We start from the raw sequence: 54200 nt of genomic DNA on the forward strand, positions 1-54200 counted from the left end.
TGCCGCCCTCGCCGCGGTTGTCGGCGCGCAGGATCAGCACCGCGTATTTCAGCGACACGATCAGGATCAGCGACCACAGGATCAGCGACACTGCGCCGGTGGCCGCCGCCGACACCGCGGCGCCGCCCGCCGTCGCCGCCTTCACCGCCTCCTTGAACGCGTAGAGCGGGCTCGTGCCGATGTCGCCGTACACGACGCCCAGCGCACCCAGGATGACGGCAGGCCGTAGGCGGCCGTGACCCGGTACGGTGTCCGCCGCCTCGGTTCCCGATGGGGACCCCGCCGCTCGGGCTTTGGACTGGCTCAACGCACGGCTCCCGCTGAACCGACCCGAAACTGGGCGGATCGACGCGGTTCGGCACTTAGCATCTCGCGCTCTGCCGTCCAGCGAGGACGCCGTTCACAACCCGAAGACCCCGGTCCCACAATCGGCACCCCGCGATCCGGTTCGCGGCCGGGTCATCGGTCGGTCATCCCCGCCGGGCCGCCGGATGTGCTCGCCCGGATCAGGTGACGATCAGATCCGCCAAGCTCCCGGGGCAGGCCTCGCCGCGGCGCAGGCAGACGACCGGTGCTCCGGCATGCCGCGCGATCGACGCCGCGACGGTGCCGGCCGGCGCCGGCGCGCCCGGGCTCTCGCTCACCACCACGGCGCGCAACGGCACGCTGTAGCGGCGCAGGGTCTCGCACGCGGTCAGCGCATGGCTGATCGCGCCGAGGTAGCTGCCGGAGACGAGGAGCGCCGGGATGTCGAGCGCCCGCAGCCAGTCGAGGCCCGTGGCCGTCGCGGTGACCGGGCTCATGAGGCCCCCGACGCCCTCGATCAGCAGCGTTCCCGGCGTGCCGGCGATCCGCGCCCGGCACCACTCGACGAGGTCGGCCAGATCCAGGGACCGGCCCTCCAGGATCGCGGCCTGATCGGGCGAGAGCGGGGCCGAGAACCGCCAGGGTGAGCAGGTCTCCACGGCCTCGGCATCGAGGGCGATGTCCTGCGCGTCCAGCAGGCGGGCGGTGTCGCTCTCCGCAAAGCCCGGATCGTGGAGCGGCGGGACGCCGCTCGCGAGGGGTTTCACGGTCTCGACCGGCAGGCCGCGTTCCCGCAGGCGGCGGGTCAGGGCGGCGGTCACGTAGGTCTTGCCGATCTCCGTGCCGGCCCCAGCGACGAAGACGGCTCGTGGCGGCATGCCGATCTCAGCCCTGGAGGGTGCCGTGGCAGTGCTTGTACTTCTTGCCCGACCCGCACGGGCACGGCTCGTTGCGGCCGACGCGACCCCAGGTGCCGACGTCGTTCGGGTCGCGCTCCAGCACGGCGCCGTCCACGGCGAGGCCCTGTGCGGCGAAGCCGTAGGCCGCGCCACCGCCGCCGTCGCTGCCGGAGCCGACACCGGCGTAATCCATCTCGTTTTCACCAGTCACCGGGTCGAGGTGCTGCGCGAACATCGGCGGCAGCGGCGGCCCACCGGCCGGATACGCCTCCTGCGGCTCCTGCATCATGATCTCGACCCGCGAGAGCTGCGCGGTGACCTGCTCGCGCAGGGACGTGACGAGACCGCTGAACAGGTCGAAGGCCTCCGACTTGTACTCGTTCAGCGGGTCGCGCTGGGCGAAGCCGCGCCAGCCGATCACCTGTCGCAGATGGTCGAGGGTCACGAGGTGCTCGCGCCACAGGTGATCCAGGGTCTGGAGCAGCACCTGCTTCTCGATATAGGCCGTCACCTCGGCGCCGTTCTTCTCGGTCCGCTCGGCATAGGCGGTCTCGGCCGCCTTGAGCAGGCGCTCGCGCATCTCCTCGTCGGCGATGCCCTCCTCCTTCGCCCAATCCTCGACCGGCACGTCGAGGTTGAGCACGTCCGTCACCTGCTCGCGCAGCCCGGCGACGTCCCACTGCTCGGCGTAGGCGTTTTCCGGAATGTGACGGCCGACGAGGTCATCGATGACGCCCTCGCGCATCTCGTCCACGGTGTCGCGGACGCTGTCCTGGCCCATGAAGTCGCGGCGCTGCTCGAACACGACCTTGCGCTGGTCGTTCATGACGTTGTCGTACTTGAGCACGTTCTTGCGCATGTCGAAGTTGCGCGCCTCGACCTTCTGCTGCGCCTTCTCGATCGCCTTGTTGATCCAGGGGTGAATGATGGCCTCACCCTGCTCCAGGCCGAGCTTCTGCAACATGCCGTCCATGCGGTCGGAACCGAAGATCCGCATCAGGTCGTCCTGCAGCGACAGGTAGAACTTCGAGCGGCCGGGATCGCCCTGGCGGCCGGAGCGACCGCGGAGCTGGTTGTCGATGCGCCGGGATTCGTGACGCTCGGTGCCGATGATGTAGAGCCCGCCGGGCAGCGCCTTCTTCCGGCCCGCCTCGGGATCGGCCGGCTCGCCGGAGGCCAGCACCTTGGCGCGATTCTCCGCGATCTCGGCCTTGATGGCCTCGATGGCGGCGGCGCGCTCCGGACCGTCCACGAGGTGGCCCAGCTCCTTCTCGATGCGCATCTCGAGATTGCCGCCGAGTTTGATGTCGGTGCCGCGGCCGGCCATGTTGGTGGCGATGGTGATCGCGCCGGGGACGCCCGCCTCGGCCACGATGTAAGCTTCCTGCTCGTGGAAGCGGGCGTTCAGCACGGCGAAGCGCTTGGTCACCCGGCCTTCGCGGGCGGCGGCGTAGACGTCGGTCAACGCGCTCGGGTCGGAATAGTCGAGCAGGCTGTAGCCGGCCTTCTTGAGCATCTCGGCAAGGTGTTCCGACTTCTCGATCGAGCCGGTGCCCACCAGGATCGGCTGGTGGCGGGCATGCGCCTTGTCGATTTCGGCGATGATGCCCTCGTACTTCTCGCCGACGGTCCGGTAGACCTCGTCGTCCTCATCGACGCGCTCGACCTCCTTGTTGGTCGGGATGTCGACCACGTCGAGCTTGTAGATCTCGGCGAACTCGTCGGCTTCCGTGGAGGCCGTGCCGGTCATGCCGGCGAGCTTCTTGTAGAGGCGGAAGTAGTTCTGGAACGTGATCGAGGCGAGCGTCTGGTTCTCGGGCTGGATCGTCACCCGCTCCTTGGCCTCGAGGGCCTGGTGAAGACCCTCGGAGTAGCGCCGGCCCTGCATCATGCGGCCGGTGAACTCGTCGATGATCACCACCTCGTCGTTCTTGACGATGTAGTCCTTGTCGCGGGTGAACAGCGTGTGAGCCCGCAGCGCCTGGTTCACGTGATGGACCAGGCTGACATTGTGCGCGTCGTAGAGGTCGCCGTCCTTGAGCAGGCTGACCTCGCGCAGGGTCTCCTCCACGAACTCGTTGCCGGCTTCCGTGAGCGAGACCGTGCGCTGCTTCTCGTCGAGGTCGTAATGCTCCGGCACCAGCCGGGGCATGATCGCGTCGACCGACACGTACAGTTCGGAGCGGTCGTCCACCGGGCCCGAGATGATCAGCGGCGTGCGCGCCTCGTCGATCAGGATCGAATCGACTTCGTCGACGATGGCGAAGTTGTGCCCCCGCTGCGCAAGCTGGGACATCTCATACTTCATGTTGTCGCGCAGGTAGTCGAACCCGTACTCGTTGTTGGTCCCGTACGTGATGTCGCAGGCATAGGCGTCCTTGCGCTGCGCGTCGTCCAGGCCGTGGACGATGGTGCCGACCGAGAGCCCCAGGAAGCGGTAGAGCTGGCCCATCCACTCCGCGTCGCGCGCGGCGAGATAGTCGTTCACCGTGACGACGTGGACGCCCTTCCCCTCCAGGGCATTGAGGTAGACCGGCAGCGTCGCGACCAGGGTCTTGCCCTCGCCGGTCTTCATCTCGGCGATGCCGCCCTCGTGCAGCACCATCCCGCCGATCAGCTGCACGTCGAAGTGACGCTGGCCGAAAACGCGCTTGGCCGCCTCGCGCACGGTCGCGAAGGCCGGCACGAGGATGTCGTCGAGGCTCTTGCCGTTGGCGAGTTCGGCCTTCAGCATATCGGTGCGGGCCCGCAGGGCCTCGTCCGACAGGGCCTGGATCTCGGGTTCCAGCGCGTTGATCTGCGCCACGCGCGGGCGATAGCCCTTGACGCGACGGTCGTTGGAGGAGCCGAAAATCTTCTTGGCGATCGAGCCGAGCATCATTGACCTGCGGACGCGCGAGCCCGCCCACGGGTGAGCGTGGCGGGCCGGCCTGGGCGGAGTTGGCCGGGCTTATAGAGGTAAACATCGGCCTGCGCACCTAGAAGGGGCAACCCTCAACGCGGTTCAGTGCGGTCACGGTTCCGGGATCGTCGGAACGGCCGCGCTTGCCTTCTTGTGCGACGCGGGCCACCTGTGCCGCGGCATGCCGCCCGGCCCGTTCGGAGCGGCGCCGAGATGTCAGTCGAGGACTTCGCCCGCATGCCGAACACCGCCCTCCTCCGGCGCGCCAGCGCGCTCGCCGTCATGATCGCGATGCCGGGCTTTGCGCTGGCTCAGGCCCCGCAGAAGACGCCGGCCCCGACCCCCGCCGCCAGCACGCCGGCTGCCACGGCGCCGGCCGAACCCGCCCCGGATACGGTGGTCGCGACCGTCAACGGAAAGCCGATCACGCAGGGCGACCTCGCCAACGCGGCGGACGACCCGGCCCTGTCGCTGCCCGGTGTCGACGAGGCGCAGAAGAAGAACCTGCTCGTCGACTACATGGTCGACCTGCGCGTGGGCGCGCAGGCCGCCGAGGCCGCCAAGGTCGGCGACACGCCGGAGTTCAAGCGCAAGCTCGCCTACTTCCGCGACAAGCTCCTGCTGGACGACTACCTCGAACAGGAGGCCAAGCGCGCCGTCACGCCCGAGGCCGAGCACGCGATCTACGATCAGACCGTCAAGCTGATGAAGCCCGAGGAGGAGGTGCATGCCCGCCACATCCTCGTGGACAACGAGGCCGAGGCCAAGAAGATCGCGGCGCGCATCAAGGGCGGGGAGGATTTCGCCAAGGTCGCGGCCGAAACCTCCAAAGATCCCGGCTCGAAGGCCGAGGGCGGTGACCTCGGCTGGTTCACCAAGGAGCGGATGGTCCCGGATTTCGCCACCGCCGCCTTCGCCATGAAGGCCGGGCAGGTCTCAGACCCGATCAAGACCCAGTTCGGTTGGCACGTGATCAAGGTCGAGGAGAAGCGGACGAAGCCCCAGCCGACCTTCGACGAACTCAAGGAGCAGATCGACCAGCACCTGATCCGCAAGTCGCAGCAGGACATGATCCTGAAGCTGCGCTCCGAGGCGAAGATCGAGCGCACCGACGCGCCGCCGGCCGCCGAGACCGCGCCCGAGCCGAAGAAGCCCTGATTCGGGTGTGAAGGGCCTGGGCTGGATCCGGCCCAGGCCTGCTTGAGCGCCGACATGCGACCCGCTGTTCTTGACGGGACCGAGCCCGCGGCGCGCGGTACGTCCCGCCGGATGAACCGGGCGGGCGGCCGTGATCGCATGTGGGATGAAGCGGCGCGATCGATGCGCGCTCCCCGGCGTCGCGCTGCCCCGTATCACGTCGCTCCGCCCGAAGCCGGCACGGGCCGAAGCATTGCGCCCTCAGCCAGCGAAGCCGCCGTGCCGCTGCTTCCTCAGTAGGGTCGATCCGGAACGAGGTAGCTGGACTGCGCCGGCGCGGATTGCGGCGTGACGCCGAGGGCGGCGAGTTCCGCGCTGCGGCGTCCTTCCGCGATCCAGTCGAGCACCGCGATCAGCAGCCACGGACACGCGATGCCGATGAAGAACGCCATGTGATCATCCTCCCGTGCCGGATCAATGAAGCCGTCCGGCTCGGGAAGAGAATAGGCGGGCGGGGCCGCTCCGCAAGCAGCGTCGCGCCGCGGAGATCAGACCCAGCCCTGAAGCTCCCGGCGCACCACGTTCTCGATCACCTTCATCCCGAGATCGGAATCGTTCAGGCAGGGGATGTAGGCGAAGCGCTCGCCGCCGTTCTCCTCGAAATAGTGGCGGTTCTCGCCGTCCAGTTCCTCGAGGGTTTCCAGGCAATCCGCCGTAAAGCCGGGGGCGACGATCGCCATCCGCTTCACCCCGGACTTGGCCAGTTCCATCACGGTCTCGTCCGTGTAGGGCTTCAGCCATTCCTCGTTGCCGAAGCGCGACTGGAAGGTCACGCGCATCGTGTCGGGCGAGAGGCCCAGCGCCTCGCGGATCAGCCGCCCGGTCTTGTGGCACTGGCAGTGGTAGGGGTCGCCCTTGAGCAGGTAGCTCCGCGGCACACCGTGGAACGAGGTGAGGATCACCTCCGGCTCGAAATCGAGCTTCGCCAGACCCTCGCGGATCGAATCGGCCATGGCGGCGATGTAGACGGGATCGTCGTGGTAAGGCGGCGAGACTCGCACGGTCGGCTGCCAGCGCATGTCCATCAGGGCGCGGAACGCCTGGTCGCAGGCCGTGGCCGACGTGGCCGCGGCGTATTGCGGATAGAGCGGCACCAGCAGGATCCGGTCGCACCCCTGATCGAGCAGCGCCTGGATCCGGCCGGCGACCTCGGGCTTGCCGTAGCGCATCGCCCAGTCGACCACGACCGAATCACCCATGGCCGCTTGGAGGCGCTCGCTCTGGCCGCGAGTGATGGTCTTGAGCGGACCCTCGTTCAGCGCGTTGTTCCACACGCTGGCATAATCGCGGCCCTTGGGGCCCGGGCGCTTGGTCAGGATGATCAGGTTGAGCAGCGGCCACCAGATCAGCCGCGGCACCTCGATCACCCGCCGGTCCGACAGGAACTCCTTGAGGTACCGGCGCATGGGCCAGTAGGTTGTCGCCTCCGGCGTGCCCAGATTCATCAGCAGCACGCCGACGCGGCCCCAGGCGACCTTCGGATGGTCGGCCGGAAGAGCACTCGCGGCGGGCTCGCGCGGGGCGAGGGGCCGGCCATTCGCCAGCGCGGCGGGTTCGACGCGTTCGTTCATGGCAGCGTTCCGGCGCCGCGCGCCGAGTCCTTCTTCTGGCTTCAGATATCCGGGGGCCGGCGCGCGCGCTTGGGCCTGGACCGGAGGCTTACCCCTGTCGGTGCACTTCCATGTAGGGTGCGATCCCGCCCGGCGAAGGCCGGACGCGACATGCCGCACCGCGGTCTGCCGCACGCTCGACCTCTGTCCCTACACACGGGCGGCCCCGGGCCGCAACCGCGCCGCCCGTGATGGAGGCGCCAGGGCGCCTATTTCCACCCCGACCGGACCACGAGACACGATGACCGCTTCCCCCGTCGCCGACGCCCTCGCCGCGTTCCGCGCCTCCGGATCGCCCTGGCTCGCGCTGCCGTTCTTCGCGGATGGGAAGGCCGACGCGGTGGCGGCCCGGGTCGATGCGCGGATCGCGGCGGGCGCCCGCGTGCTGCCGGCGCCGGACCGGATCTTCCGCGCCCTCGCCGAGACGCCGCTGCCCGCCGTGCGCGCGGTGATCCTCGGCCAGGATCCCTATCCGACGCCGGGCGACGCGAACGGTCTCGCCTTCTCCTACGTGGGCACCGGCCGCCTCCCCGCCTCCCTGAAGGTGATCCTGGCGGAGGCGGGCTCGGACCGGACGGCGGGCGGCGACCTCACGCCCTGGGCCCGGCAGGGTGTCCTCCTGCTCAACAGCGCGCTCACCGTGGAGGCCGGGAAGGCTGGGGCGCACCTGCGGTACGGCTGGTCGGCGCTGACCGACGACGCCGTGGCGGCCGTCTCCGCGCGGCCGGAGCCGGCGGTGTTCCTGCTCTGGGGCGCCCAGGCCCGCGCCCGGGCGGCGCTGATCGACGCGGACCGCCACGGGGTGTTCGAGAGCGGGCATCCCTCGCCACTCAACCGCGCCCGGGATTATCCCGGTTCGGACCCGTTCGGACGGGCCAACCGATGGCTCGCCGAGCGGGGTGTCCGGCCGATCGCGTGGAGCCTCGGCTGATCCGAGGCGCCCGTCACTGCGGCTTGGCGGGCTCGACCGGCTTCGTGGGCTCGACCGGCTTGGCGGGCTGGGCCGAATCCGATCCCGCCGGCAGGAGCACGTTCTTGGCGACCGTGCCCTCCGGCCCGTACTCGCCGGCCACCGCGATGCACGCTTGATCGCGGTTCTGCGCCATCTGATTCGACATCAGCGTGAACATGGTCTGCACGCGGTTGCCGAAGGGGCCGCGCGGCTGGACGTCCGCCACCTGGACGCTCTGCTTGGCCAGCAGCGCCTCGAACTGCTCGTTGCCGATTCGATATCCGCAGACGTTCGAAGCGGCGAAGATGTAGGCGGCGAATTCCAGGGCGCGCGGGGCCGGAGCGTTGCGGATCTGCGCCTGCGCCGGCAGGCTAGCGAGCATCAGGGCGGCGGGGAGAGCGACGTGGCGCATGCGCGGCGGTTTCCTCGGTATCGGGCGGCCACTGTCGGACCGCCTCGGGCGGGCGGGACATAGGTCGAAGCAGACCCTGCGCCAATGCGACCGAATTCGCAGCTGAATTGCCGTCGTTCGTTCACAACCCGTTGGCCATAGGCGAAGTCCCGGGCCGCCGAACCCGCGAAATCGCGCCCGCGGTCCACCAGGGGCCTCCCGGGAGACAGAGTGTTAACCCGCCCGCGTCACGCCAGTGACTAGGGTTTGTCCAGATCCAGGCGGTCTGCATCGCATGTACGGCATCAATTCCTCTGTCGAAGGCATTCCGGCGCCCGTGTCCCGGGACATCCACGGGCGCATCCAAGGCTCCAATGCCGGTGCCGACCGTCAGATCGGTCAGGCCGCGCTCGTTCCGGCGATCTGTCCGCACCGCGTCGCCCGCTGGGCCTGCGGCGAAGGCCTCGGGGCCGGCGCCTCCGCGGCGCTGCTGGTGCGAGACCTCGGCCAGGCCGAGGCGATCCGTCTCGGATTGACCCGCCTCGGCCTGCGCGTGTCCTGCCTCGACGGCGACCGAAGCGCCGAGGTCCTGGCGGACAACCTCACGCAGTCGCGGGCGACGGTGGCCATCGTCGATACCACGCTGGCCGACGCCTATGCCGGTGTGATGGGTCGGCTCGTGCGCTACCCGGCCGTCTGGTGGAACGGCCCCGGCGCGGATTTCGCCAGCCTCGATCACGCCCTCGCCGAGCAGGATTGAGGGTCACAACCAGAGTTCGCGCAGTGCCCGGCGCTCGCCGAGGCGCGCGCTGCTGGATCTCGCCGGGCGCGTCCGACCGTGCTGGCACGGTCGGCCTGCCGGTCTATTCGAGCGATGATTGCTAGCGCTTCAGCAGGGCGTCGAGTGCCTCGTAGCCCGTAGGGTCGTCGGGGCACAGGCCGCCGCCGCATTCCGCCACCGTGGAGACGGCGTTGGCGAGGACGACGCAGAGGAACAGGGAGAGGCAGGCCGTCCCGAAGAGGCCGGCGCCCCGCTCGGCCTGAATACCGGCCTGCCGATCGGCCTGGCGCGCTCCCTCGGCGAGAAGAACCACGCCCACCGCCCCGATCAGCGCCAAGAAGGCGATCAGGGCCAGCGTGTAGAAGTGAAGCCCCAGCAGCGTCGAGCCGTAGCCCCCCGTGCCGGGAACGACGTGCAGGGCGACCTGCCGACCCGCGATGACCATGCCGGCGAGGGCGCTCAGGATCACGATGCCGTAGTGGGACGCCCGCGGACCGAAGCGGACGCTGAGCGCGAAGCCGATGCCCGCCGCCGCGAAGGCGGCACGCTGCAGGAGACAGAGGGGGCATGGCAGTTCGCCGAGATGGAACTGGTACCCGAACGCGACGAGCAGGACTGCGCTGCAGCCGAGGAGCCCGAGAGCGTTCAGAAGGCGCGCGCGCCGGACCGTCATGATGCGCGTCCCGCTCAGAAACTGAGCTGGAGCGTTGACGTGGCGTGCGCGGCAAACAATCCGAGGATGCCGATCAGCGACACGAACCAGAGGCCGACGGCAACGCGGCGGCGCCCCGTGAGCACGGCGATCGCGCTCCCCGCCAAACCGACGAACGGCAGAACCATCATGGACGTGCACCCCGCGGACCTGCGGCGCCGGCCTCGTTCGGGCCGCCGCCTGAGCTTCCCTGCAGCAAGGTTTAAGCTTTCGTGAAACCGACGTGGCGGTGCGTGGCATCGCCGGGGGCTCGCTCCGCGTGGTACAGCCCGCAGGCGAGATCGGTCCTGCGAACTCGAGCGGCCAACACCCGGAGACGCTTCATGATTGCAGCCGGCGCGGCGGTCCCGTCCGTCCCCGTTCCCGCGAAGGACCCGATCCTGCTGCGCAGCGATGCTGGCGGTGTCGCGACCCTGACGCTCAATCGTCCGGAGGCGCGCAACGCCCTGTCGATGGCCCTGATGGGTGCCCTCCAGCAGCAGCTCGACGCGATCCGGGAGGATCCCGGGGTGCGCGTCGTGATCCTGCAGGGGGCCGGTCCCGCCTTCTGCGCCGGCCACGACCTCAAGGAGATGCGCGCAAATCCGTCCCGGGAGGCGACCGACGCGGTGTTCCGCACCTGCGCGCGGCTGATGCTCAGCATCGCGCGCCTGCCGCAACCGGTGATCGCCCGGGTCCACGGGATCGCGACCGCCGCCGGCTGCCAGCTCGTCGCGACCTGTGATCTCGCCGTCTGCGCCGAAGGCGCCCGGTTCGCGACGCCGGGGGTGCAGATCGGCCTGTTCTGCTCGACGCCGATGGTCGCGCTCTCCCGGGCCGTATCGCGCAAGGCCGCCCTGGAGATGCTGCTGGTTGGAGAGCCGGTCGACGCGGCCGAGGCGCTCCGGATCGGCCTCGTGAACCGCGTCGTGCCGGAGGCGGACCTGGACGCCACGGTCGGCGCGCTGGCCGCGCGGATCGCCGCGAAGGCCCGTCGCGTCCTGGCGATCGGCAAGGAAGCCTTCGGCCGGCAGATCGAGATGGGTCTGGAGGAGGCTTACGGCTACGCCGCCGAAGTCATGACCCGCAACATGATGATGGCCGACGCGCAGGAGGGCATCGACGCTTTCCTCGGCAAGCGTTCGCCGCGCTGGGAGCCATGAGACCCGCGGGGCGTGACGCGATACGACGCAGGCCCGCACGCGTGGGCTATGGCGCGGCCCTGCCCTAGGATTGAGCCTGCGTCGGGTCCTGTCGGGCCCGATGCCCCCAAGCGGGACGGCAGATGAGCACCATCGACCTGTTCGGTCTGACGCTGGCCTTCTACGGCGCGATGCCGCCGCCCCGACCGCGGCGTCCGGAGCGCAACGCCGCGACCTGGGCGGCCGCCCTGGTGTTCAGCGGCGTATGCCTCGCCACGATGGGGCCCATGATCACGATCTGGAGCTTCCACCGGCCCTACGCCGAGGCCAAGGCGCGCTGCATCGAGTCCGGAGGCCGCGTCCTCTACGCGGCGCTGGACGGGAGCGGTCCGTATCGCTGCGAGCGGCCCGCCGGCGGCGGGATCGCCCGATCGGTCAAGCTGGCGGATTAATCCGCAACGGAACGGAGTTGTCGGGTATATCCGGCGCCGCCTGACGCGAACCGGATGCCGACGCCTTGGAAAACGCGCTCCTTCGATGGGTCCAGTCGACCGCCCTGATGCGGGCGGATGTCGAGGCGCTCATCGGCATCACGCTGGCGGTCGGCGTGACCCTGCACGCCCTGCTGCGCAAGCGGCGGGTGAGCGTGGCGGTGGGCTGGATCGGTCTGGCGTGGCTCTCGCCGATCTTCGGCACGGCGCTCTATCTGACCTTCGGCATCAATCGCGTCTCGCGCCGCGCCCGTCGGCTGCGAACCAAGCCCTCCGACGCGACGCGGCTGCCCGATACCGACGACGCGGTGGTGCCGGAAGCCCTCTGGCCCCTCGACCGCGCGATCCGGCGGATCACCGCCCTGCCGGCCTTCGAGGGCAACGCCGTTCAGATGTACCGCAACGGCGACGCGGCCTATCCGGTGATGCTGGACGCCATCCGCGGGGCGCGGACCAGCATTGGCCTGTCGAGCTACATCTTCCGGGACGATCCCACCGGCCGCGAGTTCTGCGACGCCCTGGTGGAGGCGCAGTCCCGGGGCGTGAAGGTCCGCGTCATCATCGACGGCATCGGCGGCGGCTACTTCCGGGCGCCCGTCTATCACCGCCTGACCGCCGCCGGGGTTCCGGCCGCCCTGTTCATGCACTCGGCCCTGCCCTGGCGGATGCCGTTTCTCAACCTGCGCTCGCACAAGAAGCTGCTGATCATCGACGGTTCCACTGCGTTCACGGGGGGGCTCAACATCGCGCACGCGAACCGCGTCGCCCTCAAACCGGAGCATCCGATCCGCGATACCCACTTCCGACTGCGCGGCCCGGTGGTGGAGCAACTCGCCGTCGCCTTCGCGGCCGATTGGGCCTTCGTCGACGGGGAACTGCTCGACGGCGAGCCCTGGTCCGTCGACCTGGAACCATCCGGACGCAGCGTCGCGCGGGCGGTCACCTCCGGTCCGGACGCCGACGTCGAGAAGATCGAACAGGTGATCCTGCAGGCGCTCGCCTGCGCGCGTCGGACGGTCCGGTTCGTGACGCCCTACTTCCTCCCCGACGAACTCGTGACCGGCGCCCTGGCCCAGGCCGCGACCCGGGGCATCACCGTCGACGTGATCATCCCGCGGGTGAGCGACCACCCGTTCATCGACTGGGCGACCCGCGCACATCTCGATCCGCTGCTCAGGGCCGGGGTGCGGGTCTGGCTCGACGAGCCGCCCTTCGATCACTCGAAGGCGATGGTGGTCGACGACGTCTGGTGCTTCGTCGGCAGCGCCAACTGGGACATGCGCAGCTTCCGGCTCAATTTCGAGCTGAACGTCGAGATCATCGACGCCGACCTGGCCGCCGAGCTCGACCGGTTCATGCGCGGCAAGATGGAGGCGCGCCTCAGCCGTGAGGATCTCGCCGCGCGCGCCCTGCCGATCCGTCTGCGCGACGCAGGCGTGCGACTGCTGCTGCCATACCTTTGAGCCGGCCGGGGGCGTGCGCCTCCGGGGCCGGTCCCAGGTGGACGACGATCGGCCGGTGGTCGGAGCGCCCCCGGGGCAGCACCGCGTGCTCGTGGCAGACCAGCCCGCGGGCGAGGCAGCGATCGAGCCGGAGCGGCAGCACGTCCACCATCGCGTGCGTCGGCTGACGGGGTCCGACGTCGCGGAAGCCCGGGATCAGGGCCGGGCCGACGATATTATAATCGCCCAGGACCGCCGCACGGGCCGGCAACTCGCCGACGATGCGGCGAAGCTGTCGGCGGTTCAGCATCTGCCCGTGCGACAGGTGCACGTTGGCGACGCCGAACTCGCCGAGGTCGAGAATCTGGCAGACCCGATGCACCAGGGCGCCGGAGGGCAGCGTGATCACGCGCGGCGGTGCCGGCCACGGCTTCGGGCTCCACATGGCCAGCCCGTGGATCCGGCCCGGCAGTGGCGCCCAGGCGTAGTGGCCGCCGATCCGGTCCAGCAGGAAGCCGATCGCCCGGGTCGCCTCCTGCATCAGCAGCAGGTCGGGCTGTTCCTGCGCGACCAGGGCAGCCACGTCGTCGACGGCCGCGCCGGTGCGCCGCAGGAGGTTCCAGCTCACGATCTTGAACGGTCCGTGCGGCCGGTGCGGCTGGGCGGACGATGGCAAGGCGATGGAGCGGACCGGGCGTGCAGCTGGGGTCATCGAACCGGTCTCGTACCTCACTGCGCGGCTTCGCCTCTACCGCCACGCTTTAACGCGCCCGGCGCCGGGACGTTCGACGGGATTCGCGCGGTGTCGACCGCGTCGTGAGAATGGAGCGCGCCGCCGCGCCGACGTGTCGCGCGGCATCCGGGATCGGGTTCCGCTCCGCCGGCCCAGCCCGGAAAGCGGTCCCGCAGTCCGCGTCGAACCGCGCCCTCAGCGGGTTCATGCGGCGAGAGCGGCTTGCGACCCGACGCCGAGTGGAGGACACACCGCGGGCGCGTGCTTTCCGGATTCTTCGGCACCGTCGGACCGCCGTCCACCGACACCGCTTGAGGCCCACCCCGCGGACAGCCTAAGAGCGCGATCACGGCGCCGTCGCCGGTGCGATCGCACCGCCCTTCGACGCTTCACCCAGTCCTTCCGGAGGCCGATGACGGCGTTCAGCTTCATCCACGCGGCGGACCTGCACCTCGGCAGCCCCCTATCCGGCCTCGCGGCCCGGGACGCGGACCTCGCCCGTCGACTGGCCTCGGCCGGGCGGCAGGCCTTCGAGGATCTGGTGAGCCGGGCGATCGAGCGCGCGGTCGCCTTCGTGGTGGTGGCCGGCGACGTCTACGACGGCGATTGGACCGACACGACGATCGGCCTGTTCTTCGCCCGGCAGGTGGCGCGCCTCGACCGTGCCGGCATCTCCACCGTGCTGGTCCGCGGCAACCACGACGCCGAGAGCGTGATCAGCCGGGCGATCACGTTGCCGCCGTCGGTCCACATCTTCCCGTCGAACCGCGCCGGCACCCTGCGGCTCGACGGTCTGCGGGTCGCCCTGCACGGCCGGAGCTTCCAGAGCCGTGCCGTCGAGGAGAACCTGTCCCTCACCTACCCGGCTGCCCTGCCGGGCTGGTTCAACCTCGGGATCCTCCACACCTCCTGCACCGGCCATGCCGCCCACGAGACCTACGCGCCCTGCTCGGTCTCCGATCTCACGGCCCGCGGCTACGATTACTGGGCCCTCGGCCACATCCACGAGTACGCCGAACTGTCCCGGGATCCCTGGATCGTGTTTCCGGGCAACCTCCAGGGCCGCAGCGTGCGCGAATGCGGTGAGAAGGGCGCCGTGGTGGTCGAGGTCGCCGACGGCCGGGTGACCGGGGTCACCCGGCTCGCCCTCGACCGCGCCCGGTTCGAACAGATCTCGGTGGATCTCGCCGACGCGGCGGACCTCCGCGCCGCGTTGGAGGCCGTCGAGGGCGCGCTGCGGCCGCTCGCCGCCCTGGCGGCGACCCGTCTCGTCCTGGTCCGCGTCCACCTCACCGGCGTGACGCCGGCTCACGACGCGCTGTCGTCGGACCGCGACGCGGTCACGGCCGAGATCCAAGCCGCCGCCCACCGCCTGCACGAGGACATCTGGCTGGAGCGGCTGAAGATCGAGACCCACCGGCCCCGCGTCGCCCTGGAACCCTCCGGTCCGGCCATCGATCCGGCGGCGCTTCTGGCCGACCTCGACCGCGATCCGGAATTCCGGGCCCGGGCACGCGCCATCCTCGCGGAGATCGGCAGCCGGATGCCCGCCGCGGTCGCCGCGGAAGCCGATCTGGAGGCCGAGTTCGACGCCCTCTGTGCCGAGGCCGAGGCGCTGATCCTCGGACGCCTCGGCGGCCGGCATTGCTGAGCCGGCAGCGCAAGGACACACGATGCGCCTGATCCGCCTCGCCCTCGAGCGCTACGGCGCCTTCACCGACCGGGTCGTGGAATTCCGGCCGGACGCGCGGCTGCACGTGGTGCTCGGCGCCAACGAGGCCGGCAAGAGCACCGCACTGGCCGCGGTCACGGATCTGCTGTTCGGCTTCGAGAAATCCACCCGCTACGCCTTCCTGCACGACATGCCGCAGCTTCGACTCGGCGCCGACATCGCCGCCGTCGACGGGCGTCGGCTCACGTTCCGCCGCCGGAAGGGCAACAGCCGGACCCTGATCGACGCCGCCGAGGCGCCGCTTCCCGACGACGTCCTGGCGCCGTTCCTGGGCGGGATCTCCCGAACGGTGTTCTGCCGTGCCTTCGGCCTGGACGCGTCGAGCCTGCGGGCCGGCGGTCGCGAGATGGTCGATGTCGAGGGCGAGGTCGGCGCGAGCCTGTTCGCGGCGGGCTCGGGCCTGCGCGGCCTCACGGACCTGCAGGCCGCCCTCGATCAGGAGGCCGACGGCATCTTCGCGCCGCGGCAAGCCAAGCACCGGACCTTCTACCAGGCCCTGGAGCGCCACGAGACCGCCCGCAAGGCGATTCGCGACAAGGGCGTGCGGACCGGGGACTGGCGGGCGCTGAACGACGAGATCGCCGCCGCGGCGGGGCAGCTCGACGGCGTCAGGGAGGAGCAGAAGGCCATGGCGGTCGCGCGCGCCCGGCTGGAGCGGCTCAAGCGGGTCCGACCGATCCTCGCCGAGATCGATGCGCTGGACGCGCGCATGTCCGCCGAGAACGGGCTGGTCGAGGCTGAACCCACCTGGATCGAGCGCCTCGGCGCAGCCCTGGAGCGTTGCCGCGGCGCGGAGTCCGCGGTGGAGGGCACCGGCTCCGCCCTCGCCCGCGCCCGCGCCGAAGCCGAGGCGGTGCCGGTTGAGCCGGGACTGACGCTCCGGGCCGACGAGATTCTGGCGGCCTTCAGCGGCACCAACGCGTACGAGAAGGGTGGCGCCGACCTGCCCCGGATCGAGGGGGACGCCCACAAGGTCGGCTTGGAGCTGGAGCGGCTGCGCGCCCGCATCGGCGCGCCGGACGTGGCGGCGCTGGAAGCCGATCAGCCGACCGACGCCGCCCGCGCCCGGATCGAGCGGCTGATCCGGGATCACCGGGCGCTGAGCGCGGCCGAAGAGCAGCTTGCCCACGACCTCGCCGCAACCTGCGCCGAGCGCGATCGGCTTGCCCGTGAGGTCGAGGCGGCGGGCGCGACCCACGATCCGACCCCGCTGCGCGAAGCCCTCAGGCCGCTCGCACGCCTGCACGAGCGGGTCGCCGCTCTCGAGACGCTGGACGCGACCATACAGCGGGAGGCGGCCCTGCTGCGGAACGGGGCTGCCCGGCTGTCGCCTCCGATCCCCGATCTCGCCGCCCTCGTCCGGATGCCCCTGCCTGCCCAGGAGACGGTGGCGCGCTTTCGCGGCTTGCTGGACGGAAAGATCCGCGAGCGGGAGCGGTCGGCCGACCAGCGCGACGTGGCCCGCCGCCAAGTCGCCGTCACCCGCGACCGCGTCCGGGAGCGCGAGGCCGGACGGCCCGTGGCCACCCGCGAGCGCGTGGAGGCGCTCCGGGATACCCGTGACGCGACCTTCGCACCGCTGCGCGACGCCTTGGCGTCGGGGCGAGCCGTCGCGGCCGCCCAGATCGCGGCCTACGAGGCGGCGCGCCGCGACGCGGACCGGCTGGCCGACGCGCGCGGGGATGATGCCGCCCGGGTCGCGGCCCACGCGGCCGACCTCGAACGCCTCGCCGCCGAGGAGGCGGATCTGGCCGCCGCCGAGGAGGATCTTGCCGGGATCTGCGCCGAAATCGCCGAGGGCGAGGCCGCCTGGCGCGAGGCGTGGCGGCCCGCCGGGATCGTTCCCGCCTCGCCGGCCGAGATGGCGGCGTGGCTGACCGAGGTCGAGGGCCTGATCGAGGCCGAGCAACGGCTCGCGGATCAGCGGATCGGGCGCGGCCGGGTTTGGGCCGGGATCGAAGCGGCCCGATCGCCGATCGCGGATCTCGGAGCCCGTGCCGGCCTCGAGCCGGCGCCGGCCCTCGAGATCGGTGAGGCCCTCGAACGTCTCGAAGCCCGGGTCGCGACCCTGGCGAGCCGCTGGGAGGCGAACCTGCAGACCGGCGGCGCGCTGCGCGCCGCGCGGGCCGCCGCCGAACGGCTCGACGCGGCCCGGACCGGCCTGGAGGCCAAACGGGCCGCCTGGCGGACCGAGTGGATCGAGGCGCTTCAGCCTCTCGCGCTCGGCGGGACGGCGCGGCCCGAAGAGGCCGAAGGTGCCCTGGAGGCTTGGCGCACGGTCCCCGACCGGCTGGCGGAGCGCGCCGCCCTCGATCGCCGGTCGGCCGGCCTCCGGCGCGACATGGAGGCGTTCCGATGCGGCGCGGCCGCCCTGATCGAGGCGTTGGCCCCCGACCTCGCTGGCACGCCGCCGACCGGCGCCGTCCGGACGCTGCACGCGCGCCTCGTCGCCGCGCAGGCGCGCGAGGCCCGGCGCGCCGAACTCGATCGTCGCCGTGAGGAGGCGGAGGGCGCCGACCGGGCCGCCGGTGAACGCCGGGACGCCGCGCTCGCGGCTCTGAGCCGGCAGGTCGCCGAGGCCTTGCCGAACCTCGAGACGGCATCGATGGTGGAAGTCGAGATCCTGTTCGACCGGCTGAGTGCCCGGGAGCGGCTGAGGGCCGAGCTGCTGCGGCTCCGCGGCAGCCTCGCCGGCGCCGGCGACGGATTGCCGGAGGCCGACCTGCGCGGTGATCTCGCCGCGCTGCCGCCGGAGGCGATCGAGGCGGAGCTGGCCCGGCTCGCCCTGGAGGCCGAAGCTCTGGGGGAACGCGGCCAGATCGTGTTTGCCGACCGGGACCGGGCCGAGCGCCGCCGGGCGGAGCTGGAGGGCGGGACCGGGGCCGAACCGGCACTCGCGGAGCGCAAGGCCGCCGAGGCCGATCTTCAGTCGACGGCCCGGTCCTGGGCGGTCCTGCGCTTCGCGGGGCTGATGCTGGGTCAGGCGATGGCCCGGCACCGGGCGGGGCAGCAGGATCCCCTGGTCGCGCGGGCCGGTGCGCTGTTCCGGGCGCTCACCGGCGGAGCCTTCTCGGGCCTCGCCCAGACCTATGACGATGCCGACACGCCGCGGCTCGCCGGCCAGCGCGCGGGCGGCGGTACGGTGGCGATCGAGGGCATGAGCGAGGGCACTCGCGACCAGCTCTACCTCGCCCTGCGGCTCGCCTACCTGGAGGATTATGCCGGCCGGGCCGAGCCGGCGCCGTTCATCGGCGACGACCTCTTCTCGACCTTCGACGAGACCCGGACCGGCTACGGCCTCGACGCGCTGGCGGAGATCGGCGCGCGCGTCCAGCCGATCCTATTCACCCACCACCGCCACGTCGCCGACTTGGCTCGCGAGCGTCTGGGCGCGGCGGTGGACGTGGTGGCGCTGTAGGTCCTGCCATCCGCCCGCGTCGCGCGCGGGGGTTCGCCGGGCTTTCCGCCGCCGGTCTCAGAGCCGCGCCTGCCGGGCGGCGATCCAGTGGGCGCCCCGATCGGCGACGCCACGTTGCCGCGGCACCCGTTGCCCCCCGCGCGCCGACGCTGCGAGCCGACCGACCTCACCGGCGATCGCTTGCCCCGTCTCCCTGCGGCCGCTGACGCGGGACAGCCTCCCGGATCGGGTCGCCCGCCGGTCAGCTCGCGCCGGCGAGATACCGCGCCTCCAAGTGCGCCCGGAACGCCTCCGTGCCGAGCGGCGCGCCGGTCGCGCGGGCGAGGAGTTCGTCGGTGCCATGCAGGCTCCCCACCGCGTGGACCTTGGCGCGCAGCCAGTCTCTCAGCGGCCCGAAATCCCCCTGCGCCAGGCAATCCGGAAGCGCGGGCTCGGCCGACCGGGCGGCCCGGAACAGCTGCGCCGCCGCCAGCGCACCCAGCGTGTAGGTCGGGAAATAGCCGAAGGCGCCGCTCGGCCAGTGGATGTCCTGAAGGCATCCGACCCGGTCGTCCGGTACGGCCAGCCCCAGAAGCTCCCGCAATCCGTCATTGAAGGCCCCCGGCAGGTCGCGCACCGCGAGGTCGCCCGCGATCATCGCGGTCTCCAGCCGGTAGCGCAGGAGGATGTGGGCCGGATAGGTCGCCTCGTCGGCGTCGACGCGGATGAAGCCCGGCGCGACGCGGGTGTTCAGCGCGTGCAGGTTCTCCGGTGACCATTCCGGCCCGGACCGCCCGAATGCCTCCCGCAGCAACGGCGCCAGGAACGTGAAGAACGCCCGGCTCCGGCAGGCCTGCATCTCGACAATGAGCGACTGGCTCTCGTGAAGGCTCATGCCTCGCGCCGCGCCCACTGGCTGGTGCCGCCACGCCGCCGGACGGCCCTGCTCGTAGAGGGCGTGGCCGGTCTCGTGCAGCACGCCCATCAGGGCGCGGCCGAAATCGGCCACGTCGTACCGGGTGGTGATGCGCACGTCGTCCGTGGCGCCCCCGCAGAACGGATGCAGGCTGATGTCGAGCCGGCCGCGGGTGAAGTCGAAGCCGACCGCCGCCATGAGCTTGAGGCCGAGCGCGCGCTGCACGTCCACGTCGAACGGGCCGGCGAGCGGCAGCGGCGCCGCTCGGGACGCCTGGATCTCCCGGGCGCGCGCGATGAGCGCTGGCAGCCAGCTCGTGAGGTCCGCGAAGAGCGGATCGATCGTCGCGCGGCGCATGCCGGGATCGTAGCTGTCGAGCAGCGCGTCGTAGGGATCGAGCCCGAGGGCATCACCCTTGGCCTCACCGATCTCGCGCTGAAGCCGAAGCACCTCGGCGAGGTGTGGCTCCAGCCGGGCGAAGTCCGCGTCGCGTCGCGCCTCGCGCCAGACCATCTCCGACCGGGAAACCGCGCGGGAACTCGCTTCCACGAGGTCGCGCGGGACGGCCGTGGCGTGCGCCTGAGCGCGGCGCATCTCGCGCAGGTTGGCCGCGGGCCAGGGATCGGGGTGTCCCGCCTGCTCGGCGGCGAGCAGATCCTCGGCGGCCCCGGGGGCGGTCAGCATCTCGTGGGCGAGCCCGCGAAGGATCGCGAGCTGATCGCCCCGTGCCTCGGCAGCGCCGTCGGGCATCAGCGTCTGCGCGTCCCAGCCGAGGATCCCGGCCGCGCCCTCAAGGGCCGCTAGACGGGCGAAGCGCTGCTCCAGGGTCTGGTAGGCGGTCATGCCGGGCAAGCCTTCTTCGATGTGACTGACGGAACGGGGAAAATAACGTTTGCCCGCGCCTTCGGCGTCTCACGCACGATCGTCGCACCGATGCGTGCCGCAGGGTGATCGGGTTCGTAGCAGCAATCTGTGGACTACGCCCACCACCGCCCCTTGCCGCCCTAAAAATATCGCTTAGGTTTGTTTTTCACCTGGAGTAAACCCAAGATGGCTGACGATCTCGATCGGCGGGAGCCGGAGGACAAATTCAAGATCAACGTTCACGAGGAATGGGAGCTTCGCTACTGGGCGCGGAGATTCGGTGTGACGCGGGAGCAGATCGTGGACGCCGTCAGACGCGTCGGTGTTCAGACGAGGGACGTCGCGAGGTATCTCGGCAAGGCGTGGCCGTGAACGACCGGCCGAACGCCCTGCAGATGGGATCTCGTCGCATCGGAGATGCCGGCCGTTCCTAGCCGGCCTGCAGCATCTCTAGCTCCAGCCAGCGATCCTCCGCCTGCGACAGCTCGGTCTCGGCCTGCGCCAGCATGGACGAGGCTTTGTCGAAGCGGGCCGGGTCGCGGGCATACAGATCGGGATCGGCCAGGATCGTCTTGAGCTGCCCGATCGCCGCTTCCAGCTTCCCGATGCGGGCCGGCAGCGTCTTCAACTCGTGCTGGTCCTTGAAGCCGAGCTTGGGCTTGCCCGCCGGCTGAGGCGTCGGCGCGGCAGACCGCTCCCGCGGCTCCCTGGCTTTCGGCGCGGCGGCCCGGGCCTCGACGCCCTGCCCGCGTTGGACCAGCATGTCGCTGTAGCCGCCGGCATACTCGACCCAGCGGCCCGCCCCCTCGGAGACGAGGACGCTGCCGGCCACGCGGTCGAGGAAGTCGCGGTCGTGGCTCACCAGGATCAGCGTGCCCTGGTAGTCGCCGAGCATCTCCTGGAGGAGGTCGAGGGTCTCGAGGTCGAGGTCGTTCGTCGGCTCGTCGAGGACGAGAAGGTTGGCGGGTTGGGCCAGGGCACGGGCGATCAGCAGCCGGTTGCGCTCGCCGCCGGAGAGCACCGAGACCGGCGTCCGGGCCTGCTCGGGGGTGAACAGGAAGTCCTTGAGGTAGCCGATCACGTGGCGGCTCTGGCCGTTCACGGTCACGCTGTCGCCGCGCCCGCCGGTGAGCACGTCGGTGACGGTCATGCCGGGCTCCAGCACGGCCCGGGCCTGATCGAGGACCACCGGCAGCAGGTTGGTGCCCAGCACGACCTGGCCGGAATCCGGCGCGAGGCGCCCCATCAGCAGGTTGATCAGGGTGCTCTTGCCCGCGCCGTTGGCCCCGACGATGCCGAGCCGGTCGCCCCGCATCACCCGGAGCGACAGGCCCGCGACGATCGTCCGCTCGCCGTAGGATTTCGCGATGTCGCGCGCCTCGACCACGAGGCTGCCGGAGGATTCCGCGTCGGACGCCTGCATGCTGACGCTGCCCACGGGGCGACGGACCTCGCGGCGGTCCTTGCGCAGCTCGTGCAGGTTACCGAGACGGCGGACGTTGCGCTTGCGCCGGGCGGTGACGCCGTAGCGCAGCCAATGCTCTTCCGCGGCGATCTTCCGGTCGAGCTTGTGCTGATCGCGTTCCTCCTCCTCGAAGAAGGCGTCGCGCCAGGCCTCGAAGCTGGAGAAGCCCTGGTCGATCCGCCGGGTCTCGCCGCGGTCCAGCCAGATCGTGGCCCGGGACAGCGCCGAGAGGAAGCGCCGGTCGTGGCTGATCAGGACGAGCGCCGCGCGGGTGCCCTTCAACTCCGATTCGAGCCACTCGATCGCCGGAAGGTCGAGGTGGTTGGTGGGTTCGTCGAGGAGCAGGACGTCGGGCTCCGGGGCAAGCGCCTGCGCCAGCGCGGTGCGCCGCCCCTCGCCGCCCGAGAGCGTCTGCGGGTCCTCCGCGCCGGTGAGGCCGAGGCTCTCCAGCAGATAATGGGCGCGGTGGGTGGACTCGCCCGGCGGCAGGCCGGCCTCGACGAAGTCGAGCGTGGTGGCGAAGCCCGAGAAGTCGGGCTCCTGGGCGAGGTAGCGGATCGTGGTGCCGGGCTGGATGAACCGGCGCCCCTTGTCGGGCTCGACCAGGCCCGCGGCGATCTTCATCAGCGTGGACTTGCCCGAGCCGTTGCGACCGACCAAGCACGTGCGCTCGCCCGGAGCGATGGCGAGGTCGGCGCCGGTGATGAGCGGCGTGCCGCCGAAGGTGAGTAAGACGTCCTGAAGGGTGAGGAGCGGGGGAGCGGCCATGGGCCGGCTTATGGCAGTGCGGGGCGGGCTGTTCAAACGGCACCGCCCCGGTCAGGTCGTACCGGCTCAGGCGATCGGGTTGGCCGGCCCGGTCGGGGGGCTGATCTCCGGCGCACCCGGGTCGTTCACCGGGATCTCCGGCGGTTGGATGCCGGGGGACTCGGAGGGGGTGTTCCCGGGGATCTCGGGTCCCGGGGGCTGCGTCGGCGCCTGCGGGGGTTCGTAGGGCCGGTCCGGTGCCGGGACCGGCTGCGGCGGCACCTCGGGGACCTGCCCCGGATCGGCGAGCGTGAACTGGAACACCGTTATCCTCCGCGAGACCGACGGTGCGCGGTCGCACCGGTCCGGCGGAAACAAGGTCCCCGCGTTCCGGTTCCGAACCGCTACTTCTTGGTCAGCAGGAGGTTGCCCTCCTTGCTCGCCACTTTCTGGATCTTCTCGGCGAACAGGGCGAGCAGGAACGGCAGCTTCACCTCCAGGCGAACGCTCTCGGCTCCCACGTCGATCGTGCCGGCGATCTTCTGGGCCACCGCCGACACGCCGAAATCGAGGCGATCGCCCGTCCAGGCGAGCTGGTCCACCGTGATCCCGCTCTTGGCCAGGAAGGCCCGCGCCTGATCGATCCCGTGCTCGAGGCGCCGCTTGGCCTCGTCGCGGCCGAGGTCGTGCGGGATGTCGACGATGAGAGGCTTGGGCATGCGGTTGATCCGGGCTGAACCTGGCAGCAGATGGTGCCTCCGGATGCCGCAGACAACGCCTCGTGACGGCCCTGTCCGTCGGGAGCAGGGCCGTCCGCGTGCCGTGGCGTCAGTTCAGGACGTGCAGGGAAACGTAGGTCGTGCCGCCCATGCCGAGGGCGCGAGCCGAGCCGCGGGACAGGTCGATGATGCGGCCGCGCACGAACGGACCCCGGTCGTTGATGCGCACGATCACGGAGCGGCCGGTCCGCTGGTTCTCGACGCGGACCCGGGTGCCGAAGGGCAGGCTCCGATGGGCGGCGGTCATTCCGTTGGGGTTGAAATGTTCGCCGTTCGCGGTGCGGTGGCCGCTGCCGTACCAGGAGGCCGCCCCGCTCTGTGCGAAGGCTGGGAGGGAGGTCCCGAGGACGGTGGTCAGCATTCCGAGCGAAACGACGAGCTTTCCGAAACCAAACGACATTCTGAACGCATTCCCTTGTTTTTTCGGGACGGCGCCAGTCGTTTCCGAAATCGGCCGGAATAAGGCCGGTCTTGGCGTACGGTCGAGGTCGCATTAAAGGCGCGATTTTTCGACGCGTGCTGATTACATGCGCAATTGTTGCGGAAAATTTCTGTCAGATCTCGTAAATACTTGCCTGCAAGTCGAGGCGCGTCATTTCAAAGCTTTTCGGCGTCTCAGCCGAGGAAGACAGGTTATAGGCTGAAATTCCCAAGCCTTGCGCTGGGTGTGACCCTGCTTCCCGCTCAGGTGGACGCGGAACGCTCGGATTGCGGGGATCGGGGATTGGTTTCCGGCATTCGTTGCGGGTCGGCCGCCTTGGCGTCTCGCGGCGCTGCGGGGTGGCCCGCCGCATCGACCCGTGCCGCCACTCACCCGGCTCGGCGACAGGGTCGATTAATCGATGGGTGGATCATCGGTTCCCGGCCCGGCAAAAACTGCAGCCCCAGAACGGGACGCCCGGCGCTGAAATCCGACAACGCGACCTTTACCGTACCGGGGGCATGGTCTGCCGGTCAGTCGCGTAACCGGTGTTTGCCATGGCTTCCCCGCGTACCGTGGCTGCCGACGCCGTCGCCCGGAATCAGGTCTCGCGTGCCGGGCGGCCCGCGTCGGCGCCACGGATGGGTCTCGTACCCGCCCAGCGTTCCCTGCCCCTCGACCAAGTGCTGGTCGGGGATTGCATCGCCGCCATGAACGCCCTTCCGGCGTCGAGCGTCGACTGTGTGTTCGCCGACCCGCCGTACAACCTTCAGCTCGGCGAAGCCGGCCTGCTGCGTCCCGACCAGAGCCGCGTCGACGCCGTCGACGACGACTGGGACAAATTCGCGACCTTCGAAGCCTACGACACCTTCACGCGGGACTGGCTCGCGGCCTGCCGCCGCGTGATGAAGCCGAACGCGACCCTCTGGGTGATCGGGTCTTACCACAACATCTTCCGGGTCGGGAGCGCGTTGCAGGATCTCGGTTACTGGATCCTGAACGACATCGTCTGGCGCAAGGCCAACCCGATGCCGAATTTCCGCGGCAAGCGGTTTACCAATGCCCATGAAACCCTGATCTGGGCTTCGCGCTCGGCGGAGTCGAAGGGTTACACCTTCCATTACGAGGCGCTGAAAGGAGGCAACGAGGACCTCCAGATGCGCTCCGACTGGTTCATCCCCCTCTGCACCGGCGAAGAGCGGCTGAAGGATGCCGCAGGCCGGAAGGTTCACCCGACCCAGAAGCCCGAGGCGCTGCTCGCCCGGACCCTGCTGGCCGCGACCAATCCCGGCGACGTCGTCCTCGATCCTTTCTTCGGTACCGGCACGACCGGAGCCGTGGCCAAGCGCCTCGGCCGCCGCTTCATCGGCATCGAGCGGGAGACGCTCTACGCGGAAGCTGCGCGCGAGCGGATCGCGGCGGTGGAGACCCTGTCGAAGGCGGCCCTCATGGTGGCGCCGACCAAGCGCGCCGAGCCGCGGGTGCCGTTCCTGTCGGTCATCGAGGCGGGGCACATCCGGCCCGGCGAGACCGTGACCGACGAGCGCCGCCGGTACCGCGCCACGGTGCGTCCGGACGGACAGCTCGACAACGGCCTCGTCATCGGCTCGATCCACAAGATCGGTGCCCTGGTTCAGGGCCTGCCGGCCTGCAACGGCTGGACGTTCTGGCACGTGGAACGCGGCGGCAAGCCGGTGGTGATCGACTCCTACCGGGCCGGCCTGCGGCAGGCGATGGCGAACGGCTGAGCCCGCGATCCGTCGCCGCGCTCCGGGCCCCAGGGTCCCGGACGCCATCGGTTCACCCTGAATCCGTCCCGAGGCGCCGACGCCGGCAGATCCCACGGGAGTGCCAGCCGCGGCCTCCGCCGCGCTCCGGAACACCGATCACGATCTTGCTGCGAGGGCGACGACGTCCTCCGTCTGCAGCCAGCGTGCGTGCGGTGCGGGACGGCTCTACCGTTTCCGCGCCGCCCCGGATCGGCGCACAGGCGGTCCCGGCCGTGCCGTCATGGGGGGGGCGGCCTCCTCATCCAGCACATCGTCCACCTCCGGCGGCGGCGCCGGCGCCGGCCTCGGCCGAGGCTTCGGGACGGCCCGCACGCTCGGCCGCGGATCGGGATCCGGTATCGACACCTGCGCCTCCAGGGCCGCCAGCAGCGGCATCGGCGGCGGCTCCTTCTTCGGGCGACCGCGCGGCTTCTTCTCGGGCTCCACCTTGGGATCGAAGGCGTGGGCCAGAACCTTCCGCATCAGGCCGGGCAGCGGCTCCTCGGCGAGGCCGGAGCGGGGCGTGAAGCGCATGCCGGCCGGTGCGGGCGTCGAGAGCGCCACCCGCGCCGCAAACACGGTCAGTTCCAGGGGGAAATGCGTGAAGCCGTGGCGGACCATGCCCGGCAGGCGCTTCCAGCGCGCGTCGAGCGGCGCGTCCAGCAGGGCTGCGGCGACGTCATAATCCGGCTCCCAGGCGCTGCCCGGCGGCTCCGCCATGTTGCCGAGTAGTCCCTCCGGTGGGCGCGTCCGCAGCAGCACCGCCTCGTCGCCGCTGCGGATCGCCACGAAGGCGGCACCGCGGCGCAGCGCGCCCTTCGCCACCCGGATCTTGCGCGGGAACGTCTCCTGCGTGCCGAGCGACCGGGCGCGGCACGGCCGCATCCACGGGCAGAGCGCGCAGGCGGGGCGCTTCGGCGTGCAGATCGTCGCGCCGAGGTCCATCAGCGCCTGCGCGAAGTCGCCCGGTCGGCTTTCCGGGACGAGGGCCTGCGTCAGCCTGCGGATCTCCGGGCGACTGCCCGGCAGGGGGGCATCGACCGCGTAGGCCCGGCTCAGCACCCGCTCGACGTTGCCGTCGACGGCGGCCTCCGGTCGCTCGAAGGCGATCGCCGCGATGGCCCCGGCCGTGTAGGCGCCGATCCCCGGCAGCTTGCGCAGGCCGTCGGCGGTGTCGGGGAAGCGACCGCCCGAAGCCGCGACGGCCCGCGCGCAGGCGTGGAGATTGCGGGCGCGGGAATAGTAGCCGAGTCCGGCCCAAGCCGACATCACCGCCTCCTCGGGGGCTGCGGCGAGGGTGAACACGTCGGGGAAACGCGTCAGGAAGCGCTCGAAATACGGGCGCACCGCGGCGATCGTGGTCTGCTGCAGCATCACCTCGGAGAGCCAGACCCGGTAGGGGTCGGGCACCTCTCCGGCCAGCGCCCGCCAGGGCAGCACCCGCCGATGCCGGTCGTACCAGGCGAGCAGGTCGTCGGCGCACGGTCCGGGACCGGGCTTGGAATCCGTGGCTGTGAGGGGCGGCATGGGCTGGTCGACCGGGCTGCCGCTGCATAGCCGGAGGGCGGCGGCGATCATAGGGCGACGAAACCGCCGGCGCGTCCTCCCTTCGTCAACCATCCTGCGCTAACCTCCGCGGATCCACTGGGCCGGAACCATCATGGCGCGCGTCAAACCGCTGGCCGAACTGATCGAGGGTTGCATCGGGCCGGCCTTCGCGGCGCAGGGCTTCGCCTCGACCGACATCCTGGCCGCTTGGCCGGAGATCGTCGGCGAGCGGCTCGCCCGCTACTGCCGTCCGTCGAAGCTCGAATGGCCGAAGCGACGGCGGAAGGACGCCGGCACCCCCGAATCCGGCACCCTGGTGGTGCGGGTCGAAGGCGTCTTCGCCATCGAGCTGCAGCACCTCGCACCGGTGGTGATCCAGCGGATCAACGCCCATTACGGCTGGGCCTGCGTGTCCCGCATCGTGCTGCAGCAGGACCGGGTCGGGCGGGGCGGCCGTGCTGCCGCGCCCGCCCGGATCGATCCGGCGCGCGCCGTCGAGGTCCAGCGCGCCGTGGCGGGCATCGCTGACGACAATCTGCGCGCCGCCCTCGACCGCCTCGGCACCGCGGCCGTGGCCTCGCGCCCGGACCGGTGAACGGGACGATTCGGTCACCTTGCCAGGAAGCCCGCGCCCGAGTACCGGCATCGAAACGCCATGACGGTCCATTCCGGCGGAGCCTGCCCGATGACGACGCGACGCGACGCTCTCAAGTTCTCCGGCCTTGCCATCGGCGCCGGCATCGCCCTGCCGGCCCTCGTTCGCGGCGCCCGCGCCGAGGGCATCGACACCGCCGCGCTGCTCCAGCCGGGTCCCCTCGGTGACGTCTGGCTCGGACCGGCGGATGCCAAATGCACCATCATCGAGTACGCCTCGATGACCTGCTCGCACTGCGCGGCCTTCCACAAGAACACGTGGCCGACCCTGAAGGAGCGCTACATCGATACGGGAAAGGTGCGGTTCACCCTGCGCGAATTCCCCCTCGACCCGCTGGCGACCGCGGCCTTCATGCTGGCGCGCTGCGAGGGCGAGTCCAAGTATTATCCGATCACCGACCTGCTGTTCGACCAGCAGCCGGCCTGGGCCTTCACCCCGAAGCCTGTGGACGCGCTGGAGCAGATGCTCCGTCAGGCCGGCTACAACAAGCAGACCTTCGAGGCGTGCCTGAAGGACCAGAAGGTCTACAGCGCGGTCAACGCCGTGAAGCAGCGCGGGCTCGACGTGTTCAAGGTCGACTCCACCCCGACCTTCTTCATCAACGGTGAGCGTTACACCGGCGAGATGACGGTCGAGGGCATGGAGAAGGTGATCAAGCCCATTCTGGGCGCCTGAGCGACTGTTCGGAGACATGCGCGGAGCACCGGTCCAGCGTGGCGCTCCAACCTGAAATACCAACTCAAAATCAAAGACTTATCGTGTATGGAGTTCGCCTTGACACTCAAGATAGGCGAAACTATGGTGCGCCGCGCTTGCTGGGGGTGTCCAGCCGGTTCCAGATCCTCCTGCCCGATGAGTTTTGAGCCGTGAACGGCGACGACCCAAGGGACGGGAAAAGGACCGAGCAGACGCCGACGGACAGCGAACTCTCCGCGAGGCTCAGACGTCTCGAGACGCAGATCGAACGGAAGCGGCCGCAGGCCGCTCCCGATCCTTCCACGCGCGCTCGGAACGGCGGGCCATCCTCGCTGGGCCAGGCCATGACGCTCTCCACGGAGTTCGTCGCGGGCGTGATCGCGGGGGGCATACTCGGCTGGATCGTCGACCATGTCTTCGGGACGAAGCCCTGGGGCCTGATCGTCCTCCTCATGCTGGGGTTCGTCGCGGGGGTCTACAACGTGATGCGGGTGTCGGGTTTCTCCGGCGCGCGTCCGGAACGACGCGACCGGCAGGAGCCGTAAGGCACGCCGGTCCAGAGGGATCTGGGCGGCCGGCGATGCCGGTGCGCCGAACAAGAAGGGCGGAAGCGGGAATGGCGGTCACGATCGACCCGATCCATCAATTCGAGCTGAAGCCGCTCGTGTCGCTCGGCCATATCGGCCATCAGCAGCTCGCGTTCACGCAGTCGGCCCTCTACATGTTCGCGGCCGTCGGGGTGATCGCGCTGATCACCATCGTGGCGACCGCGTCCCGCTCCGTGGTGCCGGGCCGCATGCAGTCGCTGGCCGAGATCTTCTACGAATTCATCGCCGACACCGTGCACCAGGCCACCGGCGACGGCGGCAGGCGGTTCCTGCCGCTGGTCTTCTCGCTGTTCATGTTCGTGCTCGTCCTGAACCTGTTCGGGATGATCCCCTACGCCTTCGCGGTGACCAGCCACCTGATCGTCACCTTCGGCCTCGCGGCCCTGGTGATCTCCACGGTGGTGATCTTCGGCGTGATGAAGCACGGCACCCACTTCTTCGGCCTGTTCGTGCCGTCAGGCGTGCCGAAGCCGCTGCTCGCGATCCTGGTGCCGATCGAGGTCATCTCCTTCATCTCGCGCCCGATCAGCCTGTCGGTCCGTCTGTTCGCCAACATGCTGGCCGGCCATATCGCGATGAAGATCTTCGCGTTCTTCGTGGTTCAGCTTCTTCTCGCGGGTGCCTGGAGCGTGCTATCGCCGCTTCCGCTGTTCCTGACGATCGCGCTGACCGCTCTCGAGTTCCTCGTCGCGGCGCTTCAGGCCTACGTCTTCGCGACGCTGACGGCGATCTACCTCAACGATGCCCTTCACCCCGGCCATTAATCCCGGCCGGCTCCACCCGCCGCAAACGTCACCGCACGTTTCGATCTGAAGAGACCTCAGGAGTTATCATGGATCCCGTCGCTGCGAAGTACATCGGCGCCGGCCTCGCTTGCCTCGGCATGGCGGGTGCGGGCATCGGCCTCGGCAACCTGTTCGGTCAGTTCCTCGCCGGCGCCCTTCGCAACCCGTCCGCGGCCGACGGCCAGCGCGCCACCCTCCTCCTGGGCTTCGCCCTCACCGAGGCGCTCGGCATCTTCTCGCTGCTGATCGCGCTGCTGCTGCTCTTCGCCGTCTGATCGGCGTCGGAGACCGCGGACCCGCGGTCTCCCCGGGCCTTCGCCCGACGAACGGGTGGGCGCTCCCGCGAGGAGCGTCCGCCTTCTTCGGTCGCCGCGCCGGCGGTGACCTCAGCGAACGGTGTCAGTGTAGCGGTCTCATGGCGCAGCCCAATCCCCTCACCACGCCGCCCTCGGGCGCCGACACGAAGATCGTGCCGGGCCATACCGAGCACGCGGAAGCGCATTCCGGCGCCTTTCCGCCCTTCGAGACTTCGGGCTTTCTCGCGCAGCTGATCTGGCTCGCGCTGGCCTTCGGGCTCCTCTACTACCTGATGGACAAGATCGCGCTGCCGCGGATCCAGTCGATCCTGCATGCCCGCGCCGAGCGCCTGCGTGCCGACCTGGATCAGGCGCAGGCGATGAAGGCCGAGGCGGATGCCGCCGGCGTTGCCTTCGAGACCGCCCTCCGGACAGCCCAGGGCAAGGCGCGCGACATCGCGCAGACCACCCGCAACGAGCTGGCCGCCGAGGCCGAGGTCAAGCGCAAGGCGCTCGAGGAGGAGCTGAACGCCAAGCTCTCCGCTTCCGAGGCGACGATCCGCACGCGCACGGAGAGCGCCATGGGCAACGTCCGCTCCATCGCGGGCGAGGCCGCCACGGCGATCGTCGAGCGGCTCACCGGTCAGGCTCCTGACCGGGCCAGCCTCGATCGCGCCCTCGACGCCACCGCACACTAGACGGGAACCCCGATGCTGCTCGAAGCCGAATTCTGGGTCGCCGTCGCGTTCGTCATCTTCATGGGCATCGCCTGGAAGGTCGGCGGCTTCTCGGCGATGACCAATGGTCTGGACGGGCGCGCCAAGCGCGTCCGCCACGAACTCGACGAGGCGAAGCGCCTGCGCGAGGAAGCGGCCGCCGTGCTGGCCGATTACAAGCGCCGCCGCGCCGAGGCCGAGAAGGAGGCCGAGTCGATCGTCGCCAGCGCCCGCGAGGAGGCCCATCGGGCCGCCGAGGAGGGTCATCGCAAGCTCGACGATTTCCTGGCCCGGCGCACCAAAGCCGCCGAGACCAAGATCGCCCAGGCCGAGGCCCAGGCCGAGGCGCAGGTCCGTGCCGCTGCCGCGGAGGCGGCCGTGAAGGTGTCGGAGACGATCCTGCGCGAGCGGATGCAGGGTGACGCCGCCCAAGGCCTGATCCGCGCCAGCCTCGGTGAGGTCCGGACCCGCCTGCGGTCCTGATTTCTCCTGGCGACGCCGCGAGGTTCGAGAAAGCCGCCCCCGGGCGGCTTTTTTCATGACGGGATGTCCTTTTCGGCTCCCCGCGCCATGCCGGAGCCGCTCCGTGATCGCCCGGGCGAACATCGGTGCCCCGAGCGGCGTTCCCGACCCGTGGGGATGCGGAGACGGCATGGCGGATACGGCGGACAGGGCGCGGATCGTGATCGTCGGCGGCGGCGTCGCCGGGATCGAGGTGGCCACCAGCCTGGGACGCGGGGGCCGGGCCGACGTGATCCTCGCGGATCGCAGCCTGTCCCATGTCTGGAAGCCGATGCTTCACACCTTCGCGGCCGGTACCGCCCGGGCCGACCGGCAGAAGGTGGATTTCTTCGCGCAGGCGCGCCGCAACGGTTTCCGCTTCCAGCCCGGCGCCCTGGTCGGGATCGACCGGCGGGCGAAGCGCGTCCGCCTCGCCGTCGAGGCGGCGGAGGGACGGCCGGTCGTCGATCTCCCGTACGACCTGCTCGTCCTCGCCATCGGCAGCCGCGCCAACGATTTCGGCACGCCGGGCGTGGCCGAACATTGCCTCACCATCGATGACCTGACCGAGGCCGAGCATTTCCACTGTCAGCTCCGCTGTCATCTGCTGGCGCGGCTCGACCACGGGGGGGTGCTGGAGATCGCCATCGTGGGCGGTGGCGCAACGGGCGTCGAGCTGGCCGCCGAGCTGAAGCACGCCATCAACCTGCTGTCGGCCTACGGATCGCCGGATCTGCCGCAGCGCCTGCGCCTGACCCTGATCGAGAGCGGTCCGCGCCTTCTGCCCGCCTTTCCCGAGAGGGTGTCGCGGGCTGCCGGCCGCACCCTGTCCGACCTCGCGGTCGAGGTCCGGACGGACGCGATGGTGACCGGCGCGGATGCCGGTGGCTTCGCGCTGAAGGACGGCAGCCACATCTCGGCCGGACTCAAGGTCTGGGCGGCCGGCGTGAAGGCGCCCGACGTGCTCGCCGACCTCGACGGTCTGGATCGCTCGCGGACCGGGCAACTCGTGGTCGGCCGTGACCTGCGCACCACCCGCGATCCGGCCATCGTCGCCCTCGGCGATTGTGCCAGCCTGACGGAGCCGGAAACCGGGCGGTCCGTTCCGGCCACGGCTCAGGCGGCCCGACAGATGGCCCAGCACCTCGCGCGCCACCTCGGCCGCGCCCTCGCCCGCGGCGACGCCGTCGGATCGACGCTGCCGCCGTTCCGCTATGTCGAGAAGGGCGCCATCGTCTCCCTCGCGGATTTCAACGGCTGGGGCACGCTCGGCCGCTACACCTTCGGCGGCGGGCGCCTCAACGGCCTGTCGGCCCGCCTCACCCATGACCTCCTCTACCGGCAGCACCAGCTCGGCCTGTACGGTCCGCTGCGCGGGACGATGACGTGGGTGCTCGACGACCTCGATCACCTGATCAGTCCGGCGGTGCGGCTCGACTGAGGCGACGCCTTCCGGCCTGCCGCATCGACGGCGGCGCGCGGCACCGGCGCGGCCGGTTCTGGCGAGGGGTCGCGGCGTCAGTCGGTGCGATCACCCTCCACGGCCTTGGTCTCCTCCACCTCGGGGGCGACTTGACCGTAATTGAGCACCGCCACCAGTGCGACGCCGCCGAAGGTGTTGCCCAGGAGGGTCGGCAGGAAGAACTTCCACGCGTAATCGTGCAGCGAGGCCGCGCCGGTGACCACCAGGTAGAAGGCTTCCACCGAGCCGGCCACGACGTGGGCGAGGCTGCAGAGCGAGACCAGCCACGTCATCAGCAGGATCACGAACGGCGCCGCGCTGGCCGTGGCGGGCAGGAACCAGACCATGAGGGCGATCATCCAGCCGGCGAAGACCGCCTTGATGAGCGTCGCCCAGAATTCATGCGCGATGGCGTCGTGGCTGATATCCGCGAAGGCCTTGAGGACCGGCGGCTCGAAGGCGCCGGAATGGGCCAGCAGCGCCGCGATGGCCAGCGTCCCCAGGATGTTTCCGGCCAGCACGATCCCCCACAGTCGCACGACGCGCAGGGCGGTCTTGACCGAGCGGTCGTGCAGCAGCGGCAGGACCGGCGTGATGGTGTTCTCGGTGAAGAGTTGCTGGCGTCCGAGCACCACCACGAGGAACCCGACCGCGTAGCCCATCGAACTCACGATCTTCGCCCACTCGGCCTCGGGCAAGTGACTCCTGAGGACCCCCGGCACGATCAGCGAGAGGGCGATGCTGAGGCCGGCCGCGAAGGCCGAGAGGAACAGAGCCAGACCGTGTCGACGCAGTTCCTCGTCGCCCCCCAGGCGGATGACCTCGTGGAGCACGTAGGCGTCCGGCCGGCCGACGTCCGACACTTCCTTCAGGCGCGCATCGCGCCGAGCCATGGGGTCGGCGCGCTTGTCCTTGTCCCGAACCATTGACTCCGCTCCGCGACCCGACGTCCGAACCTCAGGCGGAGAGGCGCGCCAGCAAGGCCCGGACCGCGTCGCACGCCTCGGCGAGCGCCTGCGGATCCCGGCTGCGCACGACGATCCGGTTGCGGAACCCCTCCGGCGTCATCGCCGGGTACGAGCCGATGGAGACCGCGGGCCGCGCCTTGGCGATCTCGCCGAGACCGCCGGCGTAGTTGCCCTCCGGCAGGCCCGCCGCTTCGATCGTCTCGGACATCATCGCGGTACCGCCCTTCAGGGTCGGGGCGATCGAGTCGAGCATCGCCTGCATGATGCTCGGCACGCCGGCCATGACGTGAACGTTGCCGATGCGGAAGCCCGGTGCCTTCGAGACCGGGTTGGCGATCAGGTCGGCCCCGAACGGGATCCGGGCCATGCGCAGGCGCGCCGCGTTCAGGTCCTCGGGCTTGTGCCGTTCCAGCAGCATGGCCCGCGCCCGCTCGTCGACGTCGACGCCGACACCGAAAGCCTGGGCCACGCAATCGGCGGTGATGTCGTCGTGGGTCGGGCCGATGCCGCCCGTCGTGAACAGGTGAGTGTAGCGGGCGCGCAGGACGTTGACCGCCTCGACGATCATGGCGGCTTCGTCCGGCACGATCCGCACCTCGCGCAGGTCGATCCCGGCGGCCGTCAGGAAGTCGGCGATCGTACCGATGTTCTTGTCCTTGGTGCGACCCGAGAGGATCTCATCGCCGATGACGAGGATGGCGGCGGTGACGGAATCGGAGGGCTGGCTCATGGGACTCTGGTGTCGGGCGGGTCGGGCAGGCAGATAGCGCGACCGTAGCCCGCGACTACGTGAACCCCGAGGATCCGATGCAGTTCGCCGCGCCTCTGGTGCCGGGACGGCTCGTGCAGCGCTACAAGCGCTTCCTGGCCGACATCGACACCGATGACGGCCGCGTGACCGCGCATTGCCCCAATCCCGGGGCGATGCTGGGTCTGAAGGAGCCCGGCGCGCGGGTGCTCCTGTCCCGCGCGACCAATCCGGCGCGCAAGCTGCCGATGACCTGGGAGCTGGTGCAGGCCGAGCTGCCGGGTGGCCCGCAATGGGTCGGCATCAACACCCTGCGCCCGAACGCGCTGGTGGCCGAAGCCTTCCACGCCGGCGCCATCGCGGCGCTCGCCGGTCACGACGCGCTGAGGCCGGAGGTCCGCTACGCGCAGGCGAGCCGGGTCGATTTCCTGGCGAGCGGCGCCGCGTCCGGCCCCTGCCACGTCGAGGTCAAGAATTGCCACCTGATGCGGCGGCCGGGCCTCGCGGAGTTTCCGGACTGCAAGGCCGCCCGCAGCGCCCGTCACATGCGGGATCTGGCCCAGGTCGTGGCCGAGGGTGGCCGCGCGCTCGTGGTCATCGTCGTTCAGATGCGCGCGGAGGCCTTCGACGTCGCCCGCGACATCGACCCGGTCTTCGACCGGGCGTTCCGAGACGCCCGCGCGGCCGGCGTGGAGGTCCGCGCCTATCGCTGCGCCGTCGGGCCGGAGGGGGTCGCCGTCGCGGACGAGATCCCGGTGATCACGCCGGCCTGACGGCCGCACGCTCGAACATCAGGTTCAGCCGGGAGCGCGAGATCTCGCGGTATCCGAAGCCTCCGAGGTGCTGCGGCAGATCGAGCTGCCACTGGCCGGTGCCGTTCTCGATCAACAGGATGCGCGGCAGCAGCGTGGCCGGCGCCTCCCGGAGGAACGGCTCTAGGATCAGGTCCTCGGCCCCCTCCACGTCGAGCTTGACGGCATCGACGCGGGTGAGCCCTTCCCGGTGGAGAAGGTCGAGGAGCGTCACCGCGGGCACGGTGATCCGGGCGCCCTCGTTGGTGCCGACGATGCGCAGGCTCGACTCGCCGCGGTTGCGGGGATCGATGAACAGGGTCAGCTCGCCCGCCTTGTCGGCCACCGCGCAGGCAACCGCCTTGACCGTGTGGAACGGGTTCTGGGCTATGTTGTAGGTCAGGCGGTCGAACACGTCCGGCTGCGGCTCGACGGCGACGATCCGGGCCTCGGGGCCCGAGAACGCGGCCACGCACAGGGCGTAGGCGCCGATATTCGCGCCGATGTCTAGGAAGACGCAGTCCTTCGGCAGGCGCGCTTCGAGAAGGGCGCGCTCCTCCGGATCGAAGAACTGCGGGGTGAACAGCACCTTCTTCTCGCAGTTGTTGTTGTACGGATGCAGCCGCATCCGCGCGCCGTAGCGGGTCACGTCGAGGGGCTTGCCGCCGAGCCGTGCGATCGCGATTCGGCGCAGGAACAGCGCGAGGCGCCGCCCGTACCAGGATTCGGCCGGGATCCGGTTCGTGCGGCGGGTGATCGCCGCCACGAGGCCGGCCGGTTCGTAGGTGCCGTAGGGCTGCGTGTCCGTCATGACCGGCGCGGTGTGCCAGCCGGCGCCCCGCCCTGCAAGCGGATCGATCCGCGTTGCCCCGGCGCGTCCGCGTGGTCTAAGCGGGTGACCGAGCTTACGGAGCATGGATTGCGCGGCATGGAGACCTTCAAGTCCGACGGCGTGCGGATCGCCTATATCGATGTCCCGCCGACGGACGGAACCGGCACGCCGATCCTGCTGATCCACGGCTTCGCGTCGAACCACGCGGTCAACTGGGTCAATACGCAGTGGGTGCGGGCCCTGACCCAGGCCGGATACCGGGCGATCGCCCTGGACAATCGTGGTCACGGGGAGAGCGAGAAGCTCTACGATCCGGCCGCCTACAGCTCCGAGGCGATGGCGGGCGACGCGGTGCGGCTGCTCGACCATCTCGGCATCGCGCGCGCCCATGTCATGGGCTATTCCATGGGGGGCCGGATCACCGCCCACACCGCCCTGGACCACGCCGACCGGGTCCGCTCGGCCCTGATCGGCGGTCTCGGGATGCACCTCGTCGAGGGAAAGGGTCTGCCCTCCGGCATCGCCGAGGCCCTGGAGGCGCCCGCCGGGACCCCGGCCCCGAACCCCACGGCCGCCGCCTTCCGCATGTTCGCCGAGCAGACCCGCAGCGACCTGCGGGCGCTGGCGGCCTGCATGCGCGGCTCGCGCCAGACCCTGAGCCGCGCCGAACTCGGGCAGATCGAGGTGCCGGTCCTCGTCTCGGTCGGGACCCTCGACACCGTGGCGGGTTCCGGTCCGGCGCTCGCCGCCCTGATCCCGGACGCGCGTGCCCTGGAGATCGAGGGCAAGGACCACTCCACGGCGGTCGGCGCCAAGCCCCACCGGGACGGAGTCCTGGCCTTCCTCGCCGCGCAGCCCTGAGCGGTCAGCTCTTCAGCCGGTAGCCCGTTCGGAAGATGTAGGTGACGAGGCCGAGGCAGATCACCAGGAACAGCGCGGTCATGCCCAGGCTGACCGCGATGCTGACGTCGGCGGTGCCGAAGAAGGCCCACCGGAAGCCGCTGATCAGGTACACGACCGGGTTGAGCAGGCTGACCGCGTGCCAGAACGGCGGCAGCATGCCGATGGCGTAGAAGCTGCCGCCCAGGAACGTCAGGGGCGTCACGACGAGGAGCGGCACCAATTGCAGCTTCTCGAAGCCGTCCGCCCAGAGGCCGATGACGAAGCCGAACAGGCTGAAGGTCACCGCGGTGAGCAGCAGGAAGCCGATCATCCACAGCGGGTGGTCGATCCGCAGCGGCACGAACAGGGCCGACGTCGCCAGGATGATCAGGCCGATCAGGATCGACTTGGAGGCCGCCGCGCCGACGAAGCCCAGCACCACCTCCAGCGGCGAGATCGGGGCCGACAGGATCTCGTAGATCGTCCCCGCGAACCGCGGGAAGTAGATGCCGAACGAGGCGTTCGAGATGCTCTGGGTGAGCAGCGAGAGCATGATCAGGCCGGGCACGATGAACAGCCCATAGGGCACGCCGTCGACCGCCGAGACCCGCGAGCCGATCGCCGCGCCGAACACCACGAAGTACAGGGTGGTGGAGATCACCGGCGCGAGGATGCTCTGCCCGGCCGTCCGCCAGAAGCGGCCCATCTCGAACAGGTAGATGGCCCGGACCGCGGGCCAGTTCATGCTGAAGCCCGCACTCATGCCTGTGCCCTCTCCTCGCGGACCAAGCCGACGAAGATGTCCTCCAGCGAACTCTGCTCGGTGTGGAGATCGTTGAAACGGATGCCGGCCGCGGCCAGCCCGGTGAGCAGGCCGGTGATGCCGGTGCGCTCGGCACGCGTGTCGTAGGTGTAGACCAGCTCGCTGCCGTCGCCGGCGACCGCCAGTTCGTAATCCGACAGATCCGGCGGGACGGCCGTGATCGGCTTCTGGAGATGCAGCGTCAGCTGCTTGCGCCCGAGCTTGCGCATCAGCGCGGCCTTCTCCTCCACCAGGATGATCTCGCCCCGGCGGATGACGCCGATGCGGTCGGCCATCTCCTCGGCTTCTTCGATGTAGTGGGTGGTGAGGATCACGGTGACGCCCTGCTGGCGCAGGTCGCGCACGAGGCGCCACATGTCCTGGCGCAACTCGACGTCGACGCCCGCGGTCGGCTCGTCGAGGAACAGCACCCGCGGCTCGTGGGAGAGCGCCTTGGCGATCAGCACGCGGCGCTTCATGCCGCCCGACAGGGTCATCAGCCGGCTGTTGCGCTTGTCCCAGAGGGACAGCGCCCGCAGGATCCGCTCGATATGGGCGGGGTTCGGGGTCAGCCCGAACAGCCCGCGGGAGAAACTGACCGTGTTCACCACCGTCTCGAAGGCGTCGGTGGTCAGTTCCTGCGGCACGAGACCGATGGCTCGCCGCGCCGCGCGGTACGCGCTCGCAATGTCGTGGCCGTCGACCAGCACCGTTCCGGAACTCGGCGTGACGATGCCGCAGACGATGTTGATCAGGGTCGACTTGCCGGCGCCGTTCGGACCCAGCAACGCGAAGATCTCGCCACGCTCGATGGCGAGGTCGATATCCCGCAGGGCGGTGAAGCCCGACGTGTAGGTCTTCGACAGCTTCGAGATGGAGATGATCGGCATCAGGGCCTGGGATCAGCGGTGGCAAGCGCGGCCTGGGCCGCCGTCGCTCGGACGGCGCATGCCGCGTCGGTCGCGAGCGGCCCTATAGCATGTCGCGCTGCGGTGCTCAGGGGTCCCGTGTGTGCGAGCGCACCGCCGAGCGCCTGGATGTCACCCGTCTCCGAACTGCTCCACCAGCGCCAAGCACGCCTTGCGGCGATCCGGGTCGGCGATCCGGGAGAACGCCGCGAGCAGCGCCGCGCATTCCGAAGCGCTCGGCCCCGATGCGCCGTCCGCCCAGGATACGCGGCTCCGGAACGCCACGACGGGAATGTTCAGCGCGTCGGCGATCTGTCCGAGCAGCCGCTCCCGCTCGTCCGCGGCGGTGTTCGGCTCGGGTCCTCCCACGTCGGTCATGATGCCTTCAACACCAGTCCTTCGGCCGGGCGCCCGCATGCGCGTCCGGCTGGCCGGCTTCGCGCAGCCCGATGCCGAGCGCAATGCCAAGCGCGACCATTCACAAATTCTTGGATGGTGCAACCTACCGTTATGTTTCGACCCGGCGCCGCAGGGGCGCGCCAGTAGTCTGCACATCCGGGATCAAGCCCAGGCGCCCGTCCGAAAGCAGTCTTGAGGTGGATGGCGCCCGTACTCGGACGTTCTGGTCCGGGAATATGCAATCGCGGGTAGTGCGATCCGCGTCGCCCGTTTTATGCTGACCGACGGAGAGCGACGAGCGCGATCAGTCCGGCGAGCGTCGCAGCGCCGAGGAACCGGCGCCAGGGATTCACGCCGCGCAGCACCTCGTCGAGTGCCCACCACGCCAGGGCCAGGTCGGCTCCGATGGTCAGCCACGTTGCGAGCGACCCGGCTTCCCGGGCCAACCAGGCGGCCACGGTGAGGCCGCCGAACAGCCAGAGCGGCAGGTTCGGCCATTGGGCGATGGTGATGACGCCCGTGGTCCTGTCACGGAAGATCCAGTCGAAGCCGCGTCGGATCGTTCCGGTCCGCCCTTGATCCATGGTCTGGAACTCTCTCGACGGAGGTGGAGGCCGTTGCGGCGTCCTTAACCCTTCGGCAACCTTAACAAACGGAAACGGTCGGTAAATCCCTAACAGAAGCTGAAAGGACTCGCGGAAATTCCGTTAATGCGATGTTCTTGGGTGATCGGAGCGGCGATCTCGCTGCCCAATACGAGGATCTGATCGTGAGCGCTCGTCTCGAAGATCTGAAGTTCATGCTCACGCTCAGCGCCGTGGTGCTGTTCGGCAGTGGGCTCGACGTCATCCTGCGCTGACACGCGTGCCGAATTCGGTCCGCAACGCTGTCCCGCTCTGCGCGATGGCGCGGCTGAGGGCAGAGCGCGCGCTCGATTGACGCGCCTCGGCGTTCCGGCTCCGGACCGGGGCGACGGTCACCGCGGCGATGCGCCGTCCGGGTGCCCGATGCGATCCGATCGATGCGGCGCTCGCTGACGGCATCTGACCGGAGCGCAGGAAGTACCGGAGCTCGGCGGCCTTCGCCCGCCGCTCCGCGCGGATCTTGAGGGTGGCGATCACGAGACCGATCAGCCCAGTCGTTTCGAGGAACGCCGCCAGCACGTAGCCCGAAGCCATGCGAATTCACCAACTGCGTCAGGAGGGCGCCGCAGCGCTGCGGCAAGACCTGATCTGCGCCGTCATGGTTAGCGCGGCCTTAACGGCTACGTAGAGAGCCGCAGCTCGCAATCGCTGCATCCTCAAGACAGCACCCTTTGAGCCACGCTGTTATAGGCCGCATCGATCCTTTGTCTTCAGAGACGTCGGTCAAGTCTTTCCAGCCTCAGCCCCGAGATCCCGATGTACCCGGGCGAGTCACCGCGGTCGAACCCGCGATGCGCGGCACCGCGCTGGACGAATTCTTCGGGCGACGGCGCGAATGGGACCCGATGCATGGGCGCGGTCGACGTCCAAGCACCCTCGACCAGCGGCATCGATCGGCAGCACAAGCGGCATCACGACCGCCATCAACCCGCCCCGCGCCCGATCCCGACGGCGACGCGAAACCCTGGTGCCCTCCTCCACGTGGACGAGGCGTGCCAGGCTTGAACCGGCGAGCCGGCGACGGCCGTCATCGACCGGTTCGAGACCCCTGCGCGGCTCGCCCCAATGGCGTCGACGCCGCCGCCCGCGGAACGGGCCGGCCGCACGCTCAGCCGATGCCGCTCACCACATGTCGAGGGCGACGCGGGCCTCGTCGGACATGCGGCTCTGATCCCACGGCGGATCGAACACCATCGTCACCGTGCAGGCCTGCACGCCCGCCACCGCGCCGACGGCGTTCTCGACCCAGCCCGGCATCTCGCCCGCCACCGGGCAGCCGGGGGCCGTGAGCGTCATGTCGATGGCGACCTTCCGGTCGTCGTCGATGTCGACCTTGTAGATGAGGCCGAGCTCGTAGATGTCGGCCGGTATCTCGGGATCGTAGACGCTCTTGAGCGCCGCGACGATGTCGTCCGTCAGGCGGTCCATCTCCGCCTGCGGGATCGCGGAGGTGCCCGCGACGGCGGGGGCGTTCATGCCGCCCGTGATGGTGGCGTCGGTGGTCATCGCTTCACTCTCCCCGGTCCCGCGCGGGCGGGACCAGCTTCAACCAGACTATCAGGTGAACAGCATTTCTGCCTTGCCGAGGGCCTCGGCAAGGGTGTCGATCTCCGCCGTCGTGTTGTAGAGGCCGAACGAGGCCCGGCAGGTGGAGGTCACGCCGAAGCGGTTCAGCAGGGGCATGGCGCAATGCGTGCCGGCGCGCACGGCGACGCCCTGCCGGTCGATCACCGTGGCGATGTCGTGGGCGTGAGCCCCCTTCATCTCGAAGGCGATGACGCCGCCCTTACCGGGCGCGGTCCCGATCAGCCGCAACGCGTTCATCGCCCCGAGCCGCTCCTGCGCGTACGCGGTGAGCTTGGCCTCGTGGGCCGCGATGGCCTCGCGCCCCACCGACATCATGTACTCGAGGGCGGCGCCGAGACCCACCGCCTCGATGATCGCCGGTGTTCCGGCCTCGAACCGGTGCGGCGGATCGTTGTAGGTGATCGCGTCCTCGCTCACCGTCCGGATCATCTCGCCGCCGCCCTGGTAGGGTGGCAGGCGCTCCAGCCATTTCTTCTTGCCGTACAGCACGCCGATCCCGGTCGGGCCGTAGACCTTGTGACCGGTGAAGACGAAGAAATCGCAGTCCAGCGCCCGCACGTCGACGGGCTGGTGGACGGAGCTCTGCGCCCCGTCGAGCAGGACCGGAACGCCGTGGTCGTGGGCGATGCGCACGATCTCGGCGGCCGGCGTCACCGTGCCCAGCACGTTCGACATGTGGGTGATCGCCACCATCTTGGTGCGGGGCGAGAACAGCTTCTCGTATTCCTCGATCAGGAAGTTGCCGTCATCGTCCACCGGGGCCCACTTGATCACCGCGCCGCGGCGCTCGCGCAGGAAGTGCCAGGGCACGATGTTGGAGTGGTGCTCCATGATCGAGAGGATGATCTCGTCCCCCTCCCCGATCAGCCCGGCCCAACCCATCGTGGAGGCGACGAGATTGTACGCCTCGGTGGCGTTGCGGGTGAAGATGATCTCGTCGGTCGAGGCCGCGTTGAGGAACTGGCGGGTGGTCTCGCGCGCGCCCTCGAACCCTTCGGTCGCGGCATTCGCCATGTAGTGCAGGCCGCGATGGACGTTGGCGTAGCCGGTCTCCATGCAGGAGACCATCGCGTCGATCACCTGCCTCGGCTTCTGCGCGGAGGCGGCGTTGTCGAGATAGACCAGCTTCTTGCCGTAGACCTGCTGCGACAAAATCGGGAAATCCCTGCGGATCGCCTCGACGTCGTAGGCCGGGGTGAGGACGGGTGCGTTCATGGTCGCGACCTTCAGATGAGTTCGCCGATCCCGTAAGACCGCCTCATCCCGAGGGGCCGGGGTGAGGCGGGGGCCTCGAAGAGGCCTTTGACTGGCGCTGCGATCCCCCGGCCCTCCTGCGAGGCCCGCTGGCGCGGGCATCCGAGGATACGGGTGGGGTTCGGCGTGTCGGCCGGTCCCTGGCGAGGCCGGCCGGGTCGTCAGCCGCGCGCCCGCAGCCAAGCCTCGATCTCGCCGATCAGCGCCGCGCGGGCGCCCTCGTGCGTGACCGACTCGACAGCCTCGCCCACGAAGGCCTGGACCAGCAGGCTCTCGGCGATCGCGCGCGGCAGGCCGCGGGCCATCAGGTAGAACAGGAGGTCAGGATCCGGCGCGCCGCAGGTGGCTCCGTGGCCGCAGGCGACGTCGTCGGCGAAGATCTCCAACTCCGGCTTGTTCATCATCTGCCCCTCGTCGGTGAGGAGGAGGCAGTCGGACTTCATCTTGCCGTCGGTCTTCTGCGCGACCTGACGGACGATGATCTTGCCCTGGAACACCCCGGTGGCATCCCCGTCGATGATCCACTTGAACTGTTCGCGGCCGACGCCGCCGACCGCGGCGTGGTCGGCGAGCAGCGTCGAGTCGGCGAGCTGGCCGTTGCGCAGCATGGCCGCGCCGTTCACCACCACGTTGGTGTCGTCGCCCGCGACGTGGACGTAGATCTGGTGGCGCGACAGCACCGCCCCGGTGACGAGGTTCACGGTCTCGACCTGCGCTTCGGTGTCGACCTTCAGCGACAGGGTCGACAGGGCGATGGTGGCATCGCCCTCCTTGTTCAGGCGGGTGTGGCGGAAGACCGCCTGCGGGCCGACCACGACGTCGAGGGCGTCGTTCGGCTGGCAGGTGAGCTGGTCCGGACCCTCGTGGCTCTCCAGCAGGCTGAACTCCGCGCCTTCGCCGAGCTGGACGAGCACGCGGGTCGCCGTGGAGAACGGCGCATCGCCCGAGCCGACGAAGCGGAGATGGATCGGCCGCGCGGGCTTCGCGCCGGCGGCCACCGAGATGACCGCGCCATCCGCCAGGAACGCCGTGTTCAGCTGATAGACCGGGTTCTCCCGGGCCTGCGGCACGGGCGCGAGCTGCGCCAGGACCACGTCACCGTTGGTCAGCGCCTCGTTCAGCGGCGTCACGCGGACCCCGTCGGGTATCGCGGCGAGGTCGGACAGTTCGCGGACCAGATGACCGTTGACGAAGGTCAGGCGCGCGGCCTCGATCCCGTCGAACCCCACGGCCCGCGCCACGGCGGCCCTGGCGGCGTCGAGGCTCGGTGCCTCGGCGGGCGGGGCGACGTCGGTGATCGCGGCGCGCAGATCGGTGTACTTGAACGCCTCCACCCGGCGGCTCGGCAGGCCGGTCGCCTCGAAGAAGCGGAACGCCTCCTCGCGGGCGATCGTCGTGTCGCTGGCGAAGCTCCGGCGCGCCGTCTCGAACAGCTTCGACAGGCCGGCCTCGGCGGGGGAGCGGAGGTTTGTGACGTCGGCCATGGCTCAGGCCGCCTCGCCGGTGCGGTACTCGGCGTAGCCGGACGCCTCAAGCTCGAGGGCGAGATCCTTGCCGCCGGTCTTCACGATCTGGCCCTTCGACATGACGTGCACGGTGTCGGGCACGATGTGGTTGAGCAGCCGCTGGTAGTGGGTGATGACCAGGAAGGAACGGCCCTGGTCCCGGAGCGCATTCACCCCCTCCGAGACGATGCGCAGGGCGTCGATGTCGAGGCCGGAATCGGTCTCGTCGAGCACGCAGAACTTCGGCTGGAGCAGCGCCATCTGAAGGATCTCCATGCGCTTCTTCTCGCCGCCGGAGAAGCCGACGTTGAGGGCGCGCTTGAGCATCTCCTTGTTGATCTCAAGCTTGTCGGCCGCGCCGTTCACCGCGCGGATGAAGTCCGGGGTCGACAGCTCCGCCTCGCCGCGCGCCTTGCGCTGAGCGTTGAGGCAAGCCTTCAGGAACGTCATGGTGCCGACGCCGGGGATCTCCAGCGGGTACTGGAAGGCGAGGAAGATGCCGGCCGCGGCGCGCTCGTCGGCGGCCATCTCCAGCACGTTCTGCCCGTCGAGCAGGATCTCGCCGTCGAGGACCTCGTAGTCCTCCTTGCCGGCGATCACGTAGGAGAGGGTCGACTTGCCCGAGCCGTTCGGCCCCATGATGGCGGCGACCTCGCCGTCGTTCACGGTCAGGTTCAGGCCGTTCAGGATGCGGTTGTCCTCGATCTGCACGACGAGGTTCTTGATTTCCAGCATGTCAGTCCAAGTCCTTCAAAACCATTCGTCCCGCATCGCCCGCAGGAGCGCGGCGGTCCCGACCGGATAGCCGGAGAGGTCGCCGATCACCGCGTCGATGCCGCACCGGGGACAGAGGGCGGTGCCGTCATCGGCGATCCAGCCCGCGATCTCGTCCGGCGCGAAGACCGCGAGGCAGAAGAAGCATCCGCACAGGACGCTGCTCCCGACCTCGTCGGCGTGCCGCGCGCCGTGCCGATGGGCCGCGCGCAGCAGGTCGTCGTCGTATCGGCCCAGGCGGTCAGCCCACCGAGCCTTCCAGGCTGATCGAGATCAGCTTCTGGGCCTCCACGGCGAACTCCATCGGCAACTGCTGCAGCACGTCCCGGACGAAGCCGTTGACGATGAGCGCGGTCGCCTCCTCCTCGGAGAGGCCGCGCTGCTGGCAGTAGAACTTCTGGTCCTCGGAGATTTTCGAGGTGGTCGCCTCGTGCTCGAACACCGCCGAAGCGTTCTTCGACTCGATGTAGGGCACGGTGTGCGCCCCGCACTGGTCGCCGATCAGCAGGGAATCGCAGTTCGTGAAGTTGCGGGCGTTGGAGGCCTTCCGGTGGGCCGAGACGAGGCCGCGATAGGTGTTCTGCGAGCGGCCGGCCGAGATACCCTTCGAGATGATCCGGCTCGTCGTGTTCTTGCCGAGATGGATCATCTTGGTGCCGGAATCCACCTGCTGCATGCCGTTCGACACCGCGATCGAGTAGAACTCGCCGCGGGAATCGTCACCGCGCAGGATGCAGGACGGATACTTCCACGTGATCGCCGAGCCGGTCTCGACCTGCGTCCACGAGATCTTCGAGCGGGCCCCGCGGCAATCGCCGCGCTTGGTCACGAAGTTGTAGATGCCACCCTTGCCGTCGTTGTCGCCCGGGTACCAGTTCTGGACGGTCGAGTACTTGATCTCGGCGTCATCCAGGGCGACCAGCTCGACCACCGCGGCGTGGAGCTGGTTGTCGTCGCGCTTCGGGGCGGTGCAGCCCTCCAGGTACGAGACGTAGGAGCCCTTGTCGGCGATGATCAGCGTGCGCTCGAACTGGCCGGTGTCGCGCTCGTTGATGCGGAAATAGGTCGACAATTCCATCGGGCAGCGGACGCCCGGCGGGATGTAGACGAACGAACCGTCCGAGAACACGGCCGAGTTCAGCGTCGCGAAGAAGTTGTCGGTCGCCGGCACGACGGAGCCGAGATACTTCTGCACGAGCTCGGGATATTCCTGCACGGCCTCGGAGATCGGCATGAAGATCACGCCGGCCTTCGACAGTTCCTTCTTGAAGGTGGTGGCCACCGAGACCGAATCGAACACTGCGTCGACCGCGACCCGGCGCTCCGGCGCGATGCCTTCCAGCACCTCGACCTCGCGCAGGGGAATGCCCAGCTTCTCGTAGGTCTTCAGGATCTCGGGGTCGATCTCATCGAGGGACATCGCCGCCGGGCGCTTGGGCGCCGCATAGTAGTAGATGTCGTTGTAGTTGACCTTGTCGTAGGAGACGCGCGCCCATTCCGGCTCCTGCATGGTCAGCCAACGCCGATAGGCGTCGAGGCGCCACTCCAGCAGCCAAGCGGGCTCGTTCTTCTTGGCCGAGATGAAGCGGACGACGTCCTCGGAGATGCCCTTCTCGGACTTCTCCATCTCGATGGTGGTCTCGAACCCGTACTTGTACTGGTCGAGGTCGATCGAGCGGACCCGGTCAATGGTTTCCTGCACAGCAGGCATCAGCGTCTCCTAGGCATCTCCGGCGTCAAGGACCGGGAAGCGTCTCTCGGAAAGCGGGGGTAGCGGCCCTCAGGCCGCCTGTCCTCGCCGTTTATATAGGGGCTGCAAGGCCCGTTCGAAGGCGTCGAGGAAGCATGCCGCATCCGCGTCCACCGTGTTCCAGCCGAGGCTGACGCGCAGTGCTCCTCCTGCGAGGTCCGCCGCGACGCCCATCGCGGCGAGCGTGGCCGACCGCGCGACCTTGCCGGACGAGCAGGCCGAGCCCGACGACACCGCCACGCCGGCGAGGTCCAGAACGATCAGGGCCGCGGGGGCGTCCAGCCCCGGGACCGCGACGCTGAGCGTGTTGGGCAGGCGCGGGGCGCCGGCGGCGAACACCACGGCGTCGGGCGCGAGGGCCCGCACGCCGGCCTCGATCCGGTCGCGCAGGTCCGACAGGCGGGCGGCCTCCCGATCGAGGGTCGCGCGGGCGATCCGGGCCGCCTCGCCCATGCCGACGATCGCCGGCAGGCACTCGGTGCCGCAGCGCTGCCGGCGCTCCTGGCCGCCGCCGCGCAAGAAGGCGGTCTCCAGGGTGACGCCCTCCGCGAGCACCAGGGCGCCGACGCCCTTCGGCGCCGCGAACTTGTGCCCCGACAGGGTCAGCGCGTCGAGGCCGAGCGCCGGCATGTCGAGGGGGATCTTGCCGGCCGCCTGCACGGCGTCGCTGTGGATCAGCGTCCGGCCGTGCGCCCGCGCCAGGGCGGCCACGTCGGCCAGCGGCTGAACCGCGCCGGTCTCGTTGTTGGCGGCGTGGACCGAGAGGAGGAGGGGCTGGTCCGCCAGTGCCGCGAGGCGCGTCTCCAGCGAGGCGCAGTCGATCACGCCGTCCGCGGTGACTGGCACCTCCTCCACGGCCCCGTCCGGGAACCGATGGCCCGCCGCGACGCAGGGGTGCTCCGTCGCCGTGTGGAGGAGCCGCGCGGGGGGCGGCAGACCGCGCCGCCGCAGATCGCCCGACAGGACGGCATTCGCCGCTTCGGTCCCCCCGCTGGTGAAGATCACCTGCTCGGGGCGGACGTTCACGAGCTCGGCCACCCGCGCACGGGCTTCCTCCAGCGCGGCCCTGGCGGCGCGACCCTCCGCGTGGATCGAGGAGGGATTTCCGGGGAGCGTGAGCGCGCGCGCGACCGCCGCCGCGACGGCCGGACGAACCGGGGCGGTTGCGTTGTAGTCGAGATAGGCGCGTGCCCGGCTCATCCGTGTTCCGTCGAAGCCTCTGCTGCGGCGCGTCACAATTCCTTGCCCGCGCACCCGCTCGCCGTGCTAAGGCGCGCCGAGAGAATGAGATCCTGCCGACCGAGAGTGGCCGGCGCGACAGCCGACACGATGCATCGAGCTGCTTCTTTAGAACTGTTCTAATCGACTAGAACTGTTCTAAGACCGCTTTTATGGTGCGGGCGCGATGAGTCAAGGCTGTCGCGCCGGTCGCTGTTGGACGATCCCGAGCGTGAGAGACGAGCGATGCCCGAAGTCATCTTCACCGGTCCTGCCGGCCGCCTGGAAGGTCGATACCAAGCCCCCAAGAAGCGCGGCGCGCCGATCGCCATCATCCTGCACCCGCATCCGCAATTCGGGGGCACGATGAACAACCAGATCGTGTATAACCTCTTCTACACGTTCGCCAATCGCGGCTTCGCGGCCCTGCGCTTCAACTTCCGCGGCGTCGGCCGCAGCCAGGGCGCCTTCGACCACGGCTCGGGTGAGCTGTCCGACGCGGCGGCCGCGCTCGACTGGGTGCAGTCGGTCAATCCCGAAGCGAAGTCCTGCTGGATCGCCGGCGTGTCGTTCGGCTCGTGGATCGGCATGCAGCTGCTGATGCGCCGCCCCGAGATCGAGGGCTTCATCTCCATCGCCGCGATGGCGAACCGCTACGACTTCACCTTCCTGGCCCCCTGCCCGTCGTCCGGCCTGTTCGTCCACGGCTCCGAGGACCGGGTGGCGCCGGCGCGCGAGGTCATGCCGGTGATCGAGAAGGTGAAGACCCAGAAGGGAGTCATCATCGAGCATCAGATGGTCGAGGGCGCGAACCATTTCTTCGACGGGCGCGTCGACGAACTCACCCAGACGGTGGACACGTACCTCGACAAGCGCCTCGGCAAGCGCGAAGAGGCAGCCTGACGCAGCCGGCCCCCGCGCCTTGACGCGGGGAGCCCCAGAGGAATACGGCGCGGGTTTCGGAATTGAGACACACCTCCGCAGGTCTGATGTCAGATAGCCCGTCCGACCAACCCGTCGTGCTCCTCGTGGAAGACGACGGCCTCCTGCTGATGGAGGCCTCGGACACGCTGGCGGATGCCGGCTTCACCGTCGTGGAGGCCAGCCACGCCGACAAGGCGCTGAAGGTCCTCGAGAACCGCGACGATGTCGGCGTCCTGATGACGGATGTCGACATGCCGCAGGGCTCGATGGACGGGTTCGCCCTCGCCCGCCTCGTCGCGCACCGCTGGCCGTCGATTCCGGTCCTGGTGGTGTCCGGCATGGGCACGCCGGGTCCCAACGACATGCCGGAGGGCGCGCGCTTCATCCCGAAGCCCTACGAGCCGACGACCCTGGTCCGGACCCTTCAGGCCTTCATCAGCCGCGCGGCTTGACGCGCCGATCGGCGCGGGTTCACCCGCGGTCCCGGCACCGAACACCCGACCGGGGATCATGACGGACGAGAACCGACCGCACCGTTTCGCGACCCGGGCGATCCATGCCGGCGCGGCGCCGGATCCCGCCACCGGCGCGCGGGTCCAGCCGATCTACTTCACCAACGGCTTCGTCTTCGACTCAACCGAGCAGGCGGCCGACATCTTCGCCGGTCGCCGCACCGGCTTCTCGTATTCCCGCGGCTCGAACCCGACGGTCGCCGCACTGGAGCGCCGCATCGCCGATCTCGAGGGTGCGAAGGCCGCGGTGGCGGTCTCCTCGGGGCAGTCGGCCATGCTGCTCGTCCTGATGACCCTGATGAGGAGCGGCGACGCCTACGTCGCCTCCCCGCGCCTGTTCGGCGGGTCGCTCGGCCTGATGCGCCGCCTCGACGGGCGCTACGACTTGAAGCCCCGCTTCGCCGCCGGCATGACGCCGGAGGAGTTCGAGGCGGCGATCACGCCGGAATGCCGGGCGATCGTCTGCGAATCGATCGTGAATCCCTGCGCGTCCGTGATGGACCTCGCGGGGATCGCCGCTGTCGCCCGCCGCCACGGGCTGCCGCTGGTGGTGGACAACACCCTCGCGTCCCCGGCCCTGATCCGGCCGATCGAGCACGGCGCCGACATCGTCGTGCACTCGACATCGAAGTTCCTGGGCGGCTCCGGCCAGACCATCGGGGGCGTGATCTGCGATGCCGGCCGCTTCGACTGGGCGAGGACGGGGGGCTACAACCTGATCACCGAGCCCTGGCCGGATTACGACGGGCTGGTTCTGACCCAGGCTTTTCCGGAGACCCCGTTCGCGGCGGCCTGCCGGTTCTTCGGCCTGCGCGACCTCGGGCCCGGCCTGTCGCCGATGAACGCGTTCCTGACGCTCACGGGCATCGAGACCCTGCCGCTGCGCATGGAGCGGCACTGCGCCAACGCCCGGGCGGTGGCGGCCTTCCTGAAGGATCATCCCGCGGTGGCCCGGGTGAGCTACCCGCTTCTGCCGGGCCAGCCCGGGGAAGAGCTCGCCCGGCGCTACACGCCGGCCGGGCCGGGCTCGATCTTCACTGTCGCGCTGAAGGGCGGCGAGGCGGCGGCGCTCCGATGCATCGCCGCCCTGGAGCTGATCTCGCACCTCGTGAACATCGGCGAGATCAAGTCGCTGGTGATCCACCCGTCCTCGACCACGCACCGGCAGTTGCCGGAGCACGAGAAGGCCGCCGCGCAGGTCGGGCCCGAGACCGTCCGGCTGTCGATCGGCCTGGAGAACGAGGCCGACCTGATCGCCGACCTCCGGCAGGCGCTGGACAGCCTGGGCTGAGGATCGGCCCGTCGGTGAGGCCGCCGGATCGCCGCCGGCGGCGGCGCGCATGCCGATCTCCGGCCGGTGACGGTCCGCCGATCGCTTCTCGCGCCCGAACCCGATGGCGGTGAGGCATGGGGCGGCCTCGAACGAACCCTCCCGCCGGCGCGCGATCCCCGGAGGTCTCCCCCGAGGCTGTGCGCCCGCACCTCAGGCTGCAGGCGCGGAGGGGAGCGGGCACGTTCGGGACCGGACGGGGCGCGGGACGTGCCGCGCTCCCATGACCCGACCGGCCTGTCTCACCGCCGCCGCTCCAGAATCGAGACGTAATTGGCAACCGCCGCCCCGCCCATGTTGAAGATCCCGGCGAGCTCCGCTCCCGGCACCTGCATCTCGCCCGCCTCGCTCATGAGCTGAAGGCAGGCCATCACGTGCATGGATACGCCGGTCGCGCCCACCGGATGACCCTTGGCCTTCAGGCCGCCGGACGGGTTGATCGGGAGCCGGCCCCCCTTCTCGGCCAGCCCCTCGCGCACCACGCGGTAGCCCTCGCCCGGGGCGGCGAGGCCCATCGCCTCGTACTCGATCAATTCCGCGATGGTGAAGCAGTCGTGGGTCTCCACGAAGGAGAGGTCGTCGTTGCCGATCCCCGCCTGAGCCCGCGCCTTCTCCCAGGCGAGGCGGGCCCCCTCGAACGCGGCCGGATCGCGGCGCGACAGGGGCAGGATGTCGTTGACATGGGCCCGGGCGCGGAAGCCGACCGCCCGCTCCAGGGTTTCGGCGGTCTCGGCATCGGCCACGACCAGCGCGGCCGCGCCGTCCGAGATCAACGAGCAGTCCGTGCGCCGCAGGGGCGCCGCGACATAGGGGTTCTTTTCCGAGACCCGGTTGCAGAACTCGAAGCCGAGGTCCTTGCGCAGTTGCGCGTAGGGGTTGGCGACGCCGTTGCGGTGGTTCTTGGCGGCGATCCGGGCCAGCTCCTCGCTGCGGTCGCCGAAGCGCTGGAAGTAGCCCGCCGCGATCCGGCCGAACACGCCGGCGAAACCGCCCTCGATGTCGGCCTCCTCCTTGCGGTAGGAGGCGCCGAGGAGGATGTCGCCGGTCTCGGCCACGGACTTGGCCGTCATCTTCTCGGCGCCGACCACCAGGGCGATCCGGCCCCGGCCGCTGTCGACGAAGTCGAGGGCGGCGTAGAGGGCCGCCGAGCCGGTGGCGCAGGCGTTCTCCACGTGCGTGGCGGGCGCGTGGGCGAGGCCCGGCCGGTTCACCGCCACGAGCGAGCCCTCGAAGCCCTGCTTCGAGAAGCCGGTGTTCATCGAGCCCACGTAGATGCCGTCGACCTGGGAGTCCTCGACGCCGGCATGGGCCAGCGCCTCGCCGGAGACGCGGGCGATCAGCCCCTCGACATCCGGTTCCTCAAGCTTGCCGAAGGGCGTGTGGGCCCAGCCCACGATGCAGGCGCGCGTCATCCGGTCCTCTCCCTGGTCGCGTCGTGACGATGGGCCCGCCGCCGTCCGCGATCAAGCGGCGTCGGACGCGAAGGCCTGCGACGCCGCTCCCGCGCGCAAGCCTGTCCGGGGGCCAGCGTGGCGGCCCCTGTGTCGGCCAGCGTGTCGGCCGGGACCCGCCGTCGCGCCGGCTCCGCACGTCGCTCCGCGCCTCGGGCCCGACGGGACCCGAGACTGCGCCGGCATCCTGGTCCGGCGCCGCCGGGCCGCAGAGGCCGGAGCGGAGCCGGTCCACGTCTTAGGACGGGCGCAGGACGATCTGGGACCGCTGACCCGGAGGTCGGCCTGCGCCGGGGCGTCGGCGCACGATCCGGCATCCGCACCCGGCGAATCGTAGCGCGCGCCGATTGCGGCGGCGCGCTCGCGCGGCCGATCCGGCGCGGTCCGGTCACCCGTCGCGATCGCTCTCCCCCATCAGGAAGTCGAAGTCGCAGCCTTCCGGCGCCTGCGTGACGGTGCGGCGGTAGAGCGCCTTGTAGCCGCGCTTCGGCGCCGGCGGCGGCTGGAAGCCCTCCATCCGTCGGGCGATCTCCGCGTCGTCGACCAGCAGGTCGATCCGCTTGTCGCGGATCGACAGACGGATCCGGTCGCCGTCGCGCACCGCGGCCAGCGGCCCGCCGATGGCGGATTCGGGGGCGATGTGAAGCACGATCGATCCGAAGGCCGTCCCGGACATCCGCGCGTCCGAGATGCGCACCATGTCCTTCACCCCTGCCCGGGCGAGCTTCTTCGGGATGGGCAGGTAGCCGGCCTCCGGCATGCCGGCGGCGTGCGGCCCGGCATTCTGCAGGACCAGCACGTCGCCCGGCGCGACGTCGAGGTCGGGATCGTCGATCCGCCGGCTCAGGTCTTCGAGGCCGGTGAACACAACCGCCCGCCCCTCGGACTCGAACAGCGCCGGGGTCGCCGCCGCGCGCTTGAAGATCGCGCCCTCGGGCGCGAGGTTTCCGGTGAGGGCGACCAGCCCTCCGACCGGCGAGACCGGATTCTCGAACGCGCGGATCACCGCGCGATCGACCCAGCCGGCGGGTTCGTCCAGCCGCTCGGCGAGAGTACGTCCCTCCACATCCACGGTGTCGAGATGCAGCAGCGGCCGCAGCTCGCGCAGCAGAGCGCCCATGCCGCCGGCCGCGTGGAAATCCTCCATGTAGCCCTCGCCCACGGGCTTGAGGTCGACCAGGACGGGGGTCTCGTCGGAGATCTGGTTGAAGCGCGCGTAGGGGATGCGGATGCCGAGCCGCCCCGCCACCGCCGTGAGGTGCACGATGGCGTTGGTCGAGCCCGATACGGCCATCAACACGCGAATGGCGTTCTCGACCGACTTCTCCGTGATGACCTGAGAGGGCCGGATCTTCGACTGGATCAGCCGCACTGCGGCCCGCCCGGTCTCTTCGGCGGCCACCAGCCGGTCGGAATGCACCGCCGGGATCGCCGCCGTGCCGGGCAGCGACAGGCCGAGCGCCTCCGCGATGCACGCCATGGTCGAGGCCGTGCCCATCACCGCGCAGGTGCCGGCGGTGACGGAGAGCCGTCCCTCCACCTCGGCGATCTCCTCCGCGTCGACCGTGCCGGCCCGGTACTTCGCCCAGAAGCCGCGGCAGTCGGTGCAGGCGCCGAGCCGCTGGCCCCGGTGACGGCCGGTGGACATCGGGCCGGTGACCAGCTGGATCGCCGGCAGGTCGGCGGAGGCCGCCCCCATGAGCTGGGCCGGCACGGTCTTGTCGCATCCACCGATCAGCACGACGGCGTCCATCGGCTGGGCCTGGATCATCTCCTCCGTGTCCATGGCCATGAGGTTGCGATACATCATGCTGGTCGGATTGAGGAAAACCTCACCCAGCGACACGGTCGGGAACGGCCGCGGCAGGGCGCCGGCCGCCAGTACGCCGCGGGAGACCGCCTCCACCAGCTCGGGCATGCCGCGGTGGCAGTTGTTGAAGCCGGACGGCGTCATGGCGATGCCGACCACCGGCTTGTCCAGCAGGCCCGGCGAGATGCCCATCGAGCGGGCGAAGGAACGGCGTAGG

General features: G+C 70.1%; 54 protein-coding genes (1 of these 54 running past the window's edge). 23 read left to right on the forward strand and 31 right to left on the reverse strand.

The annotated features are described in order from the left end of the window. From MFF58_RS16985 to secA, 3 genes are all read right to left on the reverse strand, one after another. Positions 1–307 (reverse strand): KUP/HAK/KT family potassium transporter (locus MFF58_RS16985; RefSeq protein WP_373323351.1); only part of this gene is annotated, 307 nt, incomplete at its 3' end. Positions 308–506: 199 nt separating this feature from the next. Continuing rightward, a complete protein-coding gene (gene bioD, locus MFF58_RS16990) occupies positions 507–1184 on the reverse strand; it encodes a dethiobiotin synthase (protein WP_238289943.1) in 678 nt (225 codons plus the stop codon). A 7-nt stretch (positions 1185–1191) separates the two neighbouring features. Next, on the reverse strand, positions 1192–4083 hold the full coding sequence (secA, locus tag MFF58_RS16995) for a preprotein translocase subunit SecA (protein WP_238289946.1): 2892 nt from the start codon (positions 4081–4083) through the stop codon (positions 1192–1194). 261 nt (positions 4084–4344) lie between these two features. Between secA and MFF58_RS17000 the strand changes: the two genes are divergently transcribed. Next, positions 4345–5265, forward strand: a complete 921-nt coding sequence (locus MFF58_RS17000) for a peptidylprolyl isomerase (RefSeq protein ID WP_238290051.1) — start codon at positions 4345–4347, stop codon at positions 5263–5265. A gap of 272 nt (positions 5266–5537) precedes the next feature. On the opposite strand, the gene MFF58_RS17005 is transcribed toward MFF58_RS17000, so the two are convergent. Next, entirely contained in the window at positions 5538–5696 is a 159-nt protein-coding gene (locus MFF58_RS17005; protein ID WP_238289947.1) for a hypothetical protein, read from the reverse strand. A gap of 96 nt (positions 5697–5792) precedes the next feature. Continuing rightward, positions 5793–6875: a ferrochelatase gene (gene hemH / locus MFF58_RS17010; RefSeq protein ID WP_238289949.1), complete on the reverse strand. Its 1083-nt coding sequence runs from the start codon at positions 6873–6875 to the stop codon at positions 5793–5795. A 280-nt stretch (positions 6876–7155) separates the two neighbouring features. Between hemH and MFF58_RS17015 the strand changes: the two genes are divergently transcribed. Continuing rightward, positions 7156–7845, forward strand: coding sequence for a uracil-DNA glycosylase (locus tag MFF58_RS17015; protein WP_238289951.1), 690 nt, complete (start codon positions 7156–7158; stop codon positions 7843–7845). A gap of 13 nt (positions 7846–7858) precedes the next feature. Here the strand turns inward: MFF58_RS17015 and MFF58_RS17020 are convergent, their stop codons facing one another. Continuing rightward, on the reverse strand, positions 7859–8278 hold the full coding sequence (locus MFF58_RS17020; protein WP_238289952.1) for a hypothetical protein: 420 nt from the start codon (positions 8276–8278) through the stop codon (positions 7859–7861). Positions 8279–8552: 274 nt separating this feature from the next. On the opposite strand from MFF58_RS17020, the gene MFF58_RS17025 reads away from it, so the two are divergent. Next, a complete protein-coding gene (locus tag MFF58_RS17025; RefSeq protein WP_238289953.1) occupies positions 8553–9017 on the forward strand; it encodes an AMP-dependent synthetase in 465 nt (154 codons plus the stop codon). A gap of 121 nt (positions 9018–9138) precedes the next feature. On the opposite strand, the gene MFF58_RS17030 is transcribed toward MFF58_RS17025, so the two are convergent. Continuing rightward, on the reverse strand, positions 9139–9711 hold the full coding sequence (locus MFF58_RS17030) for a disulfide bond formation protein B (RefSeq protein WP_238289954.1): 573 nt from the start codon (positions 9709–9711) through the stop codon (positions 9139–9141). Between the two features lie 14 nt (positions 9712–9725). Continuing rightward, entirely contained in the window at positions 9726–9878 is a 153-nt protein-coding gene (locus MFF58_RS17035; RefSeq protein WP_238289955.1) for a DUF5993 family protein, read from the reverse strand. A gap of 195 nt (positions 9879–10073) precedes the next feature. Here MFF58_RS17035 and MFF58_RS17040 point away from each other — a divergent pair, with 195 nt between their 5' ends. From MFF58_RS17040 to MFF58_RS17050, 3 genes are all read left to right on the forward strand, one after another. Continuing rightward, positions 10074–10892 (forward strand): enoyl-CoA hydratase, encoded by an 819-nt coding sequence (locus tag MFF58_RS17040; protein ID WP_238289956.1) that lies wholly within the window; start codon positions 10074–10076, stop codon positions 10890–10892. A 122-nt stretch (positions 10893–11014) separates the two neighbouring features. Then, on the forward strand, positions 11015–11323 hold the full coding sequence (locus tag MFF58_RS17045; RefSeq protein ID WP_238289957.1) for a hypothetical protein: 309 nt from the start codon (positions 11015–11017) through the stop codon (positions 11321–11323). A 65-nt stretch (positions 11324–11388) separates the two neighbouring features. After that, a complete protein-coding gene (locus MFF58_RS17050) occupies positions 11389–12825 on the forward strand; it encodes a phospholipase D-like domain-containing protein (RefSeq protein ID WP_238289958.1) in 1437 nt (478 codons plus the stop codon). Here the strand turns inward: MFF58_RS17050 and MFF58_RS17055 are convergent. After that, on the reverse strand, positions 12743–13516 hold the full coding sequence (locus MFF58_RS17055; protein ID WP_238289959.1) for an endonuclease/exonuclease/phosphatase family protein: 774 nt from the start codon (positions 13514–13516) through the stop codon (positions 12743–12745). The genes MFF58_RS17050 and MFF58_RS17055 overlap by 83 nt on opposite strands. A gap of 433 nt (positions 13517–13949) precedes the next feature. Between MFF58_RS17055 and MFF58_RS17060 the strand changes: the two genes are divergently transcribed. Further along, a complete protein-coding gene (locus tag MFF58_RS17060; protein WP_238289961.1) occupies positions 13950–15188 on the forward strand; it encodes a metallophosphoesterase family protein in 1239 nt (412 codons plus the stop codon). A gap of 22 nt (positions 15189–15210) precedes the next feature. Next, entirely contained in the window at positions 15211–18687 is a 3477-nt protein-coding gene (locus MFF58_RS17065) for an ATP-binding protein (protein WP_238289963.1), read from the forward strand. A gap of 241 nt (positions 18688–18928) precedes the next feature. Here MFF58_RS17065 and MFF58_RS17070 read toward each other — a convergent pair whose 3' ends face one another. Next, entirely contained in the window at positions 18929–20425 is a 1497-nt protein-coding gene (locus tag MFF58_RS17070; RefSeq protein WP_238289964.1) for a carboxypeptidase M32, read from the reverse strand. 207 nt (positions 20426–20632) lie between these two features. Between MFF58_RS17070 and MFF58_RS17075 the strand changes: the two genes are divergently transcribed. Next, on the forward strand, positions 20633–20818 hold the full coding sequence (locus MFF58_RS17075; protein ID WP_238289965.1) for a DUF3606 domain-containing protein: 186 nt from the start codon (positions 20633–20635) through the stop codon (positions 20816–20818). A 58-nt stretch (positions 20819–20876) separates the two neighbouring features. Here the strand turns inward: MFF58_RS17075 and MFF58_RS17080 are convergent, their stop codons facing one another. The 4 genes from MFF58_RS17080 to MFF58_RS17095 all read right to left on the reverse strand — a co-directional run bounded on the left by MFF58_RS17080 (position 20877) and on the right by MFF58_RS17095 (position 23798). Beyond that, complete coding sequence (locus tag MFF58_RS17080) at positions 20877–22679, reverse strand: ATP-binding cassette domain-containing protein (RefSeq protein ID WP_238289966.1); 1803 nt, start codon at positions 22677–22679, stop codon at positions 20877–20879. 66 nt (positions 22680–22745) lie between these two features. Beyond that, on the reverse strand, positions 22746–22982 hold the full coding sequence (locus MFF58_RS17085; RefSeq protein WP_238289967.1) for a hypothetical protein: 237 nt from the start codon (positions 22980–22982) through the stop codon (positions 22746–22748). An 80-nt stretch (positions 22983–23062) separates the two neighbouring features. Then, positions 23063–23377, reverse strand: a complete 315-nt coding sequence (locus MFF58_RS17090; protein WP_238289968.1) for a polyhydroxyalkanoic acid system family protein — start codon at positions 23375–23377, stop codon at positions 23063–23065. A gap of 109 nt (positions 23378–23486) precedes the next feature. Beyond that, on the reverse strand, positions 23487–23798 hold the full coding sequence (locus MFF58_RS17095) for a septal ring lytic transglycosylase RlpA family protein (RefSeq protein WP_373323352.1): 312 nt from the start codon (positions 23796–23798) through the stop codon (positions 23487–23489). 617 nt (positions 23799–24415) lie between these two features. On the opposite strand from MFF58_RS17095, the gene MFF58_RS17100 reads away from it, so the two are divergent. After that, positions 24416–25606 carry a site-specific DNA-methyltransferase gene (locus tag MFF58_RS17100; RefSeq protein ID WP_279602948.1) on the forward strand — a complete coding sequence of 397 codons (1191 nt, stop codon included), beginning with the start codon at positions 24416–24418 and terminating at the stop codon, positions 25604–25606. Between the two features lie 207 nt (positions 25607–25813). Here the strand turns inward: MFF58_RS17100 and mutY are convergent, their stop codons facing one another. After that, on the reverse strand, positions 25814–27154 hold the full coding sequence (gene mutY / locus MFF58_RS17105) for an A/G-specific adenine glycosylase (RefSeq protein WP_238289971.1): 1341 nt from the start codon (positions 27152–27154) through the stop codon (positions 25814–25816). A 133-nt stretch (positions 27155–27287) separates the two neighbouring features. On the opposite strand from mutY, the gene MFF58_RS17110 reads away from it, so the two are divergent. From MFF58_RS17110 to MFF58_RS17145, 8 genes are all read left to right on the forward strand, one after another. Then, a complete protein-coding gene (locus MFF58_RS17110) occupies positions 27288–27770 on the forward strand; it encodes a DUF721 domain-containing protein (protein ID WP_238289972.1) in 483 nt (160 codons plus the stop codon). Positions 27771–27860: 90 nt separating this feature from the next. Next, on the forward strand, positions 27861–28505 hold the full coding sequence (locus MFF58_RS17115; protein ID WP_238289974.1) for a DsbA family protein: 645 nt from the start codon (positions 27861–27863) through the stop codon (positions 28503–28505). A gap of 191 nt (positions 28506–28696) precedes the next feature. Further along, the gene (locus tag MFF58_RS17120) at positions 28697–29071 is read left to right on the forward strand and encodes an AtpZ/AtpI family protein (RefSeq protein ID WP_238289975.1); all 375 of its coding nucleotides are present in this window, start codon (positions 28697–28699) and stop codon (positions 29069–29071) included. Between the two features lie 71 nt (positions 29072–29142). Further along, a complete protein-coding gene (locus tag MFF58_RS17125; protein WP_238289977.1) occupies positions 29143–29898 on the forward strand; it encodes a F0F1 ATP synthase subunit A in 756 nt (251 codons plus the stop codon). Positions 29899–29966: 68 nt separating this feature from the next. Next, positions 29967–30194, forward strand: a complete 228-nt coding sequence (locus MFF58_RS17130; RefSeq protein ID WP_007566773.1) for a F0F1 ATP synthase subunit C — start codon at positions 29967–29969, stop codon at positions 30192–30194. 140 nt (positions 30195–30334) lie between these two features. Then, entirely contained in the window at positions 30335–30913 is a 579-nt protein-coding gene (locus tag MFF58_RS17135; RefSeq protein ID WP_238289978.1) for a F0F1 ATP synthase subunit B family protein, read from the forward strand. Positions 30914–30928: 15 nt separating this feature from the next. Beyond that, positions 30929–31414: a F0F1 ATP synthase subunit B family protein gene (locus tag MFF58_RS17140; RefSeq protein WP_238290052.1), complete on the forward strand. Its 486-nt coding sequence runs from the start codon at positions 30929–30931 to the stop codon at positions 31412–31414. Between the two features lie 169 nt (positions 31415–31583). Next, positions 31584–32873: an NAD(P)/FAD-dependent oxidoreductase gene (locus tag MFF58_RS17145; RefSeq protein ID WP_238289979.1), complete on the forward strand. Its 1290-nt coding sequence runs from the start codon at positions 31584–31586 to the stop codon at positions 32871–32873. A 77-nt stretch (positions 32874–32950) separates the two neighbouring features. On the opposite strand, the gene MFF58_RS17150 is transcribed toward MFF58_RS17145, so the two are convergent. Together MFF58_RS17150 and MFF58_RS17155 are read right to left on the reverse strand one after the other, a co-directional pair. After that, positions 32951–33820 carry a formate/nitrite transporter family protein gene (locus MFF58_RS17150; protein WP_238289980.1) on the reverse strand — a complete coding sequence of 290 codons (870 nt, stop codon included), beginning with the start codon at positions 33818–33820 and terminating at the stop codon, positions 32951–32953. A gap of 31 nt (positions 33821–33851) precedes the next feature. Further along, positions 33852–34592 carry a competence/damage-inducible protein A gene (locus tag MFF58_RS17155; RefSeq protein WP_238289981.1) on the reverse strand — a complete coding sequence of 247 codons (741 nt, stop codon included), beginning with the start codon at positions 34590–34592 and terminating at the stop codon, positions 33852–33854. A gap of 77 nt (positions 34593–34669) precedes the next feature. Between MFF58_RS17155 and sfsA the strand changes: the two genes are divergently transcribed. Beyond that, positions 34670–35383 carry a DNA/RNA nuclease SfsA gene (gene sfsA, locus MFF58_RS17160; protein ID WP_238289982.1) on the forward strand — a complete coding sequence of 238 codons (714 nt, stop codon included), beginning with the start codon at positions 34670–34672 and terminating at the stop codon, positions 35381–35383. Here sfsA and MFF58_RS17165 read toward each other — a convergent pair. Continuing rightward, entirely contained in the window at positions 35370–36212 is an 843-nt protein-coding gene (locus MFF58_RS17165) for an FkbM family methyltransferase (RefSeq protein ID WP_238289983.1), read from the reverse strand. The two genes, sfsA and MFF58_RS17165, sit on opposite strands and share 14 nt — an antisense overlap. A gap of 117 nt (positions 36213–36329) precedes the next feature. Here MFF58_RS17165 and MFF58_RS17170 point away from each other — a divergent pair, with 117 nt between their 5' ends. Next, positions 36330–37094, forward strand: coding sequence for an alpha/beta fold hydrolase (locus tag MFF58_RS17170; protein WP_238290054.1), 765 nt, complete (start codon positions 36330–36332; stop codon positions 37092–37094). Between the two features lie 4 nt (positions 37095–37098). Here the strand turns inward: MFF58_RS17170 and MFF58_RS17175 are convergent, their stop codons facing one another. From MFF58_RS17175 to MFF58_RS17225, 11 genes are all read right to left on the reverse strand, one after another. Next, positions 37099–37860, reverse strand: a complete 762-nt coding sequence (locus MFF58_RS17175) for an ABC transporter permease (protein ID WP_238290055.1) — start codon at positions 37858–37860, stop codon at positions 37099–37101. Between the two features lie 14 nt (positions 37861–37874). After that, the gene (locus MFF58_RS17180) at positions 37875–38810 is read right to left on the reverse strand and encodes an ABC transporter ATP-binding protein (RefSeq protein ID WP_238290056.1); all 936 of its coding nucleotides are present in this window, start codon (positions 38808–38810) and stop codon (positions 37875–37877) included. A 147-nt stretch (positions 38811–38957) separates the two neighbouring features. After that, positions 38958–39203: a hypothetical protein gene (locus MFF58_RS17185; RefSeq protein WP_238289984.1), complete on the reverse strand. Its 246-nt coding sequence runs from the start codon at positions 39201–39203 to the stop codon at positions 38958–38960. 293 nt (positions 39204–39496) lie between these two features. After that, positions 39497–39808, reverse strand: a complete 312-nt coding sequence (locus tag MFF58_RS17190) for a hypothetical protein (protein WP_238289985.1) — start codon at positions 39806–39808, stop codon at positions 39497–39499. 261 nt (positions 39809–40069) lie between these two features. Next, entirely contained in the window at positions 40070–40402 is a 333-nt protein-coding gene (locus MFF58_RS17195) for a hypothetical protein (protein ID WP_238289986.1), read from the reverse strand. A gap of 588 nt (positions 40403–40990) precedes the next feature. After that, positions 40991–41374: an SUF system Fe-S cluster assembly protein gene (locus MFF58_RS17200; RefSeq protein ID WP_238289988.1), complete on the reverse strand. Its 384-nt coding sequence runs from the start codon at positions 41372–41374 to the stop codon at positions 40991–40993. Positions 41375–41425: 51 nt separating this feature from the next. Then, positions 41426–42670, reverse strand: coding sequence for a cysteine desulfurase (locus tag MFF58_RS17205; RefSeq protein WP_238289989.1), 1245 nt, complete (start codon positions 42668–42670; stop codon positions 41426–41428). 200 nt (positions 42671–42870) lie between these two features. Beyond that, positions 42871–44193, reverse strand: coding sequence for a SufB/SufD family protein (locus tag MFF58_RS17210; protein ID WP_238289990.1), 1323 nt, complete (start codon positions 44191–44193; stop codon positions 42871–42873). 3 nt (positions 44194–44196) lie between these two features. Beyond that, a complete protein-coding gene (sufC, locus tag MFF58_RS17215; RefSeq protein WP_149310456.1) occupies positions 44197–44949 on the reverse strand; it encodes a Fe-S cluster assembly ATPase SufC in 753 nt (250 codons plus the stop codon). 280 nt (positions 44950–45229) lie between these two features. Beyond that, positions 45230–46699 carry a Fe-S cluster assembly protein SufB gene (gene sufB / locus MFF58_RS17220; protein WP_238289991.1) on the reverse strand — a complete coding sequence of 490 codons (1470 nt, stop codon included), beginning with the start codon at positions 46697–46699 and terminating at the stop codon, positions 45230–45232. Positions 46700–46768: 69 nt separating this feature from the next. Continuing rightward, complete coding sequence (locus MFF58_RS17225; RefSeq protein ID WP_238289992.1) at positions 46769–47938, reverse strand: cysteine desulfurase family protein; 1170 nt, start codon at positions 47936–47938, stop codon at positions 46769–46771. 264 nt (positions 47939–48202) lie between these two features. Between MFF58_RS17225 and MFF58_RS17230 the strand changes: the two genes are divergently transcribed. The 3 genes from MFF58_RS17230 to MFF58_RS17240 all read left to right on the forward strand — a co-directional run bounded on the left by MFF58_RS17230 (position 48203) and on the right by MFF58_RS17240 (position 50683). Beyond that, positions 48203–48859 (forward strand): alpha/beta hydrolase, encoded by a 657-nt coding sequence (locus tag MFF58_RS17230; RefSeq protein WP_238289993.1) that lies wholly within the window; start codon positions 48203–48205, stop codon positions 48857–48859. A gap of 86 nt (positions 48860–48945) precedes the next feature. Next, positions 48946–49332 (forward strand): response regulator, encoded by a 387-nt coding sequence (locus MFF58_RS17235; RefSeq protein ID WP_238289994.1) that lies wholly within the window; start codon positions 48946–48948, stop codon positions 49330–49332. Positions 49333–49390: 58 nt separating this feature from the next. Next, positions 49391–50683 (forward strand): O-acetylhomoserine aminocarboxypropyltransferase/cysteine synthase family protein, encoded by a 1293-nt coding sequence (locus MFF58_RS17240; protein ID WP_238289995.1) that lies wholly within the window; start codon positions 49391–49393, stop codon positions 50681–50683. A 281-nt stretch (positions 50684–50964) separates the two neighbouring features. Here MFF58_RS17240 and MFF58_RS17245 read toward each other — a convergent pair whose 3' ends face one another. Together MFF58_RS17245 and MFF58_RS17250 are read right to left on the reverse strand one after the other, a co-directional pair. Continuing rightward, on the reverse strand, positions 50965–52134 hold the full coding sequence (locus MFF58_RS17245) for an acetyl-CoA acetyltransferase (RefSeq protein WP_238289996.1): 1170 nt from the start codon (positions 52132–52134) through the stop codon (positions 50965–50967). 427 nt (positions 52135–52561) lie between these two features. After that, positions 52562–54200: the 3' portion of an IlvD/Edd family dehydratase gene (locus tag MFF58_RS17250; protein ID WP_238289998.1), read on the reverse strand. 83 nt of this gene lie beyond the right edge of the window; the window shows 1639 of its 1722 coding nt (coding positions 84–1722); its start codon lies off the right edge, out of view; the stop codon is at positions 52562–52564.

It is taken from the genome of Methylobacterium longum, from assembly GCF_022179385.1.
Taxonomy (GTDB): Bacteria; Pseudomonadota; Alphaproteobacteria; order Rhizobiales; family Beijerinckiaceae; genus Methylobacterium; species Methylobacterium longum.

Bases quoted from the DNA above. Each gene is read 5' to 3' on its own strand.
- MFF58_RS17185 (WP_238289984.1), bottom strand. From the start codon at position 39,203: ATGACCGACGTGGGAGGACCCGAGCCGAACACCGCCGCGGACGAGCGG.
- MFF58_RS17055 (WP_238289959.1), bottom strand. From the start codon at position 13,516: ATGACCCCAGCTGCACGCCCGGTCCGCTCCATCGCCTTGCCATCGTCC.
- MFF58_RS17115 (WP_238289974.1), top strand. From the start codon at position 27,861: ATGACGACGCGACGCGACGCTCTCAAGTTCTCCGGCCTTGCCATCGGC.
- MFF58_RS17240 (WP_238289995.1), top strand. From the start codon at position 49,391: ATGACGGACGAGAACCGACCGCACCGTTTCGCGACCCGGGCGATCCAT.
- MFF58_RS17225 (WP_238289992.1), bottom strand. From the start codon at position 47,938: ATGAGCCGGGCACGCGCCTATCTCGACTACAACGCAACCGCCCCGGTT.
- MFF58_RS17060 (WP_238289961.1), top strand. From the start codon at position 13,950: ATGACGGCGTTCAGCTTCATCCACGCGGCGGACCTGCACCTCGGCAGC.
- MFF58_RS17205 (WP_238289989.1), bottom strand. From the start codon at position 42,670: ATGAACGCACCCGTCCTCACCCCGGCCTACGACGTCGAGGCGATCCGC.
- MFF58_RS17045 (WP_238289957.1), top strand. From the start codon at position 11,015: ATGAGCACCATCGACCTGTTCGGTCTGACGCTGGCCTTCTACGGCGCG.
- MFF58_RS17030 (WP_238289954.1), bottom strand. From the start codon at position 9,711: ATGACGGTCCGGCGCGCGCGCCTTCTGAACGCTCTCGGGCTCCTCGGC.
- bioD (WP_238289943.1), bottom strand. From the start codon at position 1,184: ATGCCGCCACGAGCCGTCTTCGTCGCTGGGGCCGGCACGGAGATCGGC.
- sufC (WP_149310456.1), bottom strand. From the start codon at position 44,949: ATGCTGGAAATCAAGAACCTCGTCGTGCAGATCGAGGACAACCGCATC.
- MFF58_RS17015 (WP_238289951.1), top strand. From the start codon at position 7,156: ATGACCGCTTCCCCCGTCGCCGACGCCCTCGCCGCGTTCCGCGCCTCC.
- MFF58_RS17110 (WP_238289972.1), top strand. From the start codon at position 27,288: ATGGCGCGCGTCAAACCGCTGGCCGAACTGATCGAGGGTTGCATCGGG.
- secA (WP_238289946.1), bottom strand. From the start codon at position 4,083: ATGCTCGGCTCGATCGCCAAGAAGATTTTCGGCTCCTCCAACGACCGT.
- sufB (WP_238289991.1), bottom strand. From the start codon at position 46,699: ATGCCTGCTGTGCAGGAAACCATTGACCGGGTCCGCTCGATCGACCTC.
- MFF58_RS17200 (WP_238289988.1), bottom strand. From the start codon at position 41,374: ATGACCACCGACGCCACCATCACGGGCGGCATGAACGCCCCCGCCGTC.
- MFF58_RS17025 (WP_238289953.1), top strand. From the start codon at position 8,553: ATGTACGGCATCAATTCCTCTGTCGAAGGCATTCCGGCGCCCGTGTCC.
- MFF58_RS17175 (WP_238290055.1), bottom strand. From the start codon at position 37,860: ATGAACTGGCCCGCGGTCCGGGCCATCTACCTGTTCGAGATGGGCCGC.
- MFF58_RS17070 (WP_238289964.1), bottom strand. From the start codon at position 20,425: ATGACCGCCTACCAGACCCTGGAGCAGCGCTTCGCCCGTCTAGCGGCC.
- MFF58_RS17125 (WP_238289977.1), top strand. From the start codon at position 29,143: ATGGCGGTCACGATCGACCCGATCCATCAATTCGAGCTGAAGCCGCTC.
- MFF58_RS17230 (WP_238289993.1), top strand. From the start codon at position 48,203: ATGCCCGAAGTCATCTTCACCGGTCCTGCCGGCCGCCTGGAAGGTCGA.
- MFF58_RS17155 (WP_238289981.1), bottom strand. From the start codon at position 34,592: ATGAGCCAGCCCTCCGATTCCGTCACCGCCGCCATCCTCGTCATCGGC.
- MFF58_RS17080 (WP_238289966.1), bottom strand. From the start codon at position 22,679: ATGGCCGCTCCCCCGCTCCTCACCCTTCAGGACGTCTTACTCACCTTC.
- MFF58_RS17195 (WP_238289986.1), bottom strand. From the start codon at position 40,402: ATGGCTTCGGGCTACGTGCTGGCGGCGTTCCTCGAAACGACTGGGCTG.
- MFF58_RS17095 (WP_373323352.1), bottom strand. From the start codon at position 23,798: ATGCTGACCACCGTCCTCGGGACCTCCCTCCCAGCCTTCGCACAGAGC.
- MFF58_RS17020 (WP_238289952.1), bottom strand. From the start codon at position 8,278: ATGCGCCACGTCGCTCTCCCCGCCGCCCTGATGCTCGCTAGCCTGCCG.
- sfsA (WP_238289982.1), top strand. From the start codon at position 34,670: ATGCAGTTCGCCGCGCCTCTGGTGCCGGGACGGCTCGTGCAGCGCTAC.
- MFF58_RS17170 (WP_238290054.1), top strand. From the start codon at position 36,330: ATGGAGACCTTCAAGTCCGACGGCGTGCGGATCGCCTATATCGATGTC.
- MFF58_RS17130 (WP_007566773.1), top strand. From the start codon at position 29,967: ATGGATCCCGTCGCTGCGAAGTACATCGGCGCCGGCCTCGCTTGCCTC.
- MFF58_RS17190 (WP_238289985.1), bottom strand. From the start codon at position 39,808: ATGGATCAAGGGCGGACCGGAACGATCCGACGCGGCTTCGACTGGATC.
- MFF58_RS17210 (WP_238289990.1), bottom strand. From the start codon at position 44,193: ATGGCCGACGTCACAAACCTCCGCTCCCCCGCCGAGGCCGGCCTGTCG.
- MFF58_RS17065 (WP_238289963.1), top strand. From the start codon at position 15,211: ATGCGCCTGATCCGCCTCGCCCTCGAGCGCTACGGCGCCTTCACCGAC.
- MFF58_RS17005 (WP_238289947.1), bottom strand. From the start codon at position 5,696: ATGGCGTTCTTCATCGGCATCGCGTGTCCGTGGCTGCTGATCGCGGTG.
- MFF58_RS17040 (WP_238289956.1), top strand. From the start codon at position 10,074: ATGATTGCAGCCGGCGCGGCGGTCCCGTCCGTCCCCGTTCCCGCGAAG.
- MFF58_RS17075 (WP_238289965.1), top strand. From the start codon at position 20,633: ATGGCTGACGATCTCGATCGGCGGGAGCCGGAGGACAAATTCAAGATC.
- MFF58_RS17135 (WP_238289978.1), top strand. From the start codon at position 30,335: ATGGCGCAGCCCAATCCCCTCACCACGCCGCCCTCGGGCGCCGACACG.
- MFF58_RS17165 (WP_238289983.1), bottom strand. From the start codon at position 36,212: ATGACGGACACGCAGCCCTACGGCACCTACGAACCGGCCGGCCTCGTG.
- MFF58_RS17090 (WP_238289968.1), bottom strand. From the start codon at position 23,377: ATGCCCAAGCCTCTCATCGTCGACATCCCGCACGACCTCGGCCGCGAC.
- mutY (WP_238289971.1), bottom strand. From the start codon at position 27,154: ATGCCGCCCCTCACAGCCACGGATTCCAAGCCCGGTCCCGGACCGTGC.
- MFF58_RS17035 (WP_238289955.1), bottom strand. From the start codon at position 9,878: ATGGTTCTGCCGTTCGTCGGTTTGGCGGGGAGCGCGATCGCCGTGCTC.
- MFF58_RS17150 (WP_238289980.1), bottom strand. From the start codon at position 33,820: ATGGTTCGGGACAAGGACAAGCGCGCCGACCCCATGGCTCGGCGCGAT.
- MFF58_RS17100 (WP_279602948.1), top strand. From the start codon at position 24,416: ATGGCTTCCCCGCGTACCGTGGCTGCCGACGCCGTCGCCCGGAATCAG.
- MFF58_RS17000 (WP_238290051.1), top strand. From the start codon at position 4,345: ATGCCGAACACCGCCCTCCTCCGGCGCGCCAGCGCGCTCGCCGTCATG.
- hemH (WP_238289949.1), bottom strand. From the start codon at position 6,875: ATGAACGAACGCGTCGAACCCGCCGCGCTGGCGAATGGCCGGCCCCTC.
- MFF58_RS17235 (WP_238289994.1), top strand. From the start codon at position 48,946: ATGTCAGATAGCCCGTCCGACCAACCCGTCGTGCTCCTCGTGGAAGAC.
- MFF58_RS17245 (WP_238289996.1), bottom strand. From the start codon at position 52,134: ATGACGCGCGCCTGCATCGTGGGCTGGGCCCACACGCCCTTCGGCAAG.
- MFF58_RS17145 (WP_238289979.1), top strand. From the start codon at position 31,584: ATGGCGGATACGGCGGACAGGGCGCGGATCGTGATCGTCGGCGGCGGC.